Here is a 57671-nt window from a genome sequence, read left to right as displayed (position 1 = left end):
TTTGCGTGACCCGCATGTTGTTCCCGCGACCAGCTGCCTGCGGAAAGCAGGCGCCAGTATTCACTTGAGAACACCCGCACGACGCAGCAAAGCGCTGCGGCGGCGGCCCCCGATATCCTGTTTCCCAGTCAAAAAAAGCCAGCCGACCAGCCGGCGCTGTACGCATGGGCCCGGTTCAGGGCCTCTGTTTTATTGCAAAGCTTCCGGATTTCCATGCCGCCCCGGGAGTCGGGACGGTTATCCGGTTTTGCCGCAGAGTGTGACTTCTCGGCGAGGGGCCGTCAATCCGGAGCCCCGGACGCGGCCCGCCGATCTGTCGCTTTGGCGCTACGGCGCGCCGGGCGCGGCGAAACGCCGCGTCAGATGGCAACCATTTCGAAATCTTCCTTGCGCGCGCCGCACTCGGGGCACGTCCAGTTCATCGGGACGTCTTCCCAGCGGGTGCCCGGCGCGATGCCGTCTTCGGGGGCGCCGGTGGCCTCGTCATAGATCCAGCCGCAGATCAGGCACATCCAGGTCTTGTATTCCATATTCAGGCTTCTGCCACTCTCCATTAAAATCCAGCGCATGATGGTACCCGAATCGATACCCAAGGCGCCAGCGTGGCGCCGCAAGATTCAGGCCAGTTCTCACGCGTTCGCGCCTGTTATATGCCGTTGATAACGAAATCGCGCGCGCTTCGCCTCTTTTGCACCTTCAAGACACTCCCGTGACCATGTCCCGTAACCAGCAGCTTTTCGATCGTGCCCAGCAAACCATCCCCGGCGGCGTCAATTCGCCGGTCCGTGCCTTCCGCTCGGTGGGCGGCACCCCGCGTTTCATCACGCGAGCCGAGGGCGCCTACATGTGGGACGCGGACGGCCAGCGCTATATCGACTACATCGGCTCCTGGGGCCCGATGATCGTCGGCCATGCCCACCCGGACGTGGTGCGCGCGGTGCAGGAGACCGCCGCTCACAGCTTCTCGTTCGGCGCGCCGACCGAGGGCGAGATCGAGATGGCCGAGGAAATCTGCAAGCTCGTGCCGTCGATCGAGCAGGTCCGCCTGGTCTCGTCGGGCACGGAAGCCACCATGAGCGCGCTGCGGCTGGCGCGCGGCTTCACGGGCCGCGACCTGATCATCAAGTTCGAGGGCTGCTACCACGGCCATGCGGACAGCCTGCTCGTGAAGGCGGGCTCCGGCCTGCTGACGTTCGCGGACACCACGCAGAACGCCCCGTCCTCGGCCGGCGTGCCCGCCGACGTGACGCGCCACACGATGGTGCTCGCCTATAACGACGTGGAGCAGCTCGAGCAGGCCTTTGCGCGCCATGCGGGCGAGATCGCGGCCGTGATCGTGGAGCCCGTGGCCGGCAACATGAACCTCGTGCGCGCGAGCGAGGCGTTCCTGCGCGCGATGCGCAATCTGTGCAGCCAGCACGGCGCCGTGCTGATCTTCGATGAAGTGATGACTGGCTTCCGCGTGGCGCTCGGTGGCGCGCAGGCGCATTACGGCATCCGGCCCGACATGACCTGCCTGGGCAAGGTGATCGGCGGCGGCATGCCCGCGGCGGCGTTCGGCGGCCGGCGCGACATCATGGCGAAGCTCGCGCCGCTCGGCGGCGTCTACCAGGCCGGCACGCTGTCCGGCAATCCGCTGGCGGTGGCCGCGGGCCTGACGACGCTCCGCCTGATTCAGGCACCGGGCTTCTACGACCGCCTGGGCGCGCAGACGCGCAAGCTCGCCGACGGCCTGACCGCCGCGGCGCGCGCGGCGGGCGTGCCGTTCTCCGCGGACGCGGTCGGCGGCATGTTCGGCCTCTACTTCCGCAACGAGGTGCCGAAGCGCTTCGCCGAAGTCACGGAATCCGACGTCGGCCGCTTCAACCGTTTCTTCCACGCGATGCTGAACGAAGGCGTCTACCTGGCGCCGTCGGCATACGAGGCGGGCTTCGTGTCGGCCCAGCACGACGACGCGATCATCGACGCGACCGTGGCCGCCGCGGCCAGGGCATTCGCCGCCGATTGATCCAGGACAGGGGTGCCGCGCGTCGGCCCTGCGCTACACTGGTTGCTGTCGCACCTTGTGTTCAGGAGCCATCGATGCGCGCATCCCCGACCGTTGTCCCCCCCATTGCCCGAATCAACGTTTTCCGCTGGCTGGCGCTGCTGTGCGCCGTCAGCCTGCTGTCCGCCTGCGGGTACAACGACTTCCAGTCGAAGGACGAGGCCGTCAAGGCCGCGTGGGCCGAGGTCGTCAACCAGTACCAGCGGCGTGCCGACCTGATTCCCAACCTCGTCAACACGGTCAAGGGCTACGCGAGCCACGAGCGCGAGACGCTCGAGGCCGTGACCAAGGCGCGCGCGCAGGCCACCAGCGTGCAGGTCACGCCCGAGACGCTCAACGATCCCGAAGCGTTCGCGCGCTTCCAGCAGGCACAGGGCCAGCTCTCGAGTGCGCTGTCGCGCCTGATCGCGGTATCGGAAAACTATCCGCAGCTGAAAGCCGACGCGGGGTTCCGCGACCTGCAGTCGCAGCTGGAAGGGACCGAGAACCGGATCACCGTCGCGCGCCAGCGCTATATCGCCGCGGTGCAGTCCTATAACGTGCTCGCGCGCAGCTTCCCGACCAATCTGACCGCGATGGTCTTCCGCTACCCCGTCAAGCCGTCGTTCACGGTGGAAAACGAGAAGGCGATCTCCACGCCGCCAGCCGTCAAATTCTGACGCGTCATGCTCGCGCGCGCGGCCTGTCCGCAAACCCGTCGTCCGTCGCTGGGCCTGTGGCCGCAACCTGCGCGGTGGCGCGCGGCCGCCACGATGTTGCTGAGCATGGTGCTGCTGTGCGCGTTTGCATGTGCCGCGCGGGCGCAGGGCACGACGGACGGCTTCGTCAATGTGCCGCCGCTGACCCAGCGCGTGACCGACCTGACCGGCACGCTCAAGGCGGACCAGCGTAGCGCGCTGGAGAACGTGCTGGCCGAATACGATCAGCAGCGCGGCAGCCAGATCTTCGTGCTGATGGTGCCGACCACCGCGCCGGAGACCATCGACGCGTACAGCATCCGCGTGGCGGACGCCTGGCGCGCGGGCCGCAAGGGCATCGACGATGGCGTGATCCTGCTGGTGGCCATGAACAACCCGCCCGATCTGCGCCGCCTGCGGCTGGAGGTGGGGCGCGGCGTACAGGGCTCGCTGACCGATGCGATGTCGAAACGCATCCTGCAGGACGTCATCGCCCCGCACTTCCGTCAGAACGATTTCTACGGCGGGCTCGCGGCGGGCATCACGGCGATCCAGGCCACCATCGACAAGGAAGGCCTGGCCGCGCCGCAGGCGAAACAGCGCGCGCAGCAGTCGTCGTGGCAGGACTGGCTGCCCGTACTGTTTCCGCTGGCGATCATCGCGTTCTTCTTTTTCTCGGCACTGATGCGCGCGTCGCGCGGGCCGCATATCGTCACGGGCCGGCGCGGCTGGCAGAACACGACGGCGGGCGGGCTCGGCGGTATCGCGGGCTACGAGATCGGGCAGCGCTGGGGACGCGGCAGCGGCGGCTTTGGTGGTGGCCTCGGTGGTGGCGATTTTGGCCGCGGAAGCAGCGGCGGCGGTTTCAGCGGCGGCGGTGGCGGCACGTTCGACGGCGGCGGCGCCTCGGGCAACTGGTAACGGGAGGCCCGGTCGATGCCATCGTTCAAGCGTGCATTGCGACATCTCGGCACCACGCAGAGCGCCGCGCGCAAGGCGTTTCCGCCCGAGGCCCAGCACCAGTTGCAGGTGGCCGTCCATACCGGCGAACAGCATCATCGCGGCGAGGTGCGCGTGGCAATCGAGTCCGCCATGCCCGTGGGCCACGCCTGGGCCGGCGTCACGCCGCGCGAGCGCGCGCGCGCCTTGTTCGGCGCGCTCGAGGTCTGGAATACCGAGGACCATTCGGGCGTGCTGCTCTATATCAACCTCGCCGATCATGCGGTGGAGCTGCTCGCCGATCGCGGCATCGACGCGCGCGTCGGCCAGACCGCGTGGCGGCAGATCTGCGACGACCTCGCGCGCGGGCTGGCGAAGGATGTGTCGGTCAAGCCCGTGCTCGATGCCATCGCGCGCATCCACGCGCTGCTGATCGAGCATTACCCCTCGGACGGCGGCTACAACCCGAACGAGCTCGACGACCGCCCGATCGTGCTGTAGCGCGGTCTCAGCCCGCAGTCTCAGGCGGGCCTGCGGCCCATCAGGTACCACGCGGCGGCCAGCACCTGCAGCACGACCAGCCCCGCCCACACCGACAGGTGCGCGGCCGGCGGATAGTGGCCGTCGGTGGCCGGCCAGAAATCGAGCACGAAGCCGATGCCGATCTGGAACGCAAACGTCGCGAGAAACACCGTCAGCGTCAGCGCCGTGGTCGCGCGGCCGATCATGGCATCCGCAAAGCGCCGCGCGAGCACCGCGTACGTGAGGATACCGCTCGACCCGAACACGCCGTACGCGGCCCATAGCACCGCGAGCGGCACGGGCACACGCAGCATCAGCAGCCCCTGTATCGCGATAAAGCCCATCATGCCGAAGCCCGCGAATGCATAGAGGCTGATGCCCGCGCGTTCGAGGTGCCGCGCGGCCCAGCCCGCGCCGACGCAGCCGGCCATCATCGCCATGCCGATCACCGACACATAGCGCGCGCTGTCGGCGGCGGCCAGTCCCTGCACGTCGCGCATGAACGCGGTGACCCAGAGGGTCTGCACCGCGAGGAAGATGCCCTGGTTGAGCAACGTGAGCGGGACGACGCGCCAGAAGCGCTCGCTGCAGAGTATCTCGCGTGTGCCGCGCAACTGCTCGGCCAGGCTCTCGCGTCCCACACGCGGGACGTCGGGCACGCCGAACCACAGCAAGACGGCCATCGCGAGCGACACGCCGCCCATGGCGGCGCTGAGCGTGCGCCAGTCGGTCCACGACAGCAGCCAGGCGAGCGGTGTGCCGACCACGACCGCGCCCAGGCCGCCGATCGCCATGACCACGCCGTTCAGCAGCGGCATGCGCGACAGCGGAAACCACATCGACAGTGCCTGGATCGCGGCGCCGAGGCACACCGACACGCCGATGCCGATCATCATGCGGCCCGCGGCCAGGCCCACCATGCCGGGCGCCGAGGCGAACACGAGCGACCCGGCCACGGCCAGCAACAGCAGGGCCGCCTCCGTGCGGCGCGGGCCGAAGCGGTCGAGCAGCAGGCCGGCGGGCAATTGCGCGCAGGCAAAGCCGAGGAAATAGAAACTGGTCAGCAGGCCGAGGTCGCCCGCGGTCAGTCCCAGTTCGCGGACGAGGTGCGGCGCGAAGCCCAGATTGACGCCGCGGAAGATATACGAGACGAGGAAGCCGAGCGAGAACACGGCCAGCACGCGCCAGCGCGCATTGCCGGCGGCGGCCGGCGGCCGCACGTCGACGGCGGGGGAAGAAGCGTTGGTGGCGGTCATGCCGTGCATTGTCGTCACCAAAACAGTGCAAGGCCAGCGAAAGATACCCGCGCCCATTGTGAGTAGAATTTGACGGCCATGGCCGATTCCCAAACTCCTCCCACCCCCGCCGCGCCGTCTTCCCGCCCGGATCGCGCGCAGCGCCCCTTCCACATGCCGGCGTTGCAGGCGCTGCGCGCGCTCGAGGCCGCGACGCGGCACCGCAGCTTTACGCGTGCGGCGGAGGAGCTTGCGCTCACCCACAGCGCGATCAGCCACCATATCCGCGGGCTCGAGGATAGCCTCGGCACCAAGCTGTTCCAGCGCACGGGCAGCTCGATGACGCCCACGAGCGCGGGGACGCGGCTCGCCGAACAGGTGCGGAGCGCACTCGACGACCTCGAGTCCGCGCTGCGCGAAGCCACCCACGACGCGGGCCCGCCCGTCGTCCAGCTGCAGATCAGTGTGATGGCGGACCTGGCAAACGCGTGGCTGATCCGGCGACTGCCGAGCCTCCATGCACAGGCGCCCGAGCTCGATCTGCATCTCCGGCTCCATGCCGAGATCTCGCCGCCGCCTGACCCCTACGCGGTGGACGTCGGCATCTGGCACCAGCGCATCGACCTGCCCGGCTTCGTCTGTCACAACCTGATCGAGGACTATGTGATCGCCGTCGCCAGCCCGGCGCTGCTCGCGCAGTATCCCGGCTTTACCGTGGCCGACCTGCCGCGGCTGCCGATGCTGCGCTTCGCGCTGCGGCCCTGGCGCGACTGGCTCGTGGTGGCCGGCCTGCCGCCGGTGGAGCCCGAGCGCGGGCCGATCTTCCAGGATGCCGGCCTGATGCTCCAGTCGGCGGTGGCGGGCCTCGGCGTGGCCACGGCGCGCGCGCAGCTCGCGCACGACTACCTGGCCAGCGGGCAGCTCGTGCAGGTCGGGACCACGCGCATCCCGTCCAGCCTCCACTACTGGGTCACCTGGCGCGAAGGCAATCCGCGCGAGCGCGCGATCCATCGCTTCTACCAGTGGCTGTGCCAGCAGGTTGAACAATCTTCACTGCCGTTTCCGAACTGAAACAGATCCCGGACCGACCGGTCGGCATATGGCCTGTCAGGCGCTTCACGTTTTTAACAACTCGCGCCCGGCAGGGGCCGAGGTTTCACGGATGCAACCATTTCGCCGCGCGCGCGTTCGCGCCCGCAGCGAGCGCTTGCCTCCATCTTCTGGGCGATGCCGTTGTGGCGTAGCAGAGCCTTCCAGCCTGCGCCTCGCCTGAAAGGATGAATGGGGACTCACCCAATATGGGGCACACCCCCCCGTTGCAACGCCATGCCACGCCGCCGAAGGGACATCCGGTTGCCCGAGGGTCTCGTGCGATCGGCCGCGCCAAAAGAGGGAGCCGGCGCGTTTCTCCCGGCGTCGCGTGGCCGTATGGATGTTTAGCCGCTTCACAAATGAAACGTTTTGGTCCGCACGGACCATATCGGGCACAACCCCTCCCCGACCATCGTTTCGATCACATTTGACGGCGTTTGATACGCCTTTTCCATCACAAATGATGAAAAAGCGAGCAAACGCGCGTGCTGAAGTGCTCAAAAAGACTAGTAACCACACAGAAACAATTAGTTACACAGTCTCGAAAACGACGCACTCGGCAAATCCCACCTCTATATAAATCAAAGACTTAGCCTTAATGGCACGTTCGTCGCTCCATGTCCCGCAACCACGACGGACGGCCAGCGTCACAGCGGACCGGCCGCAAGAAAGCGGATACGCACAAGTGGGGACGGGGAACGGGCCAAAGGATCGCAGTCGAGGTCCGCCCGGGGGGAGGAAGGCCGGGCGGCACGCTGCAATGCCGCCCGGGGCGGGACCCGGAAACGGGACCGTCGAACGCGGGTAGCAGCACATTCAGGCGCGGGCCGGTCCCTGGAGAAGGTCGGACCGGTCCGCGGCGCCCAACGGGGTGCATGGCCTGCCGGGAGCAGCCACGCATCGGGCGACGCGCGCCGCAGCGGTCACTGGCCGCGGCGGGGCCGCCTGGGCAGGGTGGAACGGGAACGCGCTCGCGCCAGCGGCCGCGGTCCGGTTTGGCCCGGCCGGCATTGCCGGCCGAAGCTTGTGCCCGGTCTCCAGCGGGCGCTTTTTTCCCATCAACCATGACGTGAAGGAGAAGGACATGAACACCATGTTCGAAGGCATCAAGCGTTTTGCACATGAGGAAGACGGCGCCGCTGGCATCGAATACGCGCTGCTGCTCGCATTCGTGGCCCTCTGCATGGTCGCCGCGGGTCCGGCGATCGAAACCGCGGTCACGACGATCTGGACCCGCATCCAGACCGCCCTGACGGCAGCTTCGACCTGAGTCGATCGGGTCGGGCGGTGCGCCGCGCGGCCCGGGAAGTGCGCCACTTTCCGGGCTTCGCGCCGCGCCTCCGTGCTTCATCGTTCAACGATTGAAAGGATCGCATCATGGCCATCGAACCCGTCAGCTCGCTGTCCCGCCTGCTGGAGCCGCTCGCCGCGCTCGCCGGCATGGCCACCGCCGGACAGCTGGGCCGCTTCGATGCGCTGACCGCCATCGGCCTGCTGGCACTGGTGGGCACGGCCGCCGTGACCGATTTCCGCAGTCATCGTATTCCGAACCGGCTCGTCGCCACGGGCGCCATCGCGGCCCTTCTGCTGCAGATCGCGCTGCATGGGGCGGGCCCTGGCGCATGGCTCTGGTTCACCGGCCTCGCGGCCGGCATCGCGCCCTTCGTCGTGCTGTACCTCGTCAGCGCGGTGGGCGCGGGCGACGCAAAGCTGATGGCCTGCGTGGGCGCGTTCGTCGGCCCCGAGACCGCTCTCGAGATTCTGATCGCCACGCTGCTGTGCGGCGGGGCGATGGCAGTGTGGACCATGGTGATGCGCCGGCACGTGCGCCGCACGATGGCCGGGGTGATGGGCACGCTGCTGTGGCTGCCGTTCAGCTGGCGCGCCGGCAGCGAAGGCACCGCGCAAACGAACATAACGACCACCGCGCGGCTGCCCTATGCAGTCGCCATCGCGGGCGGCGTCCTGCTGGTCATGACGGGCGTCCTCTGACGCCGGCCACCGACGGGCATTCGACAGGCAACACAGGGAAGTCAGGAACGGGAGAAACATCATGGCCAGGTCAGACCGCAACGCACGCAACACACGCAAGGACGGCGACAGCAACACCAGCGACGCCACCGCCGCCAGCCAGCGCCCCTGCCCCTCCCGCTTCTGGAGCCGCTCGCCGCAGAGCGAGGCGCCGCTGCAGGCGGGCCGCCACATGCGGCAGCTCGCGGGCCGAATGTTCCGCTAGCGCAGCGACGCTCGCCCGCATTACCGCACCACCGCATCACGACCATGGCGCGCCGGCAACCGGCGCGGCCAGGGCGGCGTGCATGCGTTCGCACCGACAGACCGGAGGGACCTTGAAATGAGAAACGTACGCACACTGGTGATGCTGCTGGTCGCAGCCCTCGCGGGCCTGGCGGCGGTAGTGATGGCCTCGCGCTGGATGGTCCAGCAGAGCGCCGGCAGCACCACCAAGGTCGCGGTCGCTACCGCCGACATCAATCTCGGGCAACGCCTCGCGCCCGAGTTCGTCAAGCTCGTCGATTGGCCGCGCGAAAGCCTGCCGCCGGGCGCGATGCGCGACGTCGCCACGATCGACGGCCGCGTGACCAAGGCAAGTGTGATGCGCGGCGAGCCGATCCTCGAGTCGAAGCTCACGCCCGCGGGCACCAAGGGCGGCCTCTCGGCCGTCATTGCCGAAGGCAAGCGCGCGATCACCGTGCGCGTGAACGACGTGGTTGGCGTGGCGGGCTTCGCGCTGCCCGGCAGCTTCGTCGACATCATCGTCAATACGCAAAAGGACAAACCCGACGGCGCGCAACCCGAGCAATCGATCTCGAAGATCGTGCTCGAGAAGATCCTCGTGCTCGCCGTGGCGCAGGAAGTGAACCGCGACGAAACCAAGCCGAAGGTCGTCAACGCGGTAACCCTTGAAGTGTCGCCGGTCGAGGCGGAGAAACTCGACCTCGCGCGTAGCGTCGGCTCGCTCTCGCTCGTGCTGCGCAACCAGGTCGAGCAGCGCCCCGTCGATACGGCGGGCGCCACCAAGCGCAGCCTGCTCAACGAGCCCGTGGTGCAGGCCGCCGCGCCCGCGCCGGTCGTCCGTGCCGTGCAGGTGGTGCAACGCGTCGTCGAGAAAAAGCTCAACAGCCAGTGCGTCGGCGTGATCAGCGGCATGCAACAGAACCAGGAGTGCTTCTAAGCACCGTGTCCATATCCACCGGGGGAATCGAAATGAAAGCCAGCCATACGCCCGCGCGGACCCCACGGTCTACGCGCTCCACCGATCGCCCGCGCATGCGCCGGGTCCTGCGTACCACCACCCTCGCGAGCCTCGCGTTCGTCAGCGTCTGGCTGGCCAGCGAGCAGGTACAGGCCGCGGAGGAAGCGGCAGCGGCTTCGGCCGCCGCGGGGCAGCCGACACGCATCGCGGCGACGGGCCCGATCCAGCTGACCATCGGCGCCGCCGCCGCACCGGCAGCACCGGCCGACGGCAGCATCAGCCGCGGCCCCAGCTGCGTCGGCGCCGCCGCCGAGCCCGAACAGGTCACCGTGCCCATCGGCAAGTCGCGCATGCTGCCGCTGCCCGAGCCCGTGCGCACGCGCACGCTCGGCAATCCAAGCATCGTGCAGGCGATGCTGGTCTCGCCGCAGACACTCTATGTGCTCGGCCTCGACGTCGGCACCACGAACATGATCGTGCAGGGACGCAGCGGCCGCTGCACGGTGATCGACGTGACGGTCGGTGCCGATCCGGCCGGCCTGCAGTCCGCGCTCCACTCGCTGCTGCCGCAGGCACGGGCGGTGCGCGTCTCCGCGGCGGCCGACAGCCTCGTGCTGTCCGGCAATGTGCCGGACGCGATCGTCGCGCAGCAGATCATGGATATCGCCAACGCCTTCGTGCAGCGCCAGAGCCGCAGCCCGCTGCAGGCGCCGCAGCAGCCGATGGGCACGCCGGCGCCCACGCCGGGCACGCCTGGCATGCCGATGATGCCGGCCATGGCGATGGGCGGTGCGATGGGCGGTGCAATGATGCCGATGGCCAACAACCTTGCCGCCACGAGCAACGGCGGCATGCCCGTTCGCAACCCGCGCATCATCAACATGATGTCCGTCGATGCCCCGCAGCAGGTGATGCTCGAGGTGAAAGTGGCCGAGGTGTCGAAGACGCTCATCGACCAGCTCGGCGCGGCCGCGAACCTGCAGGGCGCGTTCGGCAGCTGGTCGTTCGGCCTGCTCGCGAACTTCCTCTCGGGCGCCTCGGGCGTGATCACCGGCTCGAAGGCGAACAACCTGCCCTTCCAGGTCGCGATCGACGCGCAGAAGGGCGACAGCCTTGTCAAGATCCTCGCCGAACCGAACCTGATGGCGATCAGCGGGCAGGAAGCGAGCTTCCTCGCCGGCGGCAAGGTCTTCATTCCCGTGCCGCAATCGACGTTCGGCGGCGTGACCTCGATCGTGCTGCAGGAAGAAACCTTCGGGGTGGGCCTGCGCTTCACGCCGACGGTGCTCGCCAACGGGCGCATCAACCTCAAGGTGGCACCGGAAGTCTCCGAACTGTCGCCGACGGGCGTCGCGCTCACCGCGCCGAACCTGTCCGGATCGACGATCCTGCCGCTGATCAATACGCGACGCGCGTCCACCACGCTGCAGGTGATGGACGGCCAGAGCTTCGCCATCGGCGGCCTGATCAAGAGCGGTGTGACGGGCAGCCTCAAGGGACTGCCCGGCGCGAGCGAGCTGCCGATTCTCGGCAACCTGTTCCGCAGCACGAACTTCCAGCAGGACCGCAGCGAACTGCTGTTCGTGGTAACGCCGCGTCTGGTCAAGCCGCTGCCGGCCAACTATCCGATGCCGACCGATTCGTTCGGGCCAGTGACGCCGGGCGAGGTCTTTATCAACGGCAATATGGAAGGCCACCCGCGCACGCCGCCGATGGTCGTGCCGCAGCCGCAACCGATGCCCACCCCCGGCAGCGCCCTGCCCCCGACCACATCGATCGCGCCGGCGCCGGCAACGGTCAACACGGTTGCGGACCCTGCCGTCACCGCAACGCCGCTGGCACCGACGCCGCAGCAACCGGCGAGCGGCGGCTTCACACCGACGGCCGCGCTGCCGCCCTCCGCGCCCCCCGCCACGGCGTCCTCGCTGGCGGCGGCCAGCAGCACGCAGTAGTCCGCACGGCATCGTCAAGGAGACCGACATGAACTCACGTCCCATCGCCACCGCCCTCACCGTCCTCGGCGCGCTGCTCACGCTCGGCCTCGGGGGCTGCATGAACACCTCGCCCGTCTGGGACGCGCACTTCGGTGACGCCGTGCGCACCGTGCGCATGATGCAGACGCTCAATCCCAATGCGCCATACAACCCCGACCCCGTCACGGGCGTCGATGGCCGCGCGGCCACGTTCGCCATGGACCGCTACAACCAGTCCTTTCGCAATCCGCCGACCGACACCAATGCGTACGTGATCGGCGTGGGCGGCGGCAGCGTGGGTTCGCCCTGAACTTGCATCCAACGGAGATTCGCCATGGCAAAGCTTATCCTGGTGTCGGCCGACGACACCCGCGCACGGCAGATGCTGGCGCTGGCCCAGCAGGCCGACATCCAGCGCCAGCCGCAGCTCGTGTGCGCGGAGCCCGCCAAGGCGCTCGCCATGGCCGGCCTGATCCACACGTCGGATTTCCTCGTGCTGCAGGCGGACGAGTTCGACGCCGACGTGCTCGAACGGCTGCGCCAGCGCTTTCCGGAACCGGGCGACGTGCCCTGCATCCTCGTCACGCCGGCGCCGACCGCTGACCTGCTGATGCGCGCGATGCGCATGGGCGTGCGCAGCGTGCTGCGCTGGCCGCTCGACCCGCGCGAATTCCACGCCGAGCTCTGCCGCGTGGCCGCGCGCACGCCGGCCGAGATGCAGGCCGAGGCGCGCACCATCTCGTTCTCCTCGTGCAAGGGCGGTGCCGGTACCACCTTCGTCGCGGCGAACTTCGCGCATGCGGTGGCCGCGCTGCGCGGCAAGCGCGTGCTGCTCGTGGACCTCGTGCAGCAGTTCGGAGACGCCGCGTTCGTCGTCACCGACAAGAAGCCGCCCGCCACCATTGCCGATATCTGCCAGCAGGCGGGCCGGCTCGATCTCGCGCTGCTCGATGCATGCATCACGCATGCGCATCCGAATCTCGACGTGATCGCCGGCGCCGGCGATCCGGTCAAGGCCGGCGATCTCAAGGCCGCGCATCTCGAACTGATCCTCGACCTCGCGCGACCCGCGTACGACGTGCTCGTGTTCGACGTCGGGCAGGAGATCAATCCGTCGTCGATCATGGTGCTCGACCACAGCGACTCGATCCACTGCGTCACGCAACTGTCGCTGCCCTACCTGCGCGCGGGCCGCCATCTGCTGGACATCTTCCGTTCGCTCGGCTACCCGGCCGAACGCACGCAGCTGGTCGTCAACCAGTTCGATCGCCACGCACCCATCACCGGACGCACGCTCGAGGAAACCCTCGGCGCGCGCGTGGCCCATACGCTGCCGCACGATCCGAAGACCGCGCGCGAAGCGGCCAACCAGGGCGTGCCCGTGCTGCAGCTCGCGCCGCACAGCGCGATCTCGCGCGCGTTCACGCGCATGGTCGATGACATGTTCCCGCAGGCCGGCGCGCGCGAAGAAGGCTTGCTGTCGCGGCTGCTGGGCCACCGCGCCGCGCCGGCCCGGCCGCTCGCGCTCGGCAAGCAGGCCTGACGCCGCCACCGATCGAGACCCCCACGGAGAACCGCCATGTCCCTGCGCGCCCAACTGTTCGAGAAAGCCGGCGAGGCCATGCCGGACCATGTGGTGGCCGCCGATACCGGCACCGCGGCCAACGCCTGCCATCCGGGCGGCGGTAGCGCCCAGCCCCCCGGGTCGGGCGCCAACGCCGCCTACCAGCAACTCAAGCTCGATATCCACGCGGCCATCATCGAGCGCGTGGAACTGGAAAAGCTGCAGCGCCTCACGCCCGATCAGGTACGCCGTGAAATCGCGGTGCTCGTCGAGCGCATCATCGAGGAACGCAATATCCCGATCAACGAGGCCGAACGGCGCAGGCTCGTCTCCGACGTGCGCGACGAGATGCTCGGCTACGGTCCGCTGGAACCGCTGCTTGCCGATCCCACGATCTCGGACATCCTCGTCAACACCGCGAGCAAGGTCTACGTGGAACGGCGCGGCAAGCTCGAACTCACCGACGTGACGTTCCACGACGACGCGCACCTGCTCAAGGTGATCGACCGCATGGTCTCGCGCGTGGGCCGGCGCATCGATGAATCGAGCCCGATGGTCGATGCGCGCCTGCCCGACGGCTCGCGCATCAACGCGATCATCCCGCCGTCGGCCGTCGATGGCCCGCTGCTGTCGATTCGCCGTTTCGCGGTGAATCCACTGATGGTCAAGGACCTGGTCGAACTCCAGACGCTGACGCCGCCGATGGCGCAGCTGATCGAGGCGATGGTCAAGGCCAAGCTCAATATCCTGATCTCCGGCGGCACCGGCAGCGGCAAGACCACGATGCTGAACATCCTCTCGGGCTTCATTCCCGCCAGCGAGCGCGTGGTGACCATCGAGGACGCGGCCGAACTGCAGCTGCGGCAGGACCACGTGCTGCGGCTGGAAACGCGTCCGCCCAACATCGAGGGCCGTGGCGAGATCACACAGCGCTCGCTCGTGCGCAACGCGCTGCGGATGCGCCCGGACCGCATCATCCTCGGCGAAGTGCGCGGCGCGGAAGCGCTCGACATGCTCCACGCGATGAACACCGGCCACGAAGGCTCGCTCGCCACGATCCACGCGAACAGCCCGCGCGACGCGCTCACGCGCCTCGAGAACATGGTCAGCATGGCGGGCCTCTCGCTGCCGCCGCGCACGATGCGCCAGCAGATCACGTCCGCCATCACGGTGATCCTGCAGGTATCGCGGCTGACCGATGGCCGCCGCAAGCTGCTGAGCATCCAGGAAGTCACGGGCATGGAGAGCGACGTCGTCAACATGCAGGAGATCTTCACGTTCAAGCGCTCGGGCGTCGATGCCGACGGCCGGGTCAAGGGCTACTTCTGCGCGACGGGCGTGCGGCCGCACTTCTCGGACCGGCTCGCCGCGTTCGGGCTGTCGGTGCCCGAGCGGCTCTACGAGCCTTCGGTACGGTTCGACGTCTGATCGGAGACCGCCATGGACAACACGCTGATCGGCTTCGCGCTGTCGCTCTTCATCGCCATCGTCGTGATGCTCGCGCTCGGCTATCAATGGTGGATGCGCCGCCATAGCGCGGCCGCGCGCCGCTTCGACCGCCGCCTGCGCGCAGTGTCGGAAGCGAGCTGGCAGGAAGACGGCAACGGTGCCGGCTCCATCGTCAAGGACCGCGCGTTCAGCCGCTCGCCATTCGTCGCGGCGCTGCTCGAGCGCATGCCGCGCATCCACGCGCTGGACCGCATGCTGATGCAGTCGGGGCTGCGGTGGAACGTCTCGACGTTCACGACCATCACGTTCCTGCCGCCGGTGGCGCTGTGGCTGCTGGGCCGGCTGCTGGGCGTGCCCGACCTCATGCTGACCGTCGCCTGCCTCGGCTGGCTCGTGCTGCCGTTCTGGCACGTGCAGCGCCGCCGCGCGCGCCGGCTCGCACGCATCGAGATGCAGTTGCCCGAGGCCGCGGACATGATCAGCCGCGCGCTGCGCGCCGGCCACTCGTTCTCGAGCGCGCTCGATATGGCCGGTGCCGAATTGTCCGATCCGCTCGGCGCCGAGTTCCGCACCACGTTCGACGAGATCAACTACGGCGCCTCGATGCACGATGCACTGACCAACCTGGCCGAGCGCGCGCCGCTGCCCGACCTGCGCTACCTCGTCATCGCGGTGCTGATCCAGCGGGAGTCGGGCGGCAATCTGGCCGAGATTCTCGGCAACGTCGCCTACATCATTCGCGAACGCATGAAGCTCATGGGCCAGGTGCGCGTGCTGTCGGCCGAGGGGCGGCTGTCCGGCATCATCCTCGCGTTGCTGCCGTTCGGGCTGGCGGGCGCGATGTACCTCGTGAACCCCGGCTTTCTCAAGCCGCTGCGCAACGATCCGGCCGGACCGTGGATCGTCGGCTATGCGCTGCTGCTGATGGCGCTGGGACTCGTGTGGATGCGCCGGATCGTGCGGATCCATATCTAGACACCGGGAGATCGCCATGAGGAGAGCGACATGAAAGTCGAACAGATCGCGGTACTGGTGCTGACGTTCGTGCTGGCCTTTGGCGCGGCGCTCGCGGCGATGTTGCTGCTCCAGCCCGATGCGATGCGCAAGCGCATCCAGGAGGCTTCGCGCGCCACGGCCGGGGAGGACGACACGCCGTCGGTCCTGCAGGACGAATGGCTGCAACGGCTCGCGCAGGCATCGAAGCCCCTCGCGAAGCTCGCCGTGCCGAAGGAAGGCTGGGACGGCTCGGTGCTGCGCACGCGCTTCATGAACGCCGGCTGGCGCAGCCCCGCGGCGATTCCCGTCTACTTCGCGGCCAAGACCGCGCTGGCACTTGCTTTCCCGCTTGCGGTGTTCCTCGCCACGGGCGGTGTGGTCAGCGAGGACAACCCGCGGCTGTTGCCCATCGCGATGCTCGCCGCGGCCATCGCGGGCTTCTACCTGCCGGACCTCGTCCTGCGCCGGCGCATCCGCCAGCGCAAGCAGGAAATCTTCGAGGCGTTCCCCGATGCGCTGGACCTGATCACGGTCTGCGTGGAGGCGGGCCTCGCGCTCGACGCGGCGCTGCTCAAGGTGGTGGAGGAACTGCGCAGCCAGCGCGGCGCGCTGGGCGAAGAGCTCGAACTGCTGGTGCTGGAGTTGCGCGCCGGCCTCTCGCGCGAAAAGGCACTGCGCAATCTCGCGCTGCGCACGGACGTCGATGACGTGGACATGCTGGTCAGCATGCTCGTTCAGGCGGACCGCTTCGGCACGAGCATCGCGGAGTCGCTGCGCGTGCAGGCCGATACGCTGCGCACACGGCGCCGACAGCGCGCCGAGGAATGCGCGGCGAAGATCGCGGTCAAGCTGCTGTTCCCGCTCATCTTCTTTATCTTTCCGTCGCTGATGGTCGTACTGCTCGGCTCGCCAGCGCTGCAGTTCTATCGCGCGCTCATGCCGTTCATGATGGGACAGGGCGGATAGCCGCCCACGCTGCCATGCAAAGGGGGGATTCCCATGACTGCCCGCATCCTTCGTCGCGCTCGCACGCGTGGCGCCAGCGCCGTCGAGTTCGCGCTCGTGGCCCCGTTGTTCTTCCTCACGTTCTTTTCCATCATCGACTTCAGCGCGATGATGTGGGCCAACCTCACCATGCAGCACGCGGTGCGCGAAGGCGCGCGCTATGCGGTGACGGGCCAGACCAACCTCGACCCCAACACGAGCAGCCAGCAGCGCTATCGCGCCGTGCTCGAGAAAATCCACGACAGTTCGCTCGGGGTGTACGACATGTCCGGCGCGCAGGTCACCACGCGGGTCAACGGTACCTCGCAGGCCAGCGGCGCGGGCATGTTCGGCTCGGCCGGCGACATCGTGATCATCGAGGTCACCTGCAACTGGCCGCTGCTCACCCCCGTCGTGGCCGCGTTCTACACCTCCACCGGCGGCAAGTACCGCTTTCGCGTGGCGGCCACCATGCGCAACGAGGCCTTCTGATGACTCACGCACGCACCCTCCGGACCCAGCGTGGCACGCAACGCGGCATCGCCGTGATCGAGTTCGCGATCCTGATGCCGATCTTCGTATTCCTCACGCTGCCCGTCATCGACTTCGCCCGCGCGATCCAGGCCAACCTCATCCTCGTCAACCTCACGCGCGAAGGCGCCAGCCTGGCCTCGCGCAGTTCGCAGACGCCGCAGGTCATCATGAACTCGCTCGCGCAGACCACGCCGCCGCTCGATATGGGCCGGCGCGGCATGATCTACGTGACCAAGGTGATGGGCAATGCCGAGAACTGCAACAAGTCCGGCACCAACTGCACGGTCCGCAATATCGTGCTCGAGCAATATCGCTGGACGGGCGGCTGGAGCATGGGCGGCAGCGCGCCCGCCAGCAAGACGTACGGCAGCTGCAGCCGCTGGGGCAACGACGGCAGCTGTTCGAGCCTGCCCTCGCCCGGCACCGGCTCGCCCACCGCCAACACGATGCCCGGCAAGATCGCCGACGGGCAGGTCATCTGGGTCGTGGAGTCGTACTACAGCTTCAACATGTTCTTCCAGGGTCTGGGCATCGGCACGCTGCGGATGCCGACGCTCGGCCCCAACCTGTATTCCTCGACGGTGTTCTGAGCGAAGCCAAGCGGCAGGAGGCACCATGAAACCCCTCTCCCCACGACATGCACGTCAGCAAGGCCAGATCACGATCATCGCCGCGCTGACGATGATCGGACTCGCGGGCATCGTCGGGCTGGCGGTGGACGCCGGCATGGCGTACGTCACCAAGGCGCGCCTCAACGCTGCCGTGGACTCGGCCGCCGTGGCCGCCGCGCGCGCCGTCACCAACGGCACGACGCAGGCCCAGCAGACCGCCTCGGCACAGCAGGCCGCCTCCGACTTCTTCCACGCGAACTTCGCCAACGGCTATCTGCGCGGCACGCCGTCGCTCAACACCCCGACCGTGCAGTTCGAACAGGGCAAGGTCACGATTTCGGTTTCCGCCACGAGCACGATGCCCCTCACGCTGCTCAAGGTCCTCGGCTTCAACAACGTCGCGGTCGCGGCCACGTCCACGACGATCCGCAAAGACCTCGACATGATCTTCGTGATCGACTCGTCGGGCTCGATGGGTCCGGTCTGGAGCACCGTGCGGTCCAATGCCAACAGTTTCCTGAACCAGTTCAGCCCGACGACCGATCGCGTGGGCCTCGTACATTTTTCATCGGGTGGCCTCACGGACATTCCCATCCGCACGTCGCAGCGGGGCTTCGACCGGCCCACGATGCAGACGACCATCACCAATATGAGCAACGGCGGCAACACGAACTATGCCGAGGGGCTCTGGCAGGCACGCGCGCAGCTCAACAGCATTCTGCAGACCAACCGGTCGAGCCTGCGCGTGGTGGTGTTCTTCTCCGACGGGCGGCCCAATACGATCGCGGCCACGTACCAGCTCAACGGCAATCGCACCTGCGCGGGCGGCATCACGGCGTCTTCCCCCACCGCGACGCCGAGCGGCTACTACACGTTCGACAAGCAGAACTCGACCATGGGCGGCAACTGCGACGCGGTCAATGGCAACAAGGCGCCGACGCAGATGCCCACCTACTACAACGTGCACAACGCGAACGATACCGAGTTCCTGATCGTCGGCAGCAAGCCCAACACGGTGACGGCCGCCACCAACGGCAACAATCTCGCGCGCAATGTCTACAACGCGGCGGCCAACGTACCGCTGGCCATGGCGTCGTCCATGCGCGACGCGGGCGTGTATATCTTCACGCTCGGCCTCGACGGCAACGGCGGCTTCGACGCGGATCTGCTGCGGAACATGGCCAATACCCCAGACGCCCCGTCTTACAACAACAAGCAGACAAGTGGCGTGTACTGCTACGCGGCCACGATCAACGACCTGCGTCCCTGCTTCGCGAAACTGGCCTCGGAGATCCTGCGCATTTCCAAATAGCTGTGGGAGAATCGGATGCCTGATCCTTCACGCATCCGGGAGTTGCCCATGAAGCTGCGCCTGCTCAGCGATCTCCACCTCGAGCACGACATGCCGCAGGACGTGCCCACCTGCGACGCGGATCTCGTGATCCTCGCCGGCGATATCGCCAACGGTCGCGAGGGCGTCGATTGGGCCGCGCGCACGTTCGACGTGCCCGTGGTCTATGTGCCGGGCAATCACGAGTACTACGAGAGCAATTTCGCGCTGGTCGATCGGCAGCTCGCGGCCGCGTCGGCCGAGTTCGGCCATGTGATCGTGCTCAACGAGGGGGTGGCGGAATTTGCCGATCGCGACGGGACGCGTGTGCGCGTCATCGGCACCACGTGGTGGACCGACTACCAGCTGTTCGGCGCGGCGCGCTTCGACGACGCGATGGCGGCCTGCGCGAGCGTCATGGTGGACCATCGGCTGATCCACACGGCTTCGGAAGACGGGACGCTTCGGCGCTTTACGCCCGCCGATGCGCTGGCCCGGCACCGGCGCGCGACGGCATGGCTCGAGGCAACGCTCGCGCAGCCGTTCGACGGCAAGACCGTCGTGGTCACGCATCACGGCCCCGATATCGGCAGCCTCGATGCGCGTTATGCGCACGATATCGTGTCGGCGGGCTTCCTCTCGCAACGGCCGGACCTGGTCATGCAGACAGATTTGTGGGTGCATGGGCATACGCATACGGGCTTCGACTACCGCATCGACGATGCCCGTGTGGTCTGCAACCCGCGCGGCTACCGGTCGCGGCGGACGGGGGAGATGGAGAACCCGCGGTTCGACTGGAACTACGTCGTGGAGATCTGAATCGGACAGCGCTGAAGCGTCGGAGAGCGCTGAAGCGCCGGCTAACGCTTCCTGTTCGCAATCTGCTCATGCACGTCGTGCGACAACTCGAGCAGCACGTCGCGGCCGATGCCGCCCGATACGGCATAGCCGAAATCGCCATCGATCCAGTAGAACACATTGACGGACCCATCCTGATAGAGCCGGAACGCGGTCGTGCCACTGTCCGCCTTGCGCCGCGACACGCATAGCGTGATCCGCTGCCCCTGCGCATCGCGATACATGAACTGGGCGACATCGCCATTGGCATCGGGCAGCAGCCGCCCGCCCACGAGTTCGAACCCGCTGCGCGTGAGCATCGGCGGATGCACATCGGTCCCGAGCCGCTGCGCGAGCCAGTTCACGAAGTCCTGCTCGTGCCCGCCATCCATCGCCGTCGGCCGCACGATATCGGGCATGAACACCACATGCGCGAGCGCCGCGCGGCGCGCGAAGCCCGACGAGGCGTCGCCGCCCTGCGACGCCACCACCACGCGCGACGACGGCCCGCCGCTCATGACGCCGCCCATGACGCCACCCATGCCGATGCCGATCCCTACGCCGAGCGCCAGCATCGCGGCCATCGCAAACGCCACGGTCATCCGCGACCGGCGCCGCGCATTGGCGGCCGGCCATAATCGCCGCGGCACGGCCTCGTCGAGCACGGCGTCGTATCGCGCATGCAGCAGGCGCTTCTGCGCAAGGTAGTCGTCCACGCGCGCCACGAGCACCGGATCGGACTCGAGCGCGCGCTCCACGGCCGCCCGCCGCTCGGCGGACAGCTCGCCATCGACATAGGCATGCAGTTCGAGTTCGCCGATGGCCGCGTCGGCCGGGCCCGTTGGTCGTTCGTCGTTCATCGCACCACCCTCAGTTTCGTCGCGGCGCCCTGCCCGAGGTCGCCGGCTTCTCCCGCCATCAGCGCGCGCAGCCGTTCGCGTCCGCGCGACAGGCGCGACATCACGGTGCCCAGCGGAATGCCGAGCGTCTGCGCCACCTCGGCATAACTCATGTCCTCCAGACCGACCAGCAGCACCACCTCGCGCTGTTCGGCCGACAGCTTTGCCAGCGCCGCGTCGAGGTCGCGCAACTCCAGCGCGCGCGCCTGGCCGTCGGGGGTCCCCGCCAGGCCGGCAAACCCCGCAGCGTCGATGGCGGCATCGAGCACATCGCCCTCCATCGCCACATGCGGCGCGCGCGCGGATGCCCGCCGCGCCTGGTTGGCGTGGACGTTATGCATGATCGCGAACAGCCATGCGCGCGCATCGCCGTCCGGCCGGTACTGGTGCGCATGGCCGAGCGCGCGTTCGAGCGTGTCCTGCACGAGATCGTCGGCCAGTTCCCGGTTCTGGATCAGCGCACGCGCGTAGCGGCGCAGCCGCGGCACATGGTCGATCAGGACATCCCGGATGTTCATCGTCGGTTTCCGTTGGCGGCGGCATCGAGCCGCCCTTACCCGAGGCATACACGGGCAGCCGCGAGTTTATTCCAGCGTGCCGGCAAATTTTTTATTTGCGCCACGTGGCGGAATAAGCGCGTGGCGGCCGTGTATACCCGGCAACAACCCCGATGGAGAGATCCCATGCCACGACGCGCGAACGCATCAGGCCCGAAAGCACCAGTCCCGACAGCACCAGTCCCGACAGCACCGGTCCCGACAGCGCCAGCCCCGAGAACAAGACGGCCGCGAAGCCTGCTGGGCCTGCTGGCATTGCTGACGCCGCTTGTCGTCCTTCCTGCCTTTGCGGCGCCGCCCGCCGGCGAGGCGGCTTTCATCGCCGAGAACGATGCCGCCATGGCCAGGATGATGAAAGACATGGACATCCAGCCCACCGGCGACATCGACCGCGACTTCGTCGCCATGATGACGCCGCACCATCAGGGTGCCATCGAGATGGCGCAGGCCGTGCTGCGCCATGGCAAGAACGAGCAGCTGCGGCGCATCGCGCAGGAAATCATCGTCGATCAGCAGCAGGAGATCGCCGCCATGCAGCTCGCGCTCGGCCAGCCGGCCCCGCCATCGGCCCCGGCCCCTACCGCGCCGGGTGGGTCGGCTCCGACCGCGGCACCGGCGGCCGCCACCGCGCCATCGGGCACGCATTCCCACGCGATGTCCATGTCGCATCACGACTGACGCGTCCTCTTGCACACCCATACATCCCAACGACCCAAGCCCCGATGACACATCACCCGCTTACCCGCCTCGCCGCCGCGCTCGCCGCTGGCATCGCCCTCACCGCCACCGCCGCCACCGCCTGGGCCGGCCAGGCCCCGGGCGCAGCCAGCGCCGCCGACATTCCCATCAGCCACCGCGACCGTCTCTACGCGGCCGAGCAGTTCTCGAACACGGTATCGGTCACGGACCCCGCCGATAACCGCCTGCTTGGCGTAATCCGCCTCGGCGATCCGTCCCCGGGCAACTTCAGCCCGCTCTATCGCGGGCAGGTGCTCGTGCACGGCATGGGCTTCTCCCCCGACCACCGCACGCTCGCCGTGGTATCCATCGGCTCCAACTCGGTCACGTTCATCGACACGCAGACCAATACGGTCAAGCACACGACCTACGTCGGCCGCTCGCCGCACGAGGCCTTCTACACGCCAGACGGCAAGGAGGTCTGGGTCACCGTGCGCGGGGAGAACTACGTGGCCGTGCTCGATGCGAACACGTTCGAAGAGAAGACGCGCATCGTCACGCCGGCGGGCCCCGGCATGCAGATCTTCTCGCCCGGCGGCAAGTACGGCTATATCTGCTCGTCGTTCAATCCCGAGACCAAGGTCGTCTCCGTGGCCGATCACAAGATCGTCGGCACCGTGAAGCAGGAAAGCCCGTTCTGCCCGAATATCGCCGCCTCGCCGGACGGCACGCAGGTCTGGTTCACGCTCAAGGATGTGGGCCGCACGCAGGTGTTCGATGCCAGGCCGCCGTTCGCGCCGATCCGGACGATCGACACCGGCCCGATCACCAACCATGTGAACTTCGCGCGCACGCCCAACGGAACGTTCGCCTATATCACCGTCGGCGGCCTCAACGTGGTCAAGGTCTTCCGCACCGACGACTTCTCGCAGGTGGCGACGATTCCGGTCGGCAAGCTCCCGCACGGCGTGTGGCCCTCGGCCGATGGCACGCGCATCTATGTGGGCCTCGAGAACGCGGACGCGCTTGCCGCGATCGATACCGCCACGCAGCGCGTGGTCGCCAATGTGCCGATCGGCCAGGCGCCGCAGGCCATCGCCTACGTGCCAGAGGCGGTGCCCGAAGGCGACGGCACGCAGAACCTGCAGCCGCTCGGCGTGGCCGGGCAGGTCTCGCATCTGACGCTCGCGCCGGCCGGTGCCAGCGCGGCCGCGGCCCCTACCAGCGTCTCGCTGTTCGATCAGGGCCTCGTGCAGGTGCTGCAGGCATCGGTGACGGGTCTGCAGCCCAAGGCGCCGTATGTGCTCGCGCTGGCCGACAACGCCGACGGCAGCGGCAACGTGCAGCCGCTCGCGTCGTTCATGACCAATCCCGCGGGCTCGGCCATCGTCAATTCGATCGGCCCGATCCGCCAGGTGGTGACGCCGGACCACGCGCCGACCCACGCGCCGACCCACGCGCCGACCAATCCTGCGACCGACAAGCGCCGCTACCTGATGGTGGCGCCGCAGGCCGACGGCAAGCCCGGCGCGCCGGTCCAGCTCCAGCAGCAATAACCGCACGCCAATGAAAAAACCCCCGCGGGTTCGCACCCGCGGGGGTTTTTCTTGAAGCAGGCCGATGGAGGCCGGCTGTCAGGCAAATTACATCATGCCTTCCATGCCGCCCATGCCACCCATGCCGCCCGGCATTGCCGGCGCCGATTCTTCCTTCGGCGTTTCCGCCACGGCGCAGTCGGTCGTCAGCATCAGCGACGCCACCGAAGCGGCGTTCTGCAGCGCGGTGCGGGTCACCTTGGTCGGGTCCAGCACGCCCATTTCCACGAGGTCGCCGTACTCGCCGGAGGCCGCGTTGTAGCCGTAGTTGCCCTTGCCTTCGATGACCTTGGCCACGACGACCGAGGCTTCTTCACCGGCGTTCAGCACGATCTGGCGCAGCGGCTCTTCCATCGCGCGCAGCACGATCTTGATACCGGCGTTCTGATCGGCGTTGTCGCCCGTCAGGCCCGAGATGGCAGCGCGAGCGCGCAGCAGTGCAACACCACCGCCGGGGACGATGCCTTCTTCCACGGCAGCGCGGGTTGCGTGCAGCGCGTCTTCCACGCGTGCCTTCTTTTCCTTCATTTCGACTTCGGTGGCAGCGCCAACCTTGATCACGGCAACACCGCCGGCCAGCTTGGCCACGCGCTCTTGCAGCTTTTCACGGTCGTAGTCCGAGGTCGCTTCTTCGATCTGGGCACGGATTTGCTTCACGCGGCCTTCGATGGCCGATGCGTCGCCAGCACCGTCGATGATGATGGTGTTTTCCTTGCCGATCTCGATGCGCTTGGCTTGACCCAGGTCTTGCAGGGTAGCCTTCTCGAGCGTCAGGCCGATCTCTTCGGCGATCACGGTACCGCCGGTCAGGATGGCGATGTCTTCCAGCATGGCCTTGCGGCGGTCGCCGAAGCCCGGAGCCTTGACGGCGGCGGTCTTCAGGATGCCACGGATGTTGTTCACCACCAGGGTCGCCAGGGCTTCGCCTTCGACGTCTTCAGCGATGATCAGCAGCGGACGGCCAGCCTTGGCCACTTGCTCCAGCACCGGCAGCAGGTCGCGAATGTTCGACACCTTCTTGTCGAACAGCAGCACGAACGGGGAGTCCAGTGCAACAACCTGCTTTTCCGGGTTGTTGATGAAGTACGGCGACAGGTAGCCGCGGTCGAACTGCATGCCTTCCACGACTTCCAGCTCGTCGGCCAGCGACTTGCCGTCTTCCACGGTGATCACGCCTTCCTTGCCGACCTTGTCCATCGCTTCGGCGATACGCTCGCCGATCGATGCATCGCTGTTGGCCGAGATGGCGCCAACCTGAGCGATTTCCTTGCTGGTCGTCGTGGGCTTGCTCAGCTTCTTGAGCTCTTCCACGGCGGAGGCCACGGCCTTGTCGATGCCGCGCTTCAGATCCATCGGGTTCATGCCGGCGGCCACGAACTTCATGCCTTCGCGCACGATCGACTGGGCCAGCACGGTTGCGGTGGTGGTACCGTCACCGGCGTTGTCGCTGGTCTTGGAAGCCACTTCCTTGACCATTTGCGCGCCCATGTTCTGGAGCTTGTCCTTCAGTTCGATTTCCTTGGCCACGGACACACCGTCCTTGGTCACGGTCGGGCCGCCGAAGCTGCGCTCCAGCACCACGTTACGACCCTTCGGGCCCAGCGTAACCTTCACTGCGTTGGCGAGGATGTTCACGCCTTCGACCATCTTGGCACGGGCGGCGTCGCCGAACACTACGTCTTTTGCTGCCATGTTCTGATTCTCCTGATGCTGTACGAGGTGGATGCGAAAAAATTACTTCTGCACCACGGCCATGATGTCTTCTTCGCGCATGACCAGCAGTTCCTGGCCATCCACCTTCACGCCCTGGCCGGCGTACTTGCCGAACAGCACGCGGTCACCCACCTTGACGTCGAGGGCGATCGAGTTGCCCTTGTCGTCCTTCTTGCCGGGGCCCACGGCCAGCACTTCGCCCTGATCGGGCTTTTCCGCGGCGTTATCGGGAATCACGATGCCGGACGCGGTCTTGGTTTCGTTGTCCAGACGCTTCACGATCACGCGGTCGTGCAAGGGACGCAGATTCATACGGACTCCTAATACAAAAAAGTGAGTTTTGATCCACAAATGGCCGTCCAGTCTTGAACATCCGGACGACCATCAGGTTTCCATCGGGAAGGGGTTGGCACGCTTCACGTACCTGCGGGTGAATGCTGTTAGCACTCAGGCCCGACGAGTGCTAATTATAAGGACGGGGTATGTCCTTTTCAAGGCAGGAACTTGATACGGGTTTTCCCTAATGTCTTGAAACATTCACGTGGGAAGTCAGTAATTCAGCGCCGGCCGCCAGTCGCCCCGGCCTTCCGGGGTGTAGTCCAGCAGGCTCCAGAGCGGCCAGATCGGATCCACGTGGCGCGGATCCTGGCCGTCCTCGCCCTTGGTGAACATCAGCTCGGTCCCGTAGAAATGGCGCAGTTCCCCGTCGCGGCGGGTGAACACGTTGAGCATCGGCATCTGGGCGCCCTCGGCGGTTTCGCCATGGTAGTCGGCGTTGTACGCGTTATTGGCCGACGACAGCAGCCGCATGTGTGCCCAGCCGCGCTGCCGGGCATAGGCGAGCAGGCGCTCCAGCGGCGAACGGGCCACCACGGCAAAGCCGATGCGCTGGCGCGCGTGCGGGACCACGTCGTCGATCGCATCGAGGATCGACGTGCACGACGGGCAGGCCTGCTTCATGTTCGGTCCGTACATGAAGTTGTAGAGCACCAGCGTGTCCTGCCCCGGCGCAAACAGTTCCGAGAGCCGCACCTGCCCCGGCTGGCCGGGCATGGCCTGCTCGAACAGATAGTCTTCCTCGACGCGCCCTCCCGGCGGCAGCGCGCGGCGCATCGCGGCCACGGCTTCGGTCTGGCGGCGCAGCGCGATTTCGGCCTCGAGCAGCGCGTCGCGCGCGGCGCGGTAGTCGGCCGATTCGTTCGGATAGCGATGGTCGTGCAATGCTGGCATCGTCATGTCTCCTCGTTGGAAAGCCCATGGAAAGCGCGTGGGAAGCGACTCGGTACCAAGTGCGAAACATGGCGTAATACGGAGAAACACACCGTAATACGCCACGTGTAACCGGACATACACGGGCACCCCCGCGAGGCTTACAGTGAATCTGTCCGCGATGGCTGCCCCGAGCAGACCGTCGCGCGCCTGCTTGCCCGTCAAGCCCGACCGACAGAGTCCGCCAATGACCGCTCCCCCACCAGGTGCCGCGCGCGCCGCCGTTGCCGCCACCCTCACCACGCTCGCGCTCGCCGCGCTGGCGGCGCTCTCCGGATGCACGGTCGGCCCCGACTACGTCAAGCCTACGCTCTCCGACCAGCAATTACCGGCCAATTGGCGCGAGGTGCCGCCGCCCGACGACCAGTGGAAGGTCGCGCAGCCGGCCAGCATCGATCCGAACCAGGACTGGTGGACCGCCTATGGCGATGTGACCCTGAATGGACTCGTCGATGCGGCCATGGCGGCCAATCAGACGCTACGGCAGGCGGAAGCGAGCTATCGGCAGGCGCGCGCGCTCACGCAGCAGGCGCGGGCCGGGCTGTTCCCGACGCTCGGCGCGGAGGTCTCGACGGGCCGCGGCCGCGCGTCGTCGAATGGCGTGCCGGCCGTGTCGAACAGCCATGCCGCGTTGCTCGATGCCAGCTGGGAAGTCGATCTGTGGGGCCTCGTGCGCCGCGCCGTGGAAGCCGCGCGCGACACCGAGCAGGCCACGGCGGCCGACCTGGCCGCCGCGCGGCTCGCCATTCAGGCCGAGGTCGCGCAGGACTACGTCCAGTTGCGCACGACCGACGTGCTCAAGGATCTGTTCGCGCGCACGGTCGCCGCCGACGAGGAGTCGCTGAAGCTCACGCAGAGCCAGTTCCGCGCGGGCATCGCCACCGATGCGGACGTGTCGCTGGCACAGGTCACGCTCGAATCCGCGCGCGCGCAGGGCATCGACCTCGACGTCCAGCGCACGCAACTCGAACATGCGCTGGCCGTGCTCACGGGCCATGCGCCCGGCGCCTTCGCGCTCGCGCAGGCCGCACCCGGCACGCCGGTCACGATGCGGCTGCTCGCGCCGCCGCCGGGCCTGCCGTCCACGCTGCTCGAACGCCGTCCCGATATCGCCGCCGCCGAACGCCGGATGGCGGCCGCCAATGCGCAGATCGGCGTGGCGCGCGCCGCGTACTACCCGCAGCTGACGCTGTCCGCATCGGGCGGCGGCAGCAGTGCGAACCTTGCCAACTGGTTTATCGCGCCGGGCCGGGTATGGTCGCTGGGCGCGGGCCTCGCGCAGACCATCTTCGACGGCGGCCTGCGCAGCGGGCGCAACGATCAGGCCGTCGCGGCCTATGATGAAAGCGCGGCCGCATACCGCCAGACCGTGCTCTCGGGCCTGCAGGAAGTGGAAGACAGCCTGTCCGCGCTGCGTGTGCTCGATCAGGAAGTGGTGGTGCAAGACCGCGCGGTGGATGCCGCGCGGCGCGCCGAGCGCGTGTCGCTCGCGCAATACCGCGCCGGCACCGCGCAATACCTGACCGTCATCACCGCGCAGCAGCTGGCGCTGACCAACGAGCGCACGGCCATCACGCTGCGCGGCCGCGCGTTCGCGGCCAGCGTTGCACTCGTCAAGGCGACCGGTGGCGGATGGCAGACCGATGCATTGCGGTCTCCACCGCCGATGACTACCCACGACGCACCGGCCGTCGCCGCCCAGCGCTGAACCGCGCGCCGCTCTCATACGCCCCGCATACCAACCGATCCCTTGCCATGACCGCCGCAGCCCGACCTCACAAGCACGCCCGCGCACGCATCGCCATCGCGGCGATCCTCCTCGTCTGCGTGGGCGGGTACGTTGCCACGCGCGTGTTCGCGCCCAAGCCGGGCAAGCCCCCCACGCCGCCCGTCGGGGTGACCACGGCCCGCGCACAGGCGCAGGACGTGGATATCGGCCTCGTCGGCGTCGGCACCGTGCAGGCGATGCAGACCGTCACGGTCAAGCCGCGCATCGACGGACAGCTGGAGAGCGTGGGCTTCGTCGAGGGGCAGGACGTGAAGCAGGGACAGGTACTCGCGCGCATCGACCCGCGCACGTTCCAGGCGCAGTTGCAGCAGGCGCAGGCCACGCGCGCGCGCGACGCGGCCAACCTCGCCAACGCGAAGCTGGACCTCACGCGCTTCCAGGGGCTGATCACGGAAAACGCGACCACGCAGCAGACGCTCGATACGCAGCGCGCAACGGTGGCGCAGCTCGAAGCCGCGGTGCGTAACGACGACGCGCAGATCGCGCTCGCGCGTGTGCAGCTCGACTTCACGACGATCACCGCGCCGCTGGCCGGCCGCGTCGGCGCGCGCCTCGTCGATCCCGGCAATATCGTCCACGCGACCGATACCACGGGTCTCGTCGTGATCCGGCAGATCGATCCCATCGACGTGGTGTTCACGCTGCCCGAAGAAGCGGTGTCGCGCATTCATGACGCCACGCACGACGACACCACCACACTGGCCGTCGATGCCAACGAGCGCGAGTCCGGCAAGCGGCTCGGCGAGGGCAAGCTGATTCTCGTGAACAACACGATCGATACCACGAGCGGCACCATCCAGCTCAAGGCGCGCTTTCCGAACCCGACCCATGCACTGTGGCCGGGCCAGTACGTCGATGCGCGCCTCGTACTGGGCCAGCGCACGCAGGCGATCACGGTGCCCTCTTCCGCCATCCAGCGCAACGATGCGGGCACGTATGTCTATGCAGTGCAGGCCGACGACACCGTGGCGATGAAGCCCGTCGATGTCGCCGAGTTGCAGGGCGACCGCGCAGTCATCGCCAGGGGCATCGCCGCGGGCGACCGCGTCGTCGCCGAAGGCCAGTACAAGCTGCGCGCCGGCGCAAAGATCGTCGAATCCACCGCTACCGCCGCCACGCCCCGCTCATGAGTATTTCCGCCGCCTTTATCAAGCGCCCGATCGGCACGTCGCTGCTCGCGCTGGCGCTGCTGCTGGTCGGCGTGGCCGCCTGGCCGCTGCTGCCCATCGCCCCGTTGCCGCAGGTCGACTTCCCGACGATCCAGGTCACGGCCAATCTCCCCGGCGCCAACCCCGAAACGATGGCGTCGAACGTCGCGCAGCCGCTCGAGCGCCAGTTCTCGCTGATCGCGGGACTGTCGCAGATGACCTCGCAGAGCGCGCAGGGCAGCACGCAGATCACGCTGCAGTTCGACCTGAACCGCAGCATCGACGCCGCCGCCGTGGACGTGCAGGCCGCGATCAACGCGGCCGGCGGCCAGCTGCCGACCAACCTGCCGAGCCCGCCCTCGTTCCGCAAGATCAACCCCGCGGACTCGCCGATCCTCGTCATGGCGGTGCAGTCCGACGCGCTGCCGCTCACGGCCGTCAACGACTACGCGGACAACATCCTCGCGCAGCAGATCTCGCAGATCGCGGGCGTCGGCCTCGTCAATATCGGCGGCCAGCAGAAGCCGGCCGTGCGCATCCAGGTGGACCCGGGCAAGATCTCGGCGCTCGGCATGAGCCTCGAGGACATTCGCGGCGTGATCGCCTCGACCACGGTCAACGCGCCCACCGGCAGCACCGACGGGCCGAACAAGGCGTTCAACGTCTACACGAACGACCAGCTCACCAAGGCCGCCGCGTGGAACGACATGGTGCTCGCGTACCGCAACGGCGCTCCCGTGCGCGTGCGCGACGTGGGCGTGGCGATCGACGGCCCCGAGAACGCCAAGCTCGCGGGCTGGGGCTTCGCGGGCGCGGCCGTGCCCGAGGACGCCACCATCCACAATGGCCGCGCGATCATCCTCGCGGTGACCAAGCAGCCCGGCGCCAACGTGATCGCCACCGTGGACAGCATCAAGGCCGCGCTGCCGAAGCTGCGCGCGTCGATCCCGGCGTCGGTGCAGGTCAACGTGCTCGCGGACCGCACGCAGAACATCCGCGCGTCGGAAGCGGACGTCGAGTTCACGCTCGTGCTGACCATCGCGCTCGTCGTGATGATCATCTTCATGTTCCTGCGCAACCTGCCCGCCACGCTGATCCCGAGCGTGACGGTGCCGCTCGCGCTGCTCGGCACCGCCGGCGGCATGTACATGCTCGGCTACTCGCGCGACAACCTCTCGCTGATGGCGCTGACCATCGCGGTGGGCTTCGTCGTGGACGACGCGATCGTGATGCTCGAGAACATCTACCGCCACGTCGAGGACGGCATGGCGCCCATGGAGGCCGCGCTCAAGGGCGCCGCCGAGATCGGCTTCACGATCATCTCCATCTCGGTGTCGCTCGTGGCCGTGTTCATTCCGCTGCTGCTGATGGGCGGCATCGTCGGACGGCTGTTCCGCGAATTCGCGGTGACGGTCACGCTGACGATCGCGGTGTCGGTCATCGTCTCGCTGACGCTCACGCCAATGCTGTGCTCGCGCTTCCTCAAGCCCCATACGCCCGGGCACACCGAGCAGCACGGCAAGCTGTTCCAGCTGTTCGAACGCGGCTTCGACGCGATGCTCAACGCCTACCGGCACGGGCTCGATCGCGTGATGCGCCACCAGTTCCTCACGCTTTGCGCGTTCATCCTGACCGTGGCCGCGACCGTGGCGCTGTTCCTGTATATCCCCAAGGGTTTCTTCCCGCAGCAGGACACCGGTTTCCTGTTCGGCTTTGCCGAGTCCGCGCAGGACGCATCGTTCAAGTCGATGAATGCGCGCATGGTCGCGCTGGCCGACGTCGTGCGCGCGGATCCCGATGTGGCCGCGGTGGGCATGACGGGCGGCCAGAACACCGTCAACACGGGCAACTTCTTTATCTCGCTGAAGCCGAAGGACGAGGGCCGCACGGCCACCGCCGACGAGGTCATCGCGCGCCTGCGGCCGAAGCTGGCCAGGGTGGAAGGCGCCAACCTGTTCCTGCAGGCGGGCCAGGACATCAACGTGGGCGGCCGGCTGTCGCGCACGCAGTATCAGTTCACGCTGACCGACGCCAACCTCGCCGAACTCAACAGTTGGGCGCCGCGCATCCTGCAGCGCTTCCGGCAACTGCCCGAACTCGCCGACGTGGCGTCCGACCAGCAGAACGCCGCGGCGGCCGCGATGATCACGATCGACCGCGCGCGCGCCTCGAGCTTCGGCATCACGCCCGCGCTCATCGACGCCACGCTGTACGACGCGATCGGCCAGCGGCAAGTGGCGCAGTACTTCACGCAGATCAACAGCTATCACGTGATTCTCGAAGCCACGCCGAAACTGCAGGAAGACCCGCGCCTGTTCGACAAGCTCTACGTGACCTCGCCCATCACGGGCCAGCAGGTGCCGCTATCCGCGTTCGTGAGCATCGACACGGGCCGCACGTCGTATCTGTCGATCAGCCATCAGGGGCAGTTCCCCGCGGTGACGATCTCGTTCAACCTGTCGCAGGGCACGTCGCTCGGCGACGCGGTGACCGCGATCAACCAGGCGCTCGCGGCCATGGGCAAGCCCACCGCGCTCTCGGGCGCGTTCCAGGGCACCGCGCAGGCGTTCGGGGCCTCGCTGGCTTCGCAACCGTATCTGATCGCGGCGGCGCTCATCGCCGTCTATATCGTGCTGGGCCTGCTGTACGAGAGCTATATCCATCCGCTGACGATTCTCTCGACGCTGCCGTCGGCCGGCGTGGGGGCGGTGCTCGTGCTGCTGCTCGGCGGCTACGACTTCACGGTCATCGCGCTGATCGGCGTGATCCTGCTGATCGGCATCGTCAAGAAGAACGGCATCATGATGGTGGACTTCGCGCTGCAGGCCGAGCGCGAACGCGGACTGACGCCGCAGGAGGCCATCTACGAAGCGTGCCTGCTGCGCTTCCGCCCGATCATGATGACCACGATGTGCGCGCTGCTGGCGGGCCTGCCGCTGATGCTCGGCCACGGCGCGGGCTCCGAGCTGCGCCGCCCGCTCGGCTACGCGATGGTCGGCGGGCTGCTGGTCTCGCAGTTGCTCACGCTGTTCACGACACCTGTGGTTTACCTGTACCTCGATCGCGCGCACTACTGGTACATGCGGCGCAAGGCCGCGCGTGCGGAAGCACACGAAGCCGCGCGCCTGGCTCGCGGCGGTGCAGCATCGCCGCATGCCCCGCACGACCGGCCTCTCGCGGAGTCGAACCCCGATTGATGCGGCAGGCGCATGACAGAAAGTCGATGCGCAATGGAAGGGCCGCGGATACACTGGGCCCGCCGTCATGCCGACGGCGGGAGGGTTAGCGCATGAGCCTGTGGTCTCACCAGACTGTCCAGTCTGCCTCGTCTGCATCATCCACGTCGTCCGCCCGGACCAACCGTTTCGACGCGCTCGTGCTGCCGCACGCGGATGCCGCGCACAATCTCGCGCGCTGGCTGTGCGGCAATGCGCAGGACGCCGATGCCCTCGCGCACGCATCGCTGCGCCATGCCGAGCAAGCCATCGGCGGCTTTCAGGGCGAGCGGCCCCGCACATGGCTGCTGGCCATGGTCCACGCGACGTGGCGCGCGCGGCAGCCCGCCATGCCCGAGCGCGATACGCTGGATCTCGGCACGCCCAGCGCGGGCGATCCGATGCTCCGTCTGCGCGAAGAGGATCTCCCCCTCGTGCAGGCCGCGCTCGAACGGCTGCCCGTTGCGGCGCGCGAGGCCATCGTGCTGCGCGAGCTCGAGGGACTCCATTACCGCGACATCGCCGCCGTCACCGATAGCTCCCGCGAGGCCGTGCAAGCCACGCTCTCCCGCGCGCGGCGCCAGCTCGCCGCCACCATCGTCCTGCTCCGGAGTTCCACGCCATGAACTGTAACGAAGCCCGCCAGTTGCTGGAGGTGTGTGCGGACGGGGAAATCGGCGCGGGGGACAGCGTCCGGCTCGAACATCATCTCGAGGATTGCTCCGATTGCGTGGAGATGCTTGGGGGGTTGCGGACGCTGCGGAAGCTCGTGCGCGACGGCGCCGTCTACTTCGACACCTGCGGAGAGTAGCTTTCGTCACACGCGCCGGCATGGGCCAGCGGTCGCATCGGGACAAGACGCCAGCCGGGAGGCCGCCTCGGCTTATAATCGCGGTTTCCCGTTTTTGCGCCCTGCCGTCATGACTTCCCAACTTGCCAAGAAAGGCGAAGCCTGGTCCGCCCGCTTCTCGGAGCCGGTATCCGACCTCGTGAAGCGTTATACCGCCTCGGTCTTCTTCGACAAGCGCCTCGCGCTGTTCGATATCCAGGGCTCGCTGGCCCACGCGGCCATGCTGGCGAAGCGGGGCATCATCGCCGAGGCCGACCGTGCCGAGATCGAGCGCGGCATGGCGCAGGTCCGTGGCGAGATCGAGTCTGGCGCGTTCGAGTGGAAGCTCGACCTCGAGGACGTCCATCTGAATATCGAGGCACGCCTGACCGCGCTGGTCGGCGACGCCGGCAAGCGCCTGCACACGGGCCGCTCGCGTAACGATCAGGTAGCGACCGACATCCGCCTGTGGCTGCGCAGCGAAATCGACAACATCATCGGGCTGCTCGGCGCCCTGCGCGGCGCGCTGCTCGACCTCGCCGAGCAGAACGCCGATACGATCCTGCCGGGCTTTACGCACCTGCAGGTCGCCCAGCCCGTGACGTTCGGCCACCACCTGATGGCCTATGTGGAAATGTTCACGCGCGACACCGAGCGCATGGCCGACTGCCGCAAGCGCGTCAACCGCCTGCCGCTGGGCGCCGCCGCGCTGGCCGGCACGAGCTATCCGATCGATCGCGAATTCGTCGCGAGCCAGCTCGGCTTCGACGGCGTGTGCCGCAACTCGCTCGACGCGGTGTCCGATCGCGACTTCGCCATCGAATTCTGCGCGGCCGCCGCGCTCGTGATGACGCACGTCTCGCGCTTCTCGGAAGAACTCGTGCTGTGGATGAGCCCGCGCGTCGGCTTCATCGATATCGCGGACCGTTTCTGCACGGGCAGCTCGATCATGCCGCAGAAGAAGAACCCCGACGTGCCCGAGCTGGCGCGCGGCAAGACCGGCCGCGTCAACGGCCACCTGATCGGCCTGCTCACGCTGATGAAGGGCCAGCCGCTCGCGTACAACAAGGACAACCAGGAAGACAAGGAACCGCTGTTCGACACCGTCGATACGGTCGTCGATACGCTGCGCATCTTCGCGGACATGGTGCCCGGCATCACGGTCAAGCCCGATGCCATGCGCGCGGCCGCGCTGCAGGGCTATGCCACGGCGACGGATCTGGCCGACTACCTCGTCAAGCGCGGCCTGCCGTTCCGCGACGCGCACGAGGCCGTGGCCCACGCCGTGCGCGCCTGCGACGTGCGGCAGTGCGATCTGGCCGACCTCACGGTGGCCGAGCTCCGCGACGCGTCGGGCCTTGGCGACAAGGCTTCGCTGATCGGTGACGACGTGCATGCGGTGCTGACGCTCGAAGGCTCGGTGGCCTCGCGCAATCATATCGGCGGCACTGCTCCCGATCAGGTGCGGGCGGCGATCAAGGCGGCGCGCGCGAGCCTCTCGCCATCGTCGTAAGTTTCGCGTAAGCCTGCGCAACAAAAAGCCGCCGAGCGAAAGCTCCGGCGGCTTTTTTCATGTCTGTCCGTTGCGCGCACGCCATCGATAGGTACAACTACGGAGCGCCGCAGCATTTTGTTACAGATACACTAATCGCCGCAAAATACGGGGGAGACAACCCATGAACTACTTGCTTGGTCTGTCACGGCAGATCGACAGGTTGAATCAGCACACGGGCAGGCTTGCAAACATCATGATCCTGCTGTCGTGCCTGATCAGCGCAGGGAACGCCCTGCTCCGCTACGGCTTCAATCTCAGCGACAACTGGCCGCTCGAACTGCAGTGGTACATGTTCGCCGTCGCGGTGATGTTCGGCGCGTCGTACACGTTCCAGCGCAACGAGCACGTGCGCGTGGACCTGATCTACGGCAACGTGTCCGAACGCGCGCAGCACTGGATCGACATCTTCGGCATTGTCGTGTTCCTGCTGCCTTCGACCATCCTCTTCACGTGGCTGGCGTGGGATTCGCTGTTCATGCCCTCGTGGCGCATCCTCGAGCAATCGGGTAACTCGGGCGGCCTCCCCCGCTACCCCATCAAGCTCGTGGTACCGCTCGGCTTTGCCTTCCTCACGCTGCAAGGCATTTCCGAACTCATCAAGCGCTTTGCCGCCCTCAAGGGCCTCGTGCGCATCGAATCGAAATACGAGAGGCCCGTGCAATGATTCCATTGGAGTACATGCCGCCGCTGATGTTCGGCGGCCTGGTGCTGTTCATGCTGATCGGCTTCCCGGTGGCGTTCTCGCTGTCGGCCGTCGGTCTCGCGTTCGGCTTTCTTGCCATCGAATGGGGCTACTTCCCGCTCCAGTTCCTGCAGGCCGTGCCGACCCGCGTGTTCGGCAGCGTGCTGGCCAACGAACTGCTGCTCGCGATCCCGTTCTTCACCTTCATGGGCGCGATCCTCGAGAAATGCGGGCTCGCCGAGGACATGCTCGACTCGATGGGCCAGCTGTTCGGCCCCGTGCGCGGCGGCCTCGGCTACTCGGTGATCATCGTCGGCTTTATCCTCGGCGCGATTACCGGCACCGTGGCCGCGCAGGTCATCGCCATGGCGATGATCTCGCTGCCCGTGATGATGCGCTACCGCTACAACATGAAGTACGCCACCGGCGTGCTGGCCGCGTCGGGCACCATCACGCAACTGGTGCCGCCGTCGCTCGTGCTCGTGGTGCTGGCGGACCAGCTCAAGACGCCGGCCGGCAGTGCAGACGTCGGCAGCATGTACCTCGGCGCATGGGGGCCGTCGGTCGTGCAGATCGCGCTGTTCGCGCTCTACACGTTCGTGCTTACGCGCATCAAGCCGGACTGGCTGCCGCCCGTGCCCGCGGAAGCGCGCACGCTGCGCGGGTGGGCGCTGTGGGCCAAGTGCCTGCGCGGCATCGTTCCCTGCGCGGTGCTGATCTTCCTGGTGCTCGGGACGATCATGCTCGGCATCGCCACGCCGACCGAATCGGGCGCGATGGGCGCCGTCGGCGCGCTGGTGCTGGCCGTCATCCGCGACAAGGGCTTCAACCGTATCGACCGCAACATCTACCGCATCGGTATTGCCGCGACGCTCGTGGCCGCCGCGGTCGGCGTGTTTGCGTTCGGTTCGCACGCGTTCCGCATTCCGCTGGCCGTGGCCTACCTCGTGGTGGTCTGGCTGCTGCTGCGCGCGGGCCAGCTGACCGACCTGCGCCTGCTGATCGTGGATGCCTACCAGTCCACCGCGCGCATCACCGCGATGGTCGTGTTCATCCTCATCGGTTCCACCTGCTTCTCGGTGGTGTTCCAGGGCGTCGATGGCGGGGCATGGGTCGAACACCTGTTCACCTCGCTGCCGGGCGGCTGGATCGGCTTCCTGATCGTGGTGAACCTGTTCATCTTCTTCCTCGCGTTCTTCCTGGACTTCTTCGAGATCGCGTTCATCGTCGTGCCGATGCTCGCGCCGGTCGCCGTCAAGGTACTGGCCCCGGTGGTCGCGGACTCGATGGGCGGCAACCCCGAAGCGGCGGCCACGGCCGCGCTGGTCTGGTTCGGCGTGATGCTGTGCGTGAACATGCAGACGTCGTTCATGCACCCGCCGTTCGGCTTCGCGCTGTTCTACCTGCGCGGCATCGCGCCGAAGGAAGTCAAGAGCTCGGACATCTACTGGGGCGCGCTGCCCTGGGTCGGCCTGCAGATGATCATGGTGCTGCTGGTGATGTTCTGGCCCGGCATGGTGACGATGTTCCTCGACAAGGGGTCGATGAAACACAGCAACTCGGCGGAGATCAGCATTCCGCTTGGGGGCGGGGGTGGCGCGGAGAACGTGCCGCCACCGACGGCACCGGCATCGGCGCCAGGCTCCAGCGCGGGCTCGCTGGACCTCAACGTGCCGCAGCAGAGCGAGAGCGAACCGGCGGCACCGCAGTTCGAGTTCGAGAAGAAGAACTGACGCCGGACCGGGAGAGACGACAGCAAGACGACCGGGCTTCGCCCACGCACACGGGTCTTCGCATTACCGCCCCACGCGCCCGGTCGGGCGCGGAAGATGGTCGGCGTTCGGACTATCGATCGCACAGCCGTGATGCCCAAAGTCTCTTCCCGCTCCGCCGTCGACGCCTACGGCGAGCCAGACACGTCGAACCCCGCGGCGCCGGGCGCGCCCGCGCGGCACCACAGGCGGCATGGCGCCCTCCACGCCCGTCCGCCCGGCATGCCGGGCGGGACGGCACCGCAAGCGGGTACCGCGGCGTCCTCGATGTCCCCCTCGATGTCCCCCTCGGTGGCGACCCCCACCCATCCGCGCGCCGCGCGCCGGCCCGTTCCGCGCAGCCGCCTTCCCCAGCCCGCGACGCAAGGTTCGTCGTCCACGCCGTTGCCGCGCGATGACGGTGGCTGGCAACGCCTGCTCGGCCAGCTGGGCCCGCTGGACGACCCGCCGTCGTCGTCGTTGCATTACCTGATCCTGCAGCAGACCGCCGCGGGTCCTCGCCTCGCATGGGCACCCGCACCGGCACCCGATAGCGCACCCGATGCCGCGTCGGATGCCGGATCGGAGGCCGGTACACAGCCACTCGCCGGCGCCGCGGAAGCGAAAGCCTATCTCAAGGCCGTCGTGAATCAGGCCATCCGCGCGCTGCCGGACGCCGACAACCATGCGCCCGGCATCCTGTTTCCCGAGCAGGACTTCACGCGCTTTGGCCCCAATGCCGCGCCGCTCGACGCCAATGACGTGATGGCGCTCGCCGGAAAGATCGAGGCACGCCTGGCACGCTACGCCACTCCGCCCGCCGTCACGCTGCCCATGCCGCCGACGCCCGGGAACCGCGGGCAGTTGCTGCCGTTTCTGGACGCCGTCGCGCCGGGCAGCTATCTCTCGGCCTACCTCGATGGCCGTGGCGGTATCGTCATGACCAGCCGGCTGACACATACCCCCGGACCGGCCGAAGCGCTTGCGCAGCAGGCATTGATGCAGATGTTCGATCACGCGTGGACCGAGCTCGCCGGCCGCGGCACCGATCTGCCGCCGCAGCAATTGCAGGACCTCAAGGCGGATTTCAGCGGCGAGCCGCTGACCGCCGGGCACGCGGTCGCGTTGCTCGACAACATTCCGTTGCTGGCCCAGGACCGCCGCCTTTCCACACAGCACGATGATGTCGATGCCCCGCCGGCGAAACCCACGCCTACCGAAGCCATCGCCTGGCTGGTCGATCTCGCGGATCGCGGCGCAAGGGAGTCCGGCGGCTCGCCCGGGCACCAGCAAGCTTTTACCCTCATTGGCCAGCGCGCCCAGCAGCACTGGCTGACCGATCGCCTCGACACGGCATCGACCATCGCCTTCCTGACGGCGATGCGGCAGGGCCTGCAGGCCACCGGCGACCCGCGGCTCGCGCAGGCCGCGACGGACATCAGGGAGAAGATCGAGGGATTGCGATCGCACGGTGCCGAGGGTCCCGCGGCGACCCGCCTCCACGACAACGTCAACGGACGGCGATGGGAATCCGCGTTCGCGGAAGCGCTGGCCGAGAATCCGTCGCCCGCGATGCTGGACGCGGCCACGAACCTGCGCCGGCTATTGTCGGCAGCCCTGGCAACATGCACGCCCGCCCAGAAGCAGGCCATCACGGAAAACGCGGTGAACCGCATCGAAAGCGCGTATCCCGGACACTGGCTCGACGCAGACATGGCCACCGCATGGCTGCGCGAGCGCCCGGACGACGCCATGGCGCTGAGAGCGTTCCTGAACCGCACCGTCAGGGACGGGGTGTCCTGCATGGCCACGTACCTCGTCGCCTGCCGCGTGCTGGCAGCCATGCAGGACGAGGTCCCGGACGTCGCGACATGGAAGGACGCCTCGGACGAGAATTACGACCGGCTGCTCGACGAGCGGGGACCGGCGAAATTCCCGGACGACAGCTTCAAGGAAGGACCGGATGTCGGGCTACTGATGCGCCATCAGATCTCCCCGAACTTCGTGAACTACGACGACAAGGAGGACGTGCGCGGTGTGTTGTCCAGCGTGACCGATTTCGGCGCGCGCACGACGGAGATCGATACCGCGCTGCGGACCGGACGCCCCAGTGTCTGGGGCTCGTCGGGAACGACCAATCTCCTGCTGCATTTCCTGGCGGATGCCGCGACAAAACCCGCGACCGCAAGCGCCGTGGCGCGGCTGGATATCGACCACATGATTCTGGGACTGGCCACGATGGTGATGCGCGATGGCGGCCACTCGCTGCGCGAGGTCCTGCGCGTGCTGGAGCAGACCGCGGACAGGCTGCCGGAACCGGTGCGCCGGCCACTGGACGCGAGCCCGGCCCCGGCGTCGCACTACGGCGCGTTCTTCGGCCGCTTTCTCGGCAACGCGGACACCTTCCAGCGGCTGTTGCACGCGAATAGGCGGGCGTGGGAGTCAACGCTCGAATATCGCCGCGAGCTGCGACCCTAGCTGCGGTCGCGGCGATCGCGTCGATAAGCGGGTTGGCCGCGTAGCTTCCTGGGTTACTGCTTCACGCAGTCCACGAAGTAGGCCTTCTGGCCGTCGATCTCGTCTTCCACGAGGCCGTGGATATCGGTCTCGAAGCCCGGGAACAGCTTGTTGAACTCGCGCGCGAACTTCAGGTACTGCACGATCGTGCGGTTGAAGCGCTCGCCCGGAATCAGCAGCGGAATGCCCGGCGGATACGGCGTCAGCAGGATCGCGGTCACGCGCCCCTCCAGTTCGTCCACGGGCACGCGTTCGATCTCGCGGTGCGCCATCATCGCCCAGGCGTCGGACGGCTTCATCGCGGGTTCCATGTCCGAGAGGTACATCTCGGTGGTCACGCGCGCCACGTCGTTGGCCTTGTAGACGCTGTGGATCGCATCGCAGAGGTCGCGCAGGCCCATGCGCTCGTACTGCGGATGGCGCGCCACGAACTCGGGCAGCACGCGCCAGAGCGGCTGGTTCTGGTCGTAGTCGTCCTTGAACTGCTGCAGCTCGGTCACCAGCGAGTTCCAGCGGCCCTTGGTGATGCCGATGGTGAACATGATGAAGAACGAGTACAGCCCGGTCTTCTCGATGATGATGCCGTGCTCGGCCAGGTACTTGGTGACGATCGCCGCCGGAATGCCGCGATCGCTGAATTCGCCATCGACGTCCAGCCCCGGCGTGATGATCGTGGCCTTGATCGGGTCGAGCAGGTTGAAGCCGTCGGCGAGGTCGCCGAAGCCGTGCCAGCGCTCGTTGGCCTTGAGCATCCACTCCTCGCGGTCGGCCATGCCATCCTCGGCCAGCGCGTCCGGGCCCCACACCTTGAACCACCAGTCGCCGTTGTCGGCCACGTAGTCGCCTTCCACCTTGCGCATCGCGCGGCGGAAGTCCAGTGCTTCCTGAATGCTTTCTTCCACCAGCGCGGTACCGCCGGGCGCTTCCATCATCGCCGCGGCCACGTCGCACGACGCGATGATCGAGTACTGCGGGCTCGTCGAGGTGTGCATCAGGTACGCCTCGTTGAACCGGTAGCGGTCCAGCTTGCGCGTCTCGGAATCCTGCACGAGGATCTGCGAGGCCTGCGACAGGCCCGCCAGCAGCTTGTGCGTGGACTGCGTGGCAAACACCAGCGCGTCCTTGCTGCGCGGCCGGCCACGGCCGATCGCGTGCATGTTGTGATAGAACTCGTGGAACGACGCATGCGGCAGCCACGCTTCATCGAAGTGCAGCGTGTCGATCTCGGTCGTCAGCATTTCCTTGATCTGCTCGGCGTTGTACAGCACGCCGTCGTACGTGCCCTGCGTCAGCGTCAGGATGCGCGGCTTCTGGTTCGCGGCCTTGCTCGCGAACGGATGCGCGGCGATCTTGCGGCGGATCGTTTCGGGGTCGAACTCGCTCTTCGGAATCGGGCCGATGATGCCGTAGTGGTTGCGCGTCGGCATCAGGAACACCGGAATCGCGCCGGTCATCATGATCGCGTGCAGGATCGACTTGTGGCAGTTGCGGTCCACCACGACGATATCGCCGGGGGCCACGTTCGCGTGCCACACCATCTTGTTCGACGTCGACGTGCCGTTGGTCACGAAGTACATGTGATCCGAGTTGAAGATCCGCGCGGCATTGCGCTCGGATGCGGCAACCGGACCCGTGTGGTCGAGCAGCTGGCCCAGTTCGTCCACGGCGTTGCAGACGTCGGCGCGCAGCATGTTCTCGCCGAAGAACTGGTGGAACACCTGGCCCACGGGGCTCTTCAGGAATGCCACGCCGCCCGAGTGACCCGGGCAGTGCCACGAGTACGAGCTGTCCTGCGCGTAGTCGATCAGCGCCTTGAAGAACGGCGGCGCCAGCGAGTCCAGATACACCTTGGCCTCGCGGATGATATGGCGCGCGACGAATTCCGGCGTGTCCTCGAACATGTGGATGAACCCGTGCAGCTCGCGCAGGATATCGTTCGGGATATGGCGCGAGGTGCGGGTCTCGCCGTACAGGAAGATCGGCAGATCGGAATTGCGGCGGCGCACTTCGTTGACGAACGCGCGCAGCTTCTCGATCGCGGCCGCTTCGGGCTGATCGTCGGCCCGCACGAACTCGTCGTCGTCGATCGACACGATGAACGTGGACGCCCGGCTGGCCTGCTGCGCGAACGACGTCAGGTCGCCGTAGCTGGTCAGGCCCATCACCTCCATGCCCTCAGCCTCGATGGCCTGCGCGAGGGCGCGGATGCCCGAGCCGGAAATGTTCTCGGAGCGGAAGTCTTCATCGATGATGATGACGGGAAAGCGGAATTTCATCGGGCGTCCTCGAAGAAAATTGGACTGAAGGCGGGCCGCATTGTATGCGATCAGGTCTTCGGCAGTGTGACGCCGTGCTGACCCTGATACTTGCCACCGCGATCGCGGTACGAGGTCTCGCAGACCTCGTCGCTCTCGAAGAACAGTACCTGCGCGCAACCCTCGCCCGCGTAGATCTTGGCGGGCAGCGGCGTGGTGTTGGAGAACTCGAGCGTCACGTACCCTTCCCACTCGGGCTCGAACGGCGTCACGTTGACGATGATGCCGCAGCGGGCATACGTGCTCTTGCCCAGGCAGATCGTCAGCACGCTGCGCGGAATACGGAAGTATTCCATCGTGCGGGCCAGCGCGAACGAGTTCGGCGGGATGATGCAGACATCGCCCTTGAAGTCGACGAACGACTTCTCGTCGAAGTTTTTCGGATCGACGATGGTGCTGTTGATATTGGTGAAGATCTTGAATTCGTCGGCACAGCGAATGTCGTAGCCGTAGCTGGACGTGCCGTAGGACACGATCTTGCGGCCGTCCTGCTCGCGGACCTGCCCCGGCTCGAACGGCTCGATCATGCCTTGCTGCTCCGCCATGCGGCGGATCCACTTGTCGGACTTGATGCTCATAGGAAGTGAAAGAGGGCCGGCGGCCCCTGCCGCGCGATGAGGCGGGATTGTACAGGCATCTGCCAACAACGCCCTCGATCCGCCGACCCGCCGGCGCTCCAGCCCGCCAGCCGCTCCCCGCTACCCGATCGCTCCCCGATCAGATCGCCGCCACCACCCCGCAGGCGATACGGCCGCCCGAGTTGCCCGTCGGCTGCGTCCGGTAGTCGTCCGGATCCTTGTGCACGACCACCGCGCGGCCCACCACGCTGGCGGTGCCCGGCGCCACGGTCACGTCCTTCATGACGAACTGCACGCGCACGTTGCCGTTGGCGTCGGCGGTCAGGTTGTTCATGTCGCCAGCGTGATGGTCGCCCATCGCCATCTGGCCGTGCGGCTTTGCGGTCGGGTTGAAATGGCCGCCGGCGCTCATCGCGTCGGGGGCCGAGCAATCGCCCTTCTCGTGGACATGGAAGCCATGGACGGAGCCCGGCGCGAGGCCCGTGACGGACACCGTGACGAGCGTGCCGCCGGACTGCTGCTCGAACGTGACGCGGCCCCCGGTATTGGTGCCGCTCTTGGCGGCCAGCGGGGCTGCGGCCTTTGCGCTGCCGCCCGCCGGGGCCGCCGCGCTCGCCATGCTGCCCGAACCCGAGTCGCCGCCCATGCTGCCGCAGCCCGCGACGACCGCGGCTGCCGCGCCGATTGCCAAACCGAAAAGTACACGTTTCATGCCAAACCTCCTCACGGTGAAAGTGGCCGCGATTTTATCGCTGGCTTATGGGCGATATCGTGATAGATGCATCACAGCTCGCACGGATCTCAGGTGTTCTGCACGACGATGCTCGGGAACTTGTTGGTCATGTCGCGCGCCTTGTCCGCGACCTTGATCGCCACCTTGCGCGCCACCTCGCGGTAGATCGCCGCGATCGCGCCGTCCGGCTCGGCCACGACGGTCGGGCGGCCCGCGTCGGCCTGTTCGCGGATCGACAGGTTCAGCGGCAGGCTGCCCAGCATGTCCACGTGGTATTCCGCGCTCATGCGCGCGCCGCCGCCCTCGCCGAAGATATGCTCGACGTGGCCGCAGTTCGGGCAGCAGTAGACGGCCATGTTCTCGACCACGCCGAGAATCGGAATGCCGACCTTCTCGAACATCTTGAGGCCCTTCTTGGCGTCCAGCAGCGCGATGTCCTGCGGCGTGGTCACGATCACGGCCCCCGTGACCGGCACCTTCTGCGACAGCGTCAGCTGGATATCGCCGGTGCCCGGCGGCATATCGACGATCAGGTAGTCGAGGTCGTTCCAGTTGGTCTGGCGCAGCAGCTGCTCCAGCGCCGACGTCACCATCGGGCCGCGCCACACCATCGGATTGTCCTGCTCGATCAGGAAGCCGATCGAATTGGCCTGGATGCCGTGGCCCTCGAGCGGGCTCATGGTCTGGCCGTCGGTGGATTCCGGCCGGCCGCTGATGCCCAGCATCATCGGCAGGCTCGGCCCGTAGATGTCGGCGTCGAGCATGCCCACGCGGGCGCCCTCGGCGGCCAGCGCCAGCGCGAGGTTCACGGCCGTGGTCGATTTGCCCACGCCGCCCTTGCCGGACGCGACCGCGATCACGTTCTTCACGCCGGGCAGCAGCTTGACGCCGCGCTGCACCGCGTGCGCGACGATCTTCATGGTCACCGCCGCGCTCACGTTGCCCACGCCGGGCAGCTTGCGCAGCGCACCGATCACAAGCTGGCGGATCGGCTCGATCTGGCTCTTGCCAGGATAACCAAGCTCCACTTCCAGGGAGATGTCGGCACCGTCCACGCGGATATTTCGGGCCGAGCGCGACGAGACGAGGTCGCGGCCGGTGTTGGGATCGATGACGGAACGCAGGGCTTCGGTTACCTGCTCAGTGGTGAGGCTCAAGACGGTCTCCGCTTGTAGGGGGATGAATTAGTCGAGTATGAGGCGCGCGGTGCCCGCACAGGCGCCAGCTTAGCAGTGAGTGTGCGATTACAGACATTTACATCTCTCACAGTCTGACGCTTGTGCACGGCGCGGCATATGCCTATTGTAGTGCGCCTGTCACCGTCGCATTCCGTACGCGCGATACAGATGAACGCTGACAGCCGAACCTGCACAAACCCCGTTACCATGCGGTATGCAGTCGGTAAGACATTCAAGGGAAATCTCAGAAGGAGAAAGCATGCACGCGAAGTTCGCCATCGTTCCGCTGGTCGCCACGCTTCTGGTGGCCGGCTGCGCCACGGAACAGCAGACCCATACCGCGGTGGGCACCGGTGTGGGTGCCGCGGTCGGTGCCGGTCTCGGCAACCTGATTGGCGGCAATACCACCGGCACGCTGGTCGGCGCGGCCGTGGGCGGCGCCCTGGGCGGCGCGACGGGCTACAACTGGAACGCGATCCGGGGCAAGCTCAACAAGGATACGGCCGGTACCGGCACGCAGATCACCGAGCAGCCGGACGGCTCGCTCAAGGTGAACATTCCGAGCCAGGTGACGTTCGATACGGACAGCGCCTCGATCAAGCCGTCGTTCCGCAGCGTGCTGGATCAGGTGGCGCAGACGCTGGGCCAGCATCAGGACGTGTCGGCCAATGTCGTGGGCCATACGGACAGCACCGGCAACGCCCAGTACAACATGCAGCTTTCGCAGCGCCGGGCGCAGAGCGTGGCGTCCTACCTGGGTGACCGCGGCGTCGCGCGCAACCGCCTGACGGCCGAGGGCCGGGGCCAGACGCAGCCCGTGGCGGACAACGCCACCGAGGCCGGACGCGCCCAGAATCGCCGGGTCGAAATATTTTTGAAACCAATTCAGGGATAACGGAGTCATAGAGTTCAGGTGCCGCTTGCTACCGATTGCTGGCTCGCGATAGGTGGCTGACCTCCCGGGCGGTGCCTGATTTCTCCTCCTTTTCCGTTGTGGAAAGCTGCGCCGGTATCGACCGGCGCTTTTTTTTTGCCCGGCGCTCAAATCCGCCAGCGTCGGCGCTTCCGCTAAAATAGCCGTTTCCCCTCTCTGCATCACCCATCGGCTCCCCTATGACCGCCCGTCGCATCCTCGTCACGTCAGCCCTCCCCTACGCCAACGGCCAGATCCATATCGGCCACCTGGTGGAGTACATCCAGACCGACATCTGGGTCCGCTTCCAGCGCATGATGGGCAACGAGGTCTACTACGTCGGCGCCGACGACACGCACGGCACACCGGTTATGCTGCGGGCGGAGAAGGAAGGCATCACCCCGAAGCAGCTGATCGACCGCGTCTGGGCCGAGCACAAGCGCGATTTCGACAGCTTCCTGGTGTCCTTCGACAATTACTACAGCACCGACTCGGAAGAGAACCGCGTGCTGAGCGAGAAGATCTACCTCGCGCTGAAGGCCGAGAACCTGATCGACGCGCGCGACGTCGAGCAGTTCTACGATCCGGTCAAGGAAATGTTCCTGCCGGACCGCTTCATCAAGGGCGAATGCCCCAAGTGCCACTCGAAGGACCAGTACGGCGACTCGTGCGAGGTCTGCGGCACGACGTACGCGCCGACCGACCTGATCAACCCGTATTCGACCGTCTCGGGCGCCACGCCCGTGCGCAAGTCCTCGACGCACTACTTCTTCAAGCTGTCGGACCCGCGCTGCGAGACGTTCCTGCGCGAATGGGTCGCCGATCTCGCGCAGCCCGAGGCCACCAACAAGATGCAGGAGTGGCTCGGTGGCGACGGCGAGGCCTCGACGCTCTCCGACTGGGACATCTCGCGCGACGCCCCTTATTTCGGCTTCGAGATTCCGGGTGCGCCCGGCAAGTACTTCTACGTGTGGCTCGACGCGCCGATCGGCTACTACGCGAGCTTCAAGAACCTCTGCGAGCAGCGCGGCATCGACTTCGACGCCTGGGTAGGCCCCCATTCGACCGCCGAGCAGTACCACTTCATCGGCAAGGACATCCTGTACTTCCACACGCTGTTCTGGCCCGCGATGCTGCGCTTCTCGGGCCATCGCACGCCGACCAACGTGTTCGCGCACGGCTTCCTCACCGTCGATGGCGCCAAGATGAGCAAGTCGCGCGGCACGTTCATCACGGCCCAGAGCTATATCGACACGGGCATGAACCCCGAATGGCTGCGCTATTACTTTGCGGCCAAGCTCAACGCGAGCATGGAAGACCTCGACCTGAACCTCGACGACTTCATCGCGCGCGTGAACAGCGACCTCGTGGGCAAGTACGTCAATATCGCGAGCCGCGCGGCGGGCTTCCTCGTCAAGCGTTTCGAGGGCAAGGTCGATGACGGCGCGCTCGCGCATCCGCTGCTGCTGCAGTTGCGCGAAGCCGCTCCGCAGGTCGCGCAGCTCTATGAAGCGCGCGAATACAGCAAGGCGCTGCGCCTCGTGATGGAACTCACCGACACCGTGAACGCGTTCGTCGATACCGAGAAGCCCTGGGAACTCGCCAGGGACGAGGCGAAGCGCGCGGCCCTGCACGCGGCGTGCTCGGTGTGCCTCGAGGCGTTCCGCCTGCTGACCGTGTACCTGAAGCCCGTGCTGCCGGCCATGGCGGCCGGCGTCGAGCGCTTCCTCAACGTGGCGCCGCTCGACTGGCGCGCGATCGATACCCAACTGTCGTCGTCGCGCCCGGTGCAGCCGTACTCGCACCTGATGACGCGCGTCGATGGCAAGCAGGTGGAAGCGCTGCTGGCGGCCAACCGCGAGTCGCTGCAGGCCACGGCGCCGGCGGCCTCGGGCGCGCCCGCCATCGAGCCGATCGCCGAGACGATCACGATCGACGATTTCGCCAAGGTGGACCTGCGCGTGGCGAAGATCGTGGACTGCCAGAAGGTGGAGGGCTCGAACAAGCTGCTGCAGCTCACGCTGGATCTCGGCGAAGGCAAGACGCGCAACGTGTTCTCGGGGATCCAGTCGGCCTACTCGCCCGAGCAGCTCGTGGGCAAGCTGACCGTGATGGTCGCCAACCTCGCGCCGCGCAAGATGAAGTTCGGCGTGTCCGAGGGCATGGTCCTCGCGGCCAGCGCGGCCGACGAAAAGGCCAACCCGGGCCTGTGGATCCTGGAACCGCACGACGGCGCGGTCCCGGGCATGCGCATTCGCTAAGGGGTAAAACGGTTGGGGGCGCCGGCCCTCAATCGCCCTCAATCGCCCTCAATCGCCCTCGATCGCCCTCGATCGCCCTCGATCGCCCTCAGCCGCCCTGCCGCCGCGACGGATCGTCGCTGCGCGACGTCGTGGTCACCGTCCCCTGCGGGTCGAAATGCACGTTGAAGAACGCCCGGTCGTTGGGCGTCTCGTACCAGCGGTAGCCCCAGACCTCTTCCTGCTTCAACGCGAACTTCTCGATCTTTGTCGGCTTGCCGAGCAGGCGGCGTATCGCGTCCTGTGTCATCCCGGGCCGCACCCGCGCGAAGTTCTCGGCCGTCAGGACCTGTTCGATCTTTCTTACGGTGTTGTCCGGCCCGATCGTCACCATCCACGTGGTGGCGCCCTCGGGCCCGCGCGGATACTCGAGCCGGCGTCCGCCGTCCGATTCCTCCCATACGATCTCGGGCTTGCCCGCCTGCCGGCGGATATCGTCCTCGGTCGAGCGGCCGATCTCGATGCCCTTGAACAGCTGGCTGTCCGGCTTGACGCTGTTCCACACGCCACGCGCGGTATCGCCGGCCTTCTTCATCGCTTCATCGACCTTCTGCTGGTCGCATCCGACCAGCGCCAGCAAGGCGGCAATCATTCCCATGGCGGCAAGGCGTCGGGCAGACGCGTCAGGGTTTCGCATGTCGTCTCCAGAGGGGCGGCATCCACCGCGTCAACGCTTGATGGCTTCGACCGGATCGCCGGCGGGCTCGCTGGCCGGCCGGCCGTCGGGCGACAGATCCGGATCGACATCGGTCGTCCGCCGGTTGGTGCTCCCCGCGAACAGACTACTCCAGTTGTTGAACCGGCGGTTGAACAGCACCGATAGCCCGTTGATCGACCCGCCCTTGGCAATCAGCGACCACCGCCGCGAGAACGCCCACGTCAGCTTGACGATATTGGACGCCGACGTCAGGCTCTGCTCGTAGCCGACCGAAATCTGCTCGGTCACGGCCTTGCCCACGCTGACCACCTGCTGGTCGTTCAGGCCCGCGGTACTCGGCCCGATCGAGAACTCGTCGATGCCGAAATGCTGGACGATACCCTTGCCCGCGCGCGCGCCGATCATGCCGAGCGCCGCGCCCCCGAGCGCCCCGCCGCTCAGCTGCCGCTGCTGTCCCGCGCCCGCGCTCTCCGCGCCGTAGCCGAACATCAGCCACGAGAGCTTGTCTTCGTCGGGCACGTTGGGCTCGGACACCAGCCGCACGCGCGGCAGCCGCACGGTGCCCGTCACCTCGACGCCCGCCTCCACCTCCTGATTGCGACGCATCGCGCGGATATTGATGTTCGGATTGCCGATGGGCCCGTTGAAGTTCACGATACCGCGTTCGATATTGAGCTTGCGGCCGAAGGCCTCGTACGTGCCATCGACCACGCGCACCGTCCCCGTCGCGCGCAGCGGCGTGAGCGGCGCGCTGGCAATGCCGAGCTGCCCCGCGAGCAGCAGGTCCGCGCCCGCGCCCCGGAAGCGGAAGTTGTTGCCGAGGTCGATCGTGAGGTCGATCACCGGGCTGAACTGGCTCGTGGGCTTGTCCTCGGGCACCGGCGCACTGGCGGTCGGCAGTTCGCGCTGGTCGCTGCGGCGGATCACCACCACATCGTCACCGAGTTCCGGCGCCCCGGCCTTCGGCAGGTCGAACAGCCCGCGATCGACGCGGAACTTGCCGCGAATCGCCAGCTTGCGGTCCTCGTTGGCGATACCGGCCTCGCCCGACACGATGAGCGTGCGCTCGGGGCTCGCGAACAGCTGCAGCTTGTCCGCGACGATCTTGCCCGTGAGGTTCGGATCGGACTCGCCGAGCTTGATCGCGCCCGTCGCCGTCAGCGTGCCGTCGCCGCCGCGGAAACGCACCTGCCTGAGTTCCACGGTGTTCTGGTCGAGCACGACCTGCACGATGCCGTCGGTCAGGCGGATGCCGAGGTCGTAAAGCGTCACGCCGATGCCGCTGCCATCGACATTCCCCGTCAGCAGCGGCTTGCCCACGGTGCCAGCGAGCCTGATATTCGCGGCGAGCTTGCCTTCGAGCGCGTACTGCGGCCCCGTGAACGCCTCGAGCGACTTGAGCCTCGGGATATCGAACGCCACGGTGCCATCGAGCGTGGACGCGGGGCCGACGTTCTGCAGGCCCTGCTCGGTCACGAGGCCCGCCGACGCATCGACGACGATGCGTCCGATGCGCTCGGCCACGGTGCCGCCGCGCAGCGTGACGCGATTGCCGGCGATATCGGCGCGCAGCTGCGTCTCGCCGAGGCCGAGCGTGGTCCATCCCCGGCCCGCATTGATCGAGGCATCGCCCGACCGCCGGCGGATTTCCGCAAACCCCGAGGCCGTCTCGGCGAGCGTGAGGTTCCACTTGCCGTCGAGCACGAGGTCCGAGCGCACGGGCGGCGCCTCGCCGCTGAACAGTTCGACGAGTTCGAGCACATGCGCCACGCGCACGCCATCGAGCGACCCCGCGGTGCGGATGCGGCCGTGGTCCCAGTCGAGCCCGTCGATGGCCAGCGCGGCGTTATCGAACGCGAAGCGTGCCGCGCCGACCTTGATATGCTGGTCCGCCACCAGCAGCGTGGTGGGCGCGGTCAGGCGCAGATTGACCGCGCCGCGCTCCTCGAGCGTGCGGATCGTGCCATTCCAGCCCCCGCCATTTCGATCGCTGCCCTGCCATGCCCCCTGCCCCGCCACGTTCAGCTGCACCTGCCGGCGCCGCACGGTGCCGGCTGCCTTCGCCTCGAACGTGTGATTGGCCTGCGTGCCCGCAAGGTTCGCGTCGAGCGTGCGGATGACCGCGTCGGGCCCCTGATAGTCGCGCGCGGTCAGCTGCGCGGACAGCGTGCCGTCGAGGCCGCCGCGCAGTTCGGCGTGGCCGCTGGCACTCGCGAGCTTGTGGGGGCCGAACACGAGACCCTGCGCGCTGTAGTCGCCGACGATCTCGGGCCGCCGCATCGTCCCCGTGATGTCGGCATCGACCTTCGCGCGGCCGGCCACGCCGAACTTGAGGCGGTCCAGCTGCGGCGCGTCGATCGCGACCCTGAGCCGGTCGCCGCGCGCGCCGAAGCTCCCGCGCAGGTCCACCTGGTTGCCGGCCATGCTCAGCGACGCCTCGCTCGGCAGCAGCCGTTCGCCTTCGAGCCGGATCTTGCCGTTGCCCGTCATCGGCAGCCCCGCGTACTCGCTTTCGCGCAGCGCGAAATCCACGGCCACGCGCAGCGCGTCCTTGTTCGCCCCCGCGGCCAGCGAGCCCGTGGTGGAGAAGTCCGCGTTGATGCGGCCCGGCGCCACCTTGGCGACGCGCGCGGGATCGAAGTTCGCGAGCTTGCCCTTGAACTGGAAGGCCTGCTCCTCCTTGAGCGCGAGCTTGCCGTCGGCGGTCAGCGTGCCCGCGCCGATGCCCGCGCGCAGGGACGTCAGCGTGACCGCATCCTCATCGACGCGCGCATCGGCAAACAGCTTGAGCTCGCCGCCCGCGAGATCGAGGGCCACGCTCTGGCGGCCCGGCTCGAGCCGCAGGATCACCGGGCCCGCGAGCCGCGTGGGCACGAGCGCGGTATGCAGCGCGGCCACGTCGAGCCGGCGCACGTCGAGGTCGAACCCGCCGCGGCCGTCGCGCAGCATGCCCTGGCCCAGAATCTCGCCCTTGCCCGATAGCGCGATGCGCAGGTCCCGCACGCTCTGCGCGGCCTCGCTGACCTCCACGCGCGCGTGCACGGATTCCACGGGCAGCCGTTCCTTGTCGATCGGACCGGGCTCGAGATTGCGCACCGTGATCTCGCCCGCCACGGCCAGCGGCGGCGTGCCGGGCGCGGGGGTCGCCGGTGTCGGCACCGGCGCGGAGGCCGACGCCGCCGAAGCCTCCGCCACGGCACTCGCCGCGGTCTGGCCCGGCTGCGGCCGTGCGATCACGGGCGGCGGCGCCACCGCCTCCACGGGGCGCAGCTCCGCGTGCACGGTCAGGTTGGCCTGCGGCGCGCCGGGGCTAAACAGGCGCGGATTGATGCGCTCGCCATCGACGAGCAGATGCGTGAACGGTACCGCGCCGAACGGCGTGAGGTCGGCCGTGGCGCGGCCGCGAATCCGGTCGCCGGTCGCCTCCACCTGCGCGCGCAGCGCGTCGAGCGAGCCGGACACGTTGGCGGACAGCGCGAATGTTTCCTTCTGCCACTGCCCTTCGAGCAGCGCTTCCGCCGTGAGCGGATACGGCTTTGGCCCGGCCAGTTGCGCATTGGCCTGCAGCGTGCCGTAGGGCGTGACGAGCCGATCGACGGTCAGCCGATGGTTCGTGCCATCGGAATGCAGCGCCGCGGCCAGCGCCTTGAAGACCAGCGGCGTGGCCGTCGGTGCATTGCCCTGGACCAGCGACAGCTGCGCGAGCGTGAGCGTGTCGATATCGATGGCCAGCGGCAGCGACAGCGAGTCCGGCATGCGCGCCGGTGCGCGGTCCGCCTGATCGGGCGCCGCCGGCGGCAGCTTCGCGTCGACATTGCCGATACGCAGGTCCTGCACATGCAGCCGTGCCGGCGACCATGCGAATGACCACGTGCCGTCGATGCGATCGATGGCCACGCGCGTGGCGGCATCGCCCTCGCCGCTCGCATACACCACGTTGCGCAGGCGGAGGCCCGTGGCCACGGTGCCGCCTTCGAACTCGCCCGCGAGCATGCCGGCGGAGAGCCGCGTGGCCACCGACCAGAGCTGCCGCGTGCCGCCCTCGGTGCGCAGCGCGAGCACGACGGCGCCGATCAGCAGGACCACCAGCAGCGCGATGACCGCGCCGATCCACGCGAACACGCGCAAGATGCGCGATGCCCGGCGGCGCGGCTGGCGCGCGGGGCGCGGCGCGTCGTCGTCCGGGCGCGGCATGGGGGGCATGTCCGGTCTGTTCATCAGAACGCCACCCCCAGCGAAATATGCGGCCGGAACTGGTTCTGCTGGATGCCGTAGCCGAGGTCGAGCTGCAGCGGCCCCACGGGACTTCGCCAGCGCGCGCCGACACCCACGCCGTTGTACAGCGTGATGCCCTGGATCGAGTTGGTCGCGGTGCCCACATCCCAGAATACCGCCACGCCCCAGTCCGGCTTGAACCAGTACTGATACTCGAGGCTGCCGGTGCCGAGGTAGCGCGCGGGCAGCACGCTCGCGCCGTCCGGCGTGCCGATCGACTGGTAGCTGTAGCCGCGGATCGAGTCGGTGCCGCCCGCGCGGAACCGCAGCGAGGCCGGGATCTTGGCCGGATCGGACGAGGTCAGGTCCGCGCCGAGTTCGAGCCGCGCGATGAAAAGATCGCGCGTGCCCACGGGCACGTACTGGCGAATGCGTCCATAGAGCCGCAGAAACGTCGCATCGGACAGGATGTTCTTGGTCGCCACGCCGACCTGCGTGTTGATGACGTTGCCGCGGCGCGGGAACACGGGGTTGTCCACATCGCGGCGCGTCCATGCGAAGGCGGGCACCAGTGCCTTCGAGATCTGCGCGTCCTGCCCGTACGGGACGAGGTTGTCGTAGTAGAAATCGAGCGAGAACGTGGTGTCGTATTTCTCGCGCGAGCGCGAACGCTTGAGGCCCGTGCGCCAGCTCGTCAGGTCCGTGCTCTCGATGTCGATCGTGCGCTCGTAGCTCCCGTACAGGCTGTTGCGGTAGGTATGCGAGTCCGGCGGCATCGCCGTCTCGAGGAACGCATACTGGCGCTTCTGCTCGATCCGCGCCTGCGAGTCGAACACCCACGCGCGGTTGAACAGGTTGTAGTACGAATAGCGGCCTTCCACCTGCGCACCCGTGTCGGTCGTGAAGCCGACACCGGACGTGAGCCGGTGTACCGGATACTCCCGCACACGCACGCTCACGGGCGCGATCACGGTATCGCTCGCGGCCGCGTCCGGACCCGGTTCCTCGAGGTCTACCTGCGCGTTCGAAAAGTACGGCTGGTTCTGGATCGCGCGCTGCAGTTCGAGCAGCCGCTCCACGCGATAGGGCTCGCCGACCGACAGCGGGTTCACGTTGCGGATGATCTGCTCGGGATAGCGGCGCGTGCCCGAGATCTTGACCGGGCCGAGGATATAGGCCGGCCCGCTGTCGTACTTCGCGGTGAGGTCGGCCGCATGCTCGTCCGCCTCCACGCGCGCGCGCGACGACGCGAGCTTCGCGCCGTAGTAGCTCTTGCTCTGCAGCGTGAGCAGCGCGTTGTCCTTGGCCTTGTCCCAGTCTTCCTGCCGGAACGGGTCGCCGACGGGCAGGCCCCATTTGGCCCGCATCTCGGCCACCTGCTCGGGCGACTGCGTGGCCGCGGGGCCGGAAACCGACACATCGACGCTGCGGATCAGCGTGCGCGCGCCGGCATCGACGGTCAGGTGGACCACGCGACCGTCGCCCTCGCCTTCCACGCGCGCGGTGGTGGTCGGATCGAACCAGCCTTCCGTGGATGCGAACTGGCGCACCTGGTCGCCCACGGTTTCCACCATGTACTTGAACTGGTCGTCGGACAGGTCCGTGCGGCTGGCGTACCGCGCGAGGTCCAGATGCTCCTTGAGCATGTCCTCGAGCGGCTTCGGGGCGTCCACCACGACCTTGTAGGTCGCGGCGGCCGGCGCCGCGTACAACACGCACGCCAATGACAACGCGCACGCCAACGCACACGACGGCGCGCACGCGAACCGGAACACGGGCGGGGGGCGCCGCGACAAGCGCAGAAGAAGGGTCGTGGCGGCGCGTCGGCCCCGGTCTCTCGTCATCCGTCAGTTCGAACCAGCGAAGTCGCTATTTGACCACACCCGGCGTCCCGCGACTGCGAGAAATCGGCCATGGAGGCGGCTTTCGGGGCGAAGGCGCGCGCGCGGACCCGATTCCGCGCAATTTCGTCAGCGATCGTCGCCGATACGGTAAAATCCAGCCCCACCCACACCAACTCGCCCCGTCGGGCACAGGTTTCATCATGGCCATGTACGAATCGGACATCACCCAGTTCCTCAAGACCCTCAAGCAGGAGCGCCCGGCGCTCGAGTCGGAACAGCGTGAAGGCCGCTCCCTGCTGTGGGACAAGGCGCCGATCGACCTCGACGAGCGCGAGCGCGCCGCCGACTCGCGCGTGGCGCAGAAGCCGTACGTCTACTCGCTCGACAACTGAGTTGTCTCAGGAAAAGCTGACCCTGCCGGTGGAGCTGCCCAGCGTGGCTCCCGGTTCCGGCGGCACGTCGGGCCCGGCCGAGATGGTCGATGGGCTCGCGTTCGCGCGCCTCTATGGCGAGCCGCTGTTCAAGCTGCCGCAGGACCTCTACATCCCGCCCGATGCGCTCGAGATCTTTCTCGAGGCATTCGAAGGTCCGCTCGACCTGTTGCTGTACCTGATCCGCAAGCAGAACTTCAACGTCCTGGACATCCCGATGTCCCAGGTGACGCGACAGTATCTTCTGTACGTCGACGAGATCCGCAAGACCAACCTCGAACTCGCCGCCGAGTATCTGCTCATGGCCGCGATGCTCATCGAGATCAAGTCGCGCATGCTGCTGCCGGTCAAGAAGGCCGACAGCGACGAGGAAGCCGAGGATCCGCGCGCGGAACTCGTGCGCCGCCTGCTGGAATACGAGCAGATGAAGCTCGCCGCGCAGCGCCTCGACCACGTGCCGCAGCTCGGCCGCGACTTCCTGCGCACGCAGGTCTTCATCGAGCAGAGCCTGGCGCCGCGCTTCCCCGAGGTCGAGACGATCGACCTGCAGTCGGCCTGGGCCGACGTGCTCAAGCGCGCCAAGCTGAACCAGCACCACAAGATCTCGCGCGAGGAACTGTCCGTGCGCGAGCATATGAGCCAGATCCTGCGCCGGCTCCAGCATGCGCGCTTCATGGAATTCACGGAGCTGTTCGACGAAGCGATCCGCTCCGGCAGGGGCGTGCCCGTGGTCGTCGTGAACTTCATCGCCATGCTCGAACTGTCGCGCGAGTCGCTGGTCGAGATCACGCAGGCCGAGCCGTTCGCGCCAATTTATGTGCGATTGGCGTACACGCCGACCTGAAATCGCGCTGCCCCAGGCCGCATTCGCGGCCATCCGATGTCCGGCGGCGCCCCGCATGTTCTACAATCCGCCGACAGCCGCCTGGCAATGCACCGGGCCGGCGCGCCCGCTCTCCCGGGCTTCCATCACGACAGCACACGATATTCATGAAAGTCATTTCCTCCGTTCAAGAGCTGCGGGACCAGTTGCGCGGGCAGAATCGCGTGGCGTTCGTGCCGACCATGGGCAACCTCCATGAGGGCCACCTGTCGCTGATGCGGCTGGCGCGCCAGCATGGCGATCCGGTCGTGGCATCGATCTTCGTGAACCGCCTGCAGTTCGGCCCGAACGAGGACTTCGACAAATATCCGCGTACGCTGCAGGACGATATCGAGAAGTTGCAGAAGGAAGGTGTGTACGTGCTGTTTGCACCGACCGAATCCGACATGTATCCCGTCCCGCAGGAATATCGGGTGGAGCCGCCGCACGACCTCGGCGACATCCTCGAAGGCGAGTTCCGCCCCGGTTTCTTCAAGGGCGTCTGCACCGTGGTGATGAAGCTGTTCTCGTGCGCGCAGCCGCGCGTGGCCGTGTTCGGCAAGAAGGACTACCAGCAGCTGATGATCGTGCGCCGCATGGTGCAGCAGTTCGCGCTGCCGATCGATATCGTGCCCGCGGAAACCGTGCGCGCCGACGACGGCCTCGCGCTGTCCTCGCGCAATCGCTACCTGAGCGCCGACGAGCGCACCGAGGCACCGGTGCTCTATCGCACGCTGCACGAGGTGCGGGACACGGTGCTGGGCGGCAATGTCACGCTGACCGAGGTGGAAGCGGATGCGGTCAGGCGCCTTGCCGACCGTGGCTGGAAGCCCGACTACGTGTCCATCCGCAAGCGCAACAACCTGCAGGCGCCGACGCAGGAAGAATTCCTCGCGGGCGAACCGCTCGTGGTGCTCACCGCGGCCAGGCTCGGCCCGACGCGGCTGATCGACAACCTCGAGATCTGACGGTCAGGCGCGGGTCAGTTTCGTCCGCGTCCGCGCCCGCTCCTGCTCGCGCTGCAAGTGCCGTCGATGGCCCGAGCGGCGCTTCCACCAGATCAGGATTCCCGTCAGCGCGAACGCCAGCGGCGTCAGGCCGTATAGCGTCATGAACACGCGCCCCGGAATCCCGAACGCCTCGCCCGTGTGCAACGGGAACAGCCAGTTGATGAACGTATCGCCGGACGCGGCCTGCTTCGGATCGCGCGCGGCGATGCGCTGCCCCGTATGGGCGTCGAGCCAGAGGCGCGTGGCGCCCGAATCCTCGCGGATCTCGCCGGGCTGGCGCAGACGGATCTCGTAGGCGTCGCCGGCCTTGCGGGGCAGGCTCACGCGCGTGACCAGCGCATCCGGAAACTCGCGCTGCGCGGCCGCCACGGCCAGCGCCGGCGACAGCGTCTCGGGGGGGGGGGGGGGGGGGGGGGGGGGGGGGGGGGGGGGG

Annotated in this window: 52 protein-coding genes (1 of these 52 running past the window's edge); 35 read left to right on the top strand and 17 right to left on the bottom strand. The window is 67.4% G+C overall.

The features are described from left to right. Positions 1-16: the 5' end (the start) of a response regulator gene (locus AAHB16_RS08165; protein ID WP_150373702.1), read on the bottom strand. The gene continues 428 nt to the left of window position 1, outside the view; only the first 16 of its 444 coding nucleotides appear in the window; the start codon lies at positions 14-16; the stop codon falls past the left edge of the window. Between the two features lie 343 nt (positions 17-359). Next, a complete protein-coding gene (locus AAHB16_RS08160) occupies positions 360-530 on the bottom strand; it encodes a rubredoxin (RefSeq protein WP_109580342.1) in 171 nt (56 codons plus the stop codon). A gap of 185 nt (positions 531-715) precedes the next feature. On the opposite strand from AAHB16_RS08160, the gene hemL reads away from it, so the two are divergent. From hemL to AAHB16_RS08140, 4 genes are all read left to right on the top strand, one after another. Next, on the top strand, positions 716-2008 hold the full coding sequence (gene hemL, locus AAHB16_RS08155) for a glutamate-1-semialdehyde 2,1-aminomutase (protein ID WP_150373701.1): 1293 nt from the start codon (positions 716-718) through the stop codon (positions 2006-2008). A gap of 74 nt (positions 2009-2082) precedes the next feature. After that, positions 2083-2706 (top strand): LemA family protein, encoded by a 624-nt coding sequence (locus tag AAHB16_RS08150; RefSeq protein ID WP_150370930.1) that lies wholly within the window; start codon positions 2083-2085, stop codon positions 2704-2706. A gap of 105 nt (positions 2707-2811) precedes the next feature. Next, positions 2812-3645 carry a TPM domain-containing protein gene (locus AAHB16_RS08145; protein WP_342050679.1) on the top strand — a complete coding sequence of 278 codons (834 nt, stop codon included), beginning with the start codon at positions 2812-2814 and terminating at the stop codon, positions 3643-3645. 15 nt (positions 3646-3660) lie between these two features. Further along, entirely contained in the window at positions 3661-4164 is a 504-nt protein-coding gene (locus AAHB16_RS08140) for a TPM domain-containing protein (protein ID WP_342050590.1), read from the top strand. Positions 4165-4184: 20 nt separating this feature from the next. Here AAHB16_RS08140 and AAHB16_RS08135 read toward each other — a convergent pair whose 3' ends face one another. Then, positions 4185-5450: an MFS transporter gene (locus AAHB16_RS08135; RefSeq protein ID WP_446718075.1), complete on the bottom strand. Its 1266-nt coding sequence runs from the start codon at positions 5448-5450 to the stop codon at positions 4185-4187. Positions 5451-5519: 69 nt separating this feature from the next. Between AAHB16_RS08135 and AAHB16_RS08130 the strand changes: the two genes are divergently transcribed. The 15 genes from AAHB16_RS08130 (at position 5520) to AAHB16_RS08060 (ending at position 19986) form a co-directional block, all read left to right on the top strand. Continuing rightward, on the top strand, positions 5520-6491 hold the full coding sequence (locus AAHB16_RS08130; protein WP_411859806.1) for a LysR substrate-binding domain-containing protein: 972 nt from the start codon (positions 5520-5522) through the stop codon (positions 6489-6491). Between the two features lie 1105 nt (positions 6492-7596). Beyond that, positions 7597-7782, top strand: coding sequence for a Flp family type IVb pilin (locus AAHB16_RS08125; RefSeq protein ID WP_411859805.1), 186 nt, complete (start codon positions 7597-7599; stop codon positions 7780-7782). Between the two features lie 107 nt (positions 7783-7889). After that, entirely contained in the window at positions 7890-8504 is a 615-nt protein-coding gene (locus AAHB16_RS08120) for an A24 family peptidase (protein WP_342050588.1), read from the top strand. Between the two features lie 61 nt (positions 8505-8565). Next, the gene (locus AAHB16_RS08115; protein WP_342050587.1) at positions 8566-8748 is read left to right on the top strand and encodes a hypothetical protein; all 183 of its coding nucleotides are present in this window, start codon (positions 8566-8568) and stop codon (positions 8746-8748) included. Positions 8749-8865: 117 nt separating this feature from the next. After that, the gene (gene cpaB / locus AAHB16_RS08110) at positions 8866-9705 is read left to right on the top strand and encodes a Flp pilus assembly protein CpaB (RefSeq protein WP_150370925.1); all 840 of its coding nucleotides are present in this window, start codon (positions 8866-8868) and stop codon (positions 9703-9705) included. 32 nt (positions 9706-9737) lie between these two features. Continuing rightward, positions 9738-11678 carry a type II and III secretion system protein family protein gene (locus AAHB16_RS08105; RefSeq protein ID WP_342050586.1) on the top strand — a complete coding sequence of 647 codons (1941 nt, stop codon included), beginning with the start codon at positions 9738-9740 and terminating at the stop codon, positions 11676-11678. Between the two features lie 28 nt (positions 11679-11706). Next, on the top strand, positions 11707-12009 hold the full coding sequence (locus AAHB16_RS08100; RefSeq protein ID WP_150370924.1) for a hypothetical protein: 303 nt from the start codon (positions 11707-11709) through the stop codon (positions 12007-12009). A gap of 24 nt (positions 12010-12033) precedes the next feature. Beyond that, positions 12034-13242 carry an AAA family ATPase gene (locus tag AAHB16_RS08095; RefSeq protein WP_342050585.1) on the top strand — a complete coding sequence of 403 codons (1209 nt, stop codon included), beginning with the start codon at positions 12034-12036 and terminating at the stop codon, positions 13240-13242. Between the two features lie 36 nt (positions 13243-13278). Continuing rightward, the gene (locus tag AAHB16_RS08090) at positions 13279-14691 is read left to right on the top strand and encodes a CpaF family protein (RefSeq protein WP_342050584.1); all 1413 of its coding nucleotides are present in this window, start codon (positions 13279-13281) and stop codon (positions 14689-14691) included. Positions 14692-14703: 12 nt separating this feature from the next. Further along, on the top strand, positions 14704-15687 hold the full coding sequence (locus AAHB16_RS08085) for a type II secretion system F family protein (protein ID WP_150370921.1): 984 nt from the start codon (positions 14704-14706) through the stop codon (positions 15685-15687). Between the two features lie 30 nt (positions 15688-15717). Further along, entirely contained in the window at positions 15718-16674 is a 957-nt protein-coding gene (locus AAHB16_RS08080) for a type II secretion system F family protein (RefSeq protein ID WP_342050583.1), read from the top strand. Positions 16675-16707: 33 nt separating this feature from the next. After that, the gene (locus tag AAHB16_RS08075) at positions 16708-17184 is read left to right on the top strand and encodes a TadE/TadG family type IV pilus assembly protein (protein ID WP_150370919.1); all 477 of its coding nucleotides are present in this window, start codon (positions 16708-16710) and stop codon (positions 17182-17184) included. Beyond that, positions 17184-17816: a TadE/TadG family type IV pilus assembly protein gene (locus AAHB16_RS08070; RefSeq protein WP_342050582.1), complete on the top strand. Its 633-nt coding sequence runs from the start codon at positions 17184-17186 to the stop codon at positions 17814-17816. Before AAHB16_RS08075 ends, AAHB16_RS08070 begins: the two co-directional genes overlap by 1 nt. 25 nt (positions 17817-17841) lie before the next feature. Beyond that, positions 17842-19149: a vWA domain-containing protein gene (locus tag AAHB16_RS08065; protein WP_150370917.1), complete on the top strand. Its 1308-nt coding sequence runs from the start codon at positions 17842-17844 to the stop codon at positions 19147-19149. Between the two features lie 48 nt (positions 19150-19197). Continuing rightward, positions 19198-19986, top strand: coding sequence for a metallophosphoesterase (locus AAHB16_RS08060; protein ID WP_342050581.1), 789 nt, complete (start codon positions 19198-19200; stop codon positions 19984-19986). 41 nt (positions 19987-20027) lie between these two features. Here the strand turns inward: AAHB16_RS08060 and AAHB16_RS08055 are convergent, their stop codons facing one another. The 3 genes from AAHB16_RS08055 to AAHB16_RS08045 all read right to left on the bottom strand — a co-directional run bounded on the left by AAHB16_RS08055 (position 20028) and on the right by AAHB16_RS08045 (position 21716). After that, positions 20028-20864: an anti-sigma factor family protein gene (locus tag AAHB16_RS08055; RefSeq protein WP_342050580.1), complete on the bottom strand. Its 837-nt coding sequence runs from the start codon at positions 20862-20864 to the stop codon at positions 20028-20030. Beyond that, entirely contained in the window at positions 20861-21421 is a 561-nt protein-coding gene (locus AAHB16_RS08050) for an RNA polymerase sigma factor (protein ID WP_342050579.1), read from the bottom strand. The genes AAHB16_RS08055 and AAHB16_RS08050 overlap by 4 nt, the downstream gene beginning before the upstream one ends. Positions 21422-21512: 91 nt before the next feature. Beyond that, the gene (locus AAHB16_RS08045) at positions 21513-21716 is read right to left on the bottom strand and encodes a hypothetical protein (RefSeq protein WP_342050578.1); all 204 of its coding nucleotides are present in this window, start codon (positions 21714-21716) and stop codon (positions 21513-21515) included. On the opposite strand from AAHB16_RS08045, the gene AAHB16_RS08040 reads away from it, so the two are divergent. Together AAHB16_RS08040 and AAHB16_RS08035 are read left to right on the top strand one after the other, a co-directional pair. Further along, positions 21716-22138, top strand: a complete 423-nt coding sequence (locus tag AAHB16_RS08040) for a DUF305 domain-containing protein (RefSeq protein ID WP_342050577.1) — start codon at positions 21716-21718, stop codon at positions 22136-22138. The genes AAHB16_RS08045 and AAHB16_RS08040 overlap by 1 nt on opposite strands. A gap of 44 nt (positions 22139-22182) precedes the next feature. Further along, positions 22183-23694 carry a YncE family protein gene (locus AAHB16_RS08035; RefSeq protein ID WP_342050576.1) on the top strand — a complete coding sequence of 504 codons (1512 nt, stop codon included), beginning with the start codon at positions 22183-22185 and terminating at the stop codon, positions 23692-23694. An 87-nt stretch (positions 23695-23781) separates the two neighbouring features. Here the strand turns inward: AAHB16_RS08035 and groL are convergent, their stop codons facing one another. The 3 genes from groL to AAHB16_RS08020 form a co-directional block, all read right to left on the bottom strand. Beyond that, positions 23782-25425 (bottom strand): chaperonin GroEL, encoded by a 1644-nt coding sequence (groL, locus tag AAHB16_RS08030; protein ID WP_150370912.1) that lies wholly within the window; start codon positions 25423-25425, stop codon positions 23782-23784. A 42-nt stretch (positions 25426-25467) separates the two neighbouring features. Further along, positions 25468-25758 (bottom strand): co-chaperone GroES, encoded by a 291-nt coding sequence (groES, locus tag AAHB16_RS08025; protein WP_109580319.1) that lies wholly within the window; start codon positions 25756-25758, stop codon positions 25468-25470. Positions 25759-25995: 237 nt separating this feature from the next. Further along, positions 25996-26676: a DUF899 family protein gene (locus AAHB16_RS08020; protein ID WP_223851382.1), complete on the bottom strand. Its 681-nt coding sequence runs from the start codon at positions 26674-26676 to the stop codon at positions 25996-25998. A gap of 226 nt (positions 26677-26902) precedes the next feature. Between AAHB16_RS08020 and AAHB16_RS08015 the strand changes: the two genes are divergently transcribed. The 9 genes from AAHB16_RS08015 to AAHB16_RS07975 all read left to right on the top strand — a co-directional run bounded on the left by AAHB16_RS08015 (position 26903) and on the right by AAHB16_RS07975 (position 40162). After that, positions 26903-28423 (top strand): efflux transporter outer membrane subunit, encoded by a 1521-nt coding sequence (locus AAHB16_RS08015; protein ID WP_150370910.1) that lies wholly within the window; start codon positions 26903-26905, stop codon positions 28421-28423. Between the two features lie 47 nt (positions 28424-28470). Then, complete coding sequence (locus tag AAHB16_RS08010; protein ID WP_342050575.1) at positions 28471-29634, top strand: efflux RND transporter periplasmic adaptor subunit; 1164 nt, start codon at positions 28471-28473, stop codon at positions 29632-29634. Further along, the gene (locus tag AAHB16_RS08005) at positions 29631-32849 is read left to right on the top strand and encodes an efflux RND transporter permease subunit (protein ID WP_342050574.1); all 3219 of its coding nucleotides are present in this window, start codon (positions 29631-29633) and stop codon (positions 32847-32849) included. The genes AAHB16_RS08010 and AAHB16_RS08005 overlap by 4 nt, the downstream gene beginning before the upstream one ends. Before the next feature lie 92 nt (positions 32850-32941). Then, entirely contained in the window at positions 32942-33493 is a 552-nt protein-coding gene (locus AAHB16_RS08000) for a sigma-70 family RNA polymerase sigma factor (RefSeq protein WP_150370907.1), read from the top strand. After that, complete coding sequence (locus AAHB16_RS07995; RefSeq protein ID WP_150370906.1) at positions 33490-33678, top strand: anti-sigma factor family protein; 189 nt, start codon at positions 33490-33492, stop codon at positions 33676-33678. Before AAHB16_RS08000 ends, AAHB16_RS07995 begins: the two co-directional genes overlap by 4 nt. A gap of 109 nt (positions 33679-33787) precedes the next feature. Then, complete coding sequence (gene argH / locus AAHB16_RS07990) at positions 33788-35209, top strand: argininosuccinate lyase (protein WP_342050573.1); 1422 nt, start codon at positions 33788-33790, stop codon at positions 35207-35209. A 163-nt stretch (positions 35210-35372) separates the two neighbouring features. After that, entirely contained in the window at positions 35373-35915 is a 543-nt protein-coding gene (locus tag AAHB16_RS07985) for a TRAP transporter small permease subunit (RefSeq protein ID WP_150370904.1), read from the top strand. After that, positions 35912-37666, top strand: coding sequence for a TRAP transporter large permease (locus AAHB16_RS07980; RefSeq protein ID WP_150370903.1), 1755 nt, complete (start codon positions 35912-35914; stop codon positions 37664-37666). The genes AAHB16_RS07985 and AAHB16_RS07980 overlap by 4 nt, the downstream gene beginning before the upstream one ends. 132 nt (positions 37667-37798) lie before the next feature. After that, complete coding sequence (locus AAHB16_RS07975) at positions 37799-40162, top strand: hypothetical protein (protein WP_342050572.1); 2364 nt, start codon at positions 37799-37801, stop codon at positions 40160-40162. A gap of 53 nt (positions 40163-40215) precedes the next feature. Here the strand turns inward: AAHB16_RS07975 and AAHB16_RS07970 are convergent, their stop codons facing one another. From AAHB16_RS07970 to apbC, 4 genes are all read right to left on the bottom strand, one after another. After that, a complete protein-coding gene (locus AAHB16_RS07970; protein ID WP_150370901.1) occupies positions 40216-42477 on the bottom strand; it encodes an arginine/lysine/ornithine decarboxylase in 2262 nt (753 codons plus the stop codon). A 50-nt stretch (positions 42478-42527) separates the two neighbouring features. Further along, positions 42528-43094 carry a dCTP deaminase gene (gene dcd, locus AAHB16_RS07965; protein ID WP_109580308.1) on the bottom strand — a complete coding sequence of 189 codons (567 nt, stop codon included), beginning with the start codon at positions 43092-43094 and terminating at the stop codon, positions 42528-42530. Between the two features lie 139 nt (positions 43095-43233). Then, the gene (locus AAHB16_RS07960) at positions 43234-43806 is read right to left on the bottom strand and encodes a superoxide dismutase family protein (protein ID WP_150370900.1); all 573 of its coding nucleotides are present in this window, start codon (positions 43804-43806) and stop codon (positions 43234-43236) included. A gap of 89 nt (positions 43807-43895) precedes the next feature. Then, positions 43896-44984: an iron-sulfur cluster carrier protein ApbC gene (gene apbC / locus AAHB16_RS07955; RefSeq protein WP_150370899.1), complete on the bottom strand. Its 1089-nt coding sequence runs from the start codon at positions 44982-44984 to the stop codon at positions 43896-43898. 280 nt (positions 44985-45264) lie between these two features. On the opposite strand from apbC, the gene AAHB16_RS07950 reads away from it, so the two are divergent. Together AAHB16_RS07950 and metG are read left to right on the top strand one after the other, a co-directional pair. After that, positions 45265-45900, top strand: a complete 636-nt coding sequence (locus AAHB16_RS07950; protein WP_150370898.1) for an OmpA family protein — start codon at positions 45265-45267, stop codon at positions 45898-45900. Positions 45901-46118: 218 nt separating this feature from the next. Then, a complete protein-coding gene (metG, locus tag AAHB16_RS07945) occupies positions 46119-48179 on the top strand; it encodes a methionine--tRNA ligase (protein WP_342050571.1) in 2061 nt (686 codons plus the stop codon). Between the two features lie 88 nt (positions 48180-48267). On the opposite strand, the gene bamE is transcribed toward metG, so the two are convergent. The 3 genes from bamE to AAHB16_RS07930 all read right to left on the bottom strand — a co-directional run bounded on the left by bamE (position 48268) and on the right by AAHB16_RS07930 (position 54935). Then, positions 48268-48816 carry an outer membrane protein assembly factor BamE domain-containing protein gene (gene bamE, locus AAHB16_RS07940; RefSeq protein WP_150373695.1) on the bottom strand — a complete coding sequence of 183 codons (549 nt, stop codon included), beginning with the start codon at positions 48814-48816 and terminating at the stop codon, positions 48268-48270. A 69-nt stretch (positions 48817-48885) separates the two neighbouring features. Next, on the bottom strand, positions 48886-53094 hold the full coding sequence (locus AAHB16_RS07935; RefSeq protein ID WP_342050570.1) for a translocation/assembly module TamB domain-containing protein: 4209 nt from the start codon (positions 53092-53094) through the stop codon (positions 48886-48888). Beyond that, entirely contained in the window at positions 53094-54935 is a 1842-nt protein-coding gene (locus AAHB16_RS07930) for an autotransporter assembly complex protein TamA (RefSeq protein WP_150370895.1), read from the bottom strand. Before AAHB16_RS07930 ends, AAHB16_RS07935 begins: the two co-directional genes overlap by 1 nt. 200 nt (positions 54936-55135) lie before the next feature. Between AAHB16_RS07930 and AAHB16_RS07925 the strand changes: the two genes are divergently transcribed. The 3 genes from AAHB16_RS07925 (at position 55136) to panC (ending at position 57196) form a co-directional block, all read left to right on the top strand. Continuing rightward, complete coding sequence (locus AAHB16_RS07925; protein WP_150370894.1) at positions 55136-55327, top strand: DUF3460 family protein; 192 nt, start codon at positions 55136-55138, stop codon at positions 55325-55327. Between the two features lies 1 nt (position 55328). After that, positions 55329-56210, top strand: a complete 882-nt coding sequence (locus AAHB16_RS07920) for a segregation and condensation protein A (RefSeq protein ID WP_342050569.1) — start codon at positions 55329-55331, stop codon at positions 56208-56210. A 146-nt stretch (positions 56211-56356) separates the two neighbouring features. Continuing rightward, positions 56357-57196: a pantoate--beta-alanine ligase gene (gene panC, locus AAHB16_RS07915; protein ID WP_150370892.1), complete on the top strand. Its 840-nt coding sequence runs from the start codon at positions 56357-56359 to the stop codon at positions 57194-57196. Positions 57197-57199: 3 nt separating this feature from the next. Here the strand turns inward: panC and AAHB16_RS07910 are convergent. Then, positions 57200-57671 (bottom strand): PepSY-associated TM helix domain-containing protein (locus tag AAHB16_RS07910; RefSeq protein WP_342050568.1); only part of this gene is annotated, 472 nt, incomplete at its 5' end.

It is taken from the genome of Cupriavidus sp. OTU4054 (assembly GCF_038440175.1).
GTDB classification, from domain to species: Bacteria; Pseudomonadota; Gammaproteobacteria; order Burkholderiales; family Burkholderiaceae; genus Cupriavidus; species Cupriavidus pauculus_D.
This window is presented reverse-complemented; position numbering and strand designations above follow the sequence as displayed.

Coding starts and splice junctions, on each gene's coding strand:
- AAHB16_RS07950 (WP_150370898.1), top strand. CDS start 45,265: ATGCACGCGAAGTTCGCCATCGTTCCGCTGGTCGCCACGCTTCTGGTG.
- metG (WP_342050571.1), top strand. CDS start 46,119: ATGACCGCCCGTCGCATCCTCGTCACGTCAGCCCTCCCCTACGCCAAC.
- groL (WP_150370912.1), bottom strand. CDS start 25,425: ATGGCAGCAAAAGACGTAGTGTTCGGCGACGCCGCCCGTGCCAAGATG.
- AAHB16_RS08140 (WP_342050590.1), top strand. CDS start 3,661: ATGCCATCGTTCAAGCGTGCATTGCGACATCTCGGCACCACGCAGAGC.
- AAHB16_RS08010 (WP_342050575.1), top strand. CDS start 28,471: ATGACCGCCGCAGCCCGACCTCACAAGCACGCCCGCGCACGCATCGCC.
- AAHB16_RS08055 (WP_342050580.1), bottom strand. CDS start 20,864: ATGAACGACGAACGACCAACGGGCCCGGCCGACGCGGCCATCGGCGAA.
- AAHB16_RS08080 (WP_342050583.1), top strand. CDS start 15,718: ATGAAAGTCGAACAGATCGCGGTACTGGTGCTGACGTTCGTGCTGGCC.
- AAHB16_RS08060 (WP_342050581.1), top strand. CDS start 19,198: ATGAAGCTGCGCCTGCTCAGCGATCTCCACCTCGAGCACGACATGCCG.
- AAHB16_RS08160 (WP_109580342.1), bottom strand. CDS start 530: ATGGAATACAAGACCTGGATGTGCCTGATCTGCGGCTGGATCTATGAC.
- AAHB16_RS08050 (WP_342050579.1), bottom strand. CDS start 21,421: ATGAACATCCGGGATGTCCTGATCGACCATGTGCCGCGGCTGCGCCGC.
- AAHB16_RS08000 (WP_150370907.1), top strand. CDS start 32,942: ATGAGCCTGTGGTCTCACCAGACTGTCCAGTCTGCCTCGTCTGCATCA.
- AAHB16_RS07925 (WP_150370894.1), top strand. CDS start 55,136: ATGGCCATGTACGAATCGGACATCACCCAGTTCCTCAAGACCCTCAAG.
- AAHB16_RS08115 (WP_342050587.1), top strand. CDS start 8,566: ATGGCCAGGTCAGACCGCAACGCACGCAACACACGCAAGGACGGCGAC.
- AAHB16_RS08020 (WP_223851382.1), bottom strand. CDS start 26,676: ATGCCAGCATTGCACGACCATCGCTATCCGAACGAATCGGCCGACTAC.
- AAHB16_RS07930 (WP_150370895.1), bottom strand. CDS start 54,935: ATGACGAGAGACCGGGGCCGACGCGCCGCCACGACCCTTCTTCTGCGC.
- panC (WP_150370892.1), top strand. CDS start 56,357: ATGAAAGTCATTTCCTCCGTTCAAGAGCTGCGGGACCAGTTGCGCGGG.
- cpaB (WP_150370925.1), top strand. CDS start 8,866: ATGAGAAACGTACGCACACTGGTGATGCTGCTGGTCGCAGCCCTCGCG.
- AAHB16_RS08085 (WP_150370921.1), top strand. CDS start 14,704: ATGGACAACACGCTGATCGGCTTCGCGCTGTCGCTCTTCATCGCCATC.
- AAHB16_RS08135 (WP_446718075.1), bottom strand. CDS start 5,450: ATGCACGGCATGACCGCCACCAACGCTTCTTCCCCCGCCGTCGACGTG.
- AAHB16_RS07975 (WP_342050572.1), top strand. CDS start 37,799: ATGCCCAAAGTCTCTTCCCGCTCCGCCGTCGACGCCTACGGCGAGCCA.
- AAHB16_RS08100 (WP_150370924.1), top strand. CDS start 11,707: ATGAACTCACGTCCCATCGCCACCGCCCTCACCGTCCTCGGCGCGCTG.
- AAHB16_RS07960 (WP_150370900.1), bottom strand. CDS start 43,806: ATGAAACGTGTACTTTTCGGTTTGGCAATCGGCGCGGCAGCCGCGGTC.
- AAHB16_RS08090 (WP_342050584.1), top strand. CDS start 13,279: ATGTCCCTGCGCGCCCAACTGTTCGAGAAAGCCGGCGAGGCCATGCCG.
- AAHB16_RS08065 (WP_150370917.1), top strand. CDS start 17,842: ATGAAACCCCTCTCCCCACGACATGCACGTCAGCAAGGCCAGATCACG.
- dcd (WP_109580308.1), bottom strand. CDS start 43,094: ATGAGCATCAAGTCCGACAAGTGGATCCGCCGCATGGCGGAGCAGCAA.
- AAHB16_RS08105 (WP_342050586.1), top strand. CDS start 9,738: ATGAAAGCCAGCCATACGCCCGCGCGGACCCCACGGTCTACGCGCTCC.
- AAHB16_RS07970 (WP_150370901.1), bottom strand. CDS start 42,477: ATGAAATTCCGCTTTCCCGTCATCATCATCGATGAAGACTTCCGCTCC.
- AAHB16_RS07935 (WP_342050570.1), bottom strand. CDS start 53,094: ATGAACAGACCGGACATGCCCCCCATGCCGCGCCCGGACGACGACGCG.
- bamE (WP_150373695.1), bottom strand. CDS start 48,816: ATGGGAATGATTGCCGCCTTGCTGGCGCTGGTCGGATGCGACCAGCAG.
- AAHB16_RS08075 (WP_150370919.1), top strand. CDS start 16,708: ATGACTGCCCGCATCCTTCGTCGCGCTCGCACGCGTGGCGCCAGCGCC.
- AAHB16_RS07985 (WP_150370904.1), top strand. CDS start 35,373: ATGAACTACTTGCTTGGTCTGTCACGGCAGATCGACAGGTTGAATCAG.
- AAHB16_RS08015 (WP_150370910.1), top strand. CDS start 26,903: ATGACCGCTCCCCCACCAGGTGCCGCGCGCGCCGCCGTTGCCGCCACC.
- AAHB16_RS08120 (WP_342050588.1), top strand. CDS start 7,890: ATGGCCATCGAACCCGTCAGCTCGCTGTCCCGCCTGCTGGAGCCGCTC.
- groES (WP_109580319.1), bottom strand. CDS start 25,758: ATGAATCTGCGTCCCTTGCACGACCGCGTGATCGTGAAGCGTCTGGAC.
- AAHB16_RS08095 (WP_342050585.1), top strand. CDS start 12,034: ATGGCAAAGCTTATCCTGGTGTCGGCCGACGACACCCGCGCACGGCAG.
- AAHB16_RS08070 (WP_342050582.1), top strand. CDS start 17,184: ATGACTCACGCACGCACCCTCCGGACCCAGCGTGGCACGCAACGCGGC.
- AAHB16_RS08045 (WP_342050578.1), bottom strand. CDS start 21,716: ATGCCAGCAGGCCCAGCAGGCTTCGCGGCCGTCTTGTTCTCGGGGCTG.
- AAHB16_RS08005 (WP_342050574.1), top strand. CDS start 29,631: ATGAGTATTTCCGCCGCCTTTATCAAGCGCCCGATCGGCACGTCGCTG.
- AAHB16_RS08130 (WP_411859806.1), top strand. CDS start 5,520: ATGGCCGATTCCCAAACTCCTCCCACCCCCGCCGCGCCGTCTTCCCGC.
- AAHB16_RS08125 (WP_411859805.1), top strand. CDS start 7,597: ATGAACACCATGTTCGAAGGCATCAAGCGTTTTGCACATGAGGAAGAC.
- AAHB16_RS08035 (WP_342050576.1), top strand. CDS start 22,183: ATGACACATCACCCGCTTACCCGCCTCGCCGCCGCGCTCGCCGCTGGC.
- AAHB16_RS08145 (WP_342050679.1), top strand. CDS start 2,812: ATGGTGCTGCTGTGCGCGTTTGCATGTGCCGCGCGGGCGCAGGGCACG.
- AAHB16_RS07995 (WP_150370906.1), top strand. CDS start 33,490: ATGAACTGTAACGAAGCCCGCCAGTTGCTGGAGGTGTGTGCGGACGGG.
- argH (WP_342050573.1), top strand. CDS start 33,788: ATGACTTCCCAACTTGCCAAGAAAGGCGAAGCCTGGTCCGCCCGCTTC.
- hemL (WP_150373701.1), top strand. CDS start 716: ATGTCCCGTAACCAGCAGCTTTTCGATCGTGCCCAGCAAACCATCCCC.
- AAHB16_RS08150 (WP_150370930.1), top strand. CDS start 2,083: ATGCGCGCATCCCCGACCGTTGTCCCCCCCATTGCCCGAATCAACGTT.
- AAHB16_RS07980 (WP_150370903.1), top strand. CDS start 35,912: ATGATTCCATTGGAGTACATGCCGCCGCTGATGTTCGGCGGCCTGGTG.